Origin of the sequence: Plantibacter sp. ME-Dv--P-122b (assembly GCF_030209375.1) — a bacterium.
Lineage (GTDB): Bacteria > Actinomycetota > Actinomycetes > Actinomycetales > Microbacteriaceae > Plantibacter.
Map to the genome: position 1 here is coordinate 1 of NZ_JARVSC010000001.1, position 54812 is coordinate 54812.

A 54812-nucleotide genomic window follows, 5' to 3' on the forward strand; every position below is an offset into this window, starting at 1 on the left:
GTGATGATCACGCGGTGTGCGTCGTGGTCGTGGCTCATGACAGCCCTTCCGCCAGGGGACCTGGCGCGAGTACGGGGAAGGAGGTGAGTGCGGTGATGATCACGCGGTGTGCGTCGTGGTCGTGGCTCATGACAGCCCTTCCGCCAGCGGACCCAGCGCGAGTACGGGGAAGTAGGTGAGTGCGGTGATGATCACGGCGACACCGGTGAGGAGGCCGACGAACTGCGGCCGGTTGGTCGGGAGCGTTCCGGCGGTCGACGGCACCCGGTCCTGTGCAGCCAGCGAACCGGCGAGCGCGAGGACGAGCACGATCGGGACGAAGCGGCCGAGGAGCATGGCGACACCGAGCGCCGTGTTGAACCACGGGGTGTTCGCCGTGAGGCCGGCGAACGCGGAACCGTTGTTGTTCGACGCGGAGGTGAAGGCGTAGAGGACCTCGGAGAGGCCGTGGAGGCCCGGGTTCCAGATCGACGTCGTCTCCACGTCCGAGCGGACGCCGGGGATGGCGAAGCTCAGTGCGGTTCCGGCGAGCACGAGGGTCGGCGTGACGAGGATGTACAGGCTCGCGAGTTTGATCTCCCGTGGGCCGATCTTCTTGCCGAGGTACTCCGGGGTCCGGCCGACGAGCAGCCCGCCGATGAACACGGCGATGACGGCGAGCACGAGCATGCCGTACAGGCCTGAGCCGACGCCGCCGGGGGCGATCTCGCCGAGCATCATGTTGATCATCGGCATCATGCCGCCGAGTGCCGTGTAGGAGTCGTGCATCGAGTTGACGGCACCCGTCGAGGTGAGCGTCGAGGTCGAGCCGAACAGTGTCGAGGCGAAGACGCCGAAGCGCTGCTCCTTGCCCTCCATCGCGCCACCGGCCGCCATTGGTGCCGCTCCGAGGCCGCGGGCTTCGAGCGCCGTGAGGATCGAGAACGAGGCGAGGAAGATGACGCCCATGACCGCGAGGATCGTGTAGCCCTGCTTGTGGTCGCCGACCATGCGGCCGAAGGTGCGCGGCAGGGAGAACGGGATCGCGAGCATGAGGATGTTCTGGACGAGACTCGTCCACGCGGTCGGGTTCTCGAAGGGGTGCGCGGAGTTCGCGTTGAAGAACCCGCCGCCGTTCGTGCCGAGGAGCTTGATGGCCTCCTGCGAGGCGACCGGTCCGCCGGGGATGGTCTGCGTCGCGCCCGTGATGGTCGTGACGTCGGTGAAGCCGTTGAGGTTCTGGATGGTCCCGCCCGCGATGAGCACGACCGCCATGACGACCGAGAGTGGCAGCAGCACGCGCAGGGTGCCGCGGGTGAGGTCGACCCAGAAGTTGCCGATGGTGCCGCTGCGGCGACTCGCGAAGCCGCGGACGAGGGCGATCGCGACCGCGATGCCGACGGCGGCGGAGACGAAGTTCTGCACCGCGAGGCCCGTGAGCTGCACGGTGTAGCCCATCGTGACCTCGGGGGAGTACGACTGCCAGTTGGTGTTGGCGACGAACGACGCGGCCGTGTTGAACGACAAGCCCTCTGGGACGGCGGGGAGGCCGAGTGCGAAGGGCAGGACGGCCTGGGCGCGCTGCAGGGCGTAGACGAGGAGGACACCAACGAGCGAGAAGGCGAGCACCCCGCGGAGGTAGGCCTGCCAGGTCTGCTCGGAGCGGGCGTCGACACCGATCACGCGGTAGAAGCCGCGTTCGACGGCGAAGTCCTTGCTGGAGGTGTACACCCGGGCGAGGTACTCACCGAGCGGACGGTAGAGCAGCACGAGGACCAGGACGAGGGTCGAGACCTGGAGGATCGCGAAGAGGGTCTGCATCAGAACCTCTCGGGTTTCACGAGCGCGTACACGAGGTACACGACGGCGGCGACGGCCAGGACGGCGGCGAGGAGTTCGAAGACGATCACAGTCTCTCCACTCCCCGGGCGACGAGGCCGACCAGAGCGAACACGGCGATGACGCCGAGCACGTAGACGAGGTCGAGCAAGAGGACTCCAGTGGGTGCGTGGTGCGGGTGCGTGGTGCTGCGTCCCGTTCGGGACAGCTCAGAGCCAACACCCGTCAGCGACCTCCGACGGCCGTCCTCACGGTTTCCATACGCCTTCCGCGGCGATCCTCACGACCTCCCTACGGTGCACTCCTCCTCCAGGCCGCCGTCCTGCCCTCCCGCTCAGCTCCCGAGGGTGTGGGCGTGGTCGGGCACGTACCGGTACCGGTCGCGGGCGGGTCGCTCGTAGGTGTCGGAGCCCGGTCGGTCGGGGATGTCGGTGGGCTTCGGGTCGCGGTGCTGATAGGGGACCTGCGAGAGCAGATGGGCGATGGCGTTCAGCCGGGACGCCCACTGGCCGCGCTCCTGCTCACCAGGGGTCGGCAGGGCTGCGACCCGTGCCGAACGCGGGTTCAGATATTGGACGATGCGCTTGATCGCGCCGCCCTTGCCTGCGGCGTCTCGGCCCTCGAAGACCACGACGACCCGTGCGCCGGTCTCGATCACCCAGCGCTGCATCGTGACGAGTTCGATCTGCAGTCGTTCCAGCTCTGCCTCGTAGCGGTCTTTCCGGAGGCGCTTCGGCGGCTTGGTCCGTTTCGGAGTCTTCGACATGGTGGTTCGTGTTCCCGCCCGTCCCCGCGAGGACCGTTTCGACGCCTGATCGGCGTGGTGGTGCAGTGGCCGGTGCCCGCTCAGGCGGAGCGGACACCGGTGGTCGCTACTTCAGCGGTCCGAAGGTCGCGTCGATGTCGGCGAGCTCCATCTCCGCCGTCGCCTGGATGAGCGCGAGGAGGTCCTTGTCGGCTCCGGGGGAGAACTCCTCGAACCGCTCGGGTGCGATGGTCGACGGCACGCCCTCCGGCGCCTGCTCGCTCGCGTCCAGCTCGGTGCCGTCGTTGGACGGCGACATGCCCTGGAAGATGCGGCCGGCCTCGGACTGCCCGGCGAGGTCGAAGGAGAACTGTTTGCTCTGCAGTCCCTGATCCACGAGCAGCTTGACCTCGGGGAACTGCTCGGCGTTGGTCTTCGGGATCGGAAGGGAGTTCTTCCAGTTGACCCCGAGGGTCTCGAGCGCCTTCGCGTAGGCGTTCTCATGCGCCTGATCACGGACGATCAGATAGGCGATCGTCGACCGGGCGGTTTTGTTCGACGTCATCTCGTACAGCCGGCACTTCTGCAGGCGACCGGTCGACTCGAGCATGAGGTTGTACAGCAGGTCGAGGACGAGGTTGCCGGAGTTGTAGACCCAGCTCCCGTTCCACGGGTTGCCGGCCGCGTCCACCGGCATGGCGCCCTGTGCGGCGACGAGGTAGTGGTGGGTGTTGACCTCCGACAGGGCGATCGACAGCGGTGTCGCGCCACCGGCGCCAGGCTGATCCACCGGGTCGGTCTGCTTGCCCTGATAGGCGGGCGAACCGTCGAGGAGGCGGGAGATCGTGGTGCCGATGAGCTCGACGTGGCTGATCTCCTCGGTGCCGATGCCCTGGATGAGGTCGCGGTAGGGCTTCCCCGCCGGCCCACGGAAGTTCATGGCCTGGAAGAGGTACTGCATCATGGTGCGCATCTCGCCGAACTGGCCGCCGAGGCCCTCCTGCAGTGCCGCAGCCGCTGCGGGGTCCGGCTCGTCCTCGGCGATCTCGTTGATGAACCGCTGCACGTGGAAGTACATGGTGTTCCCCTCTGATCGGAGTTCCCCGGAGCCGTCCGGCTCGGGCACTCGCGCTCAGCCTGCGCCTGCCGACCGATTCCCGCGGGGTGTGTCATCCGGGCGCCGACAGGCGTATAGTCACGCGCGCGCTGCGATCAGTCCGAGGGTGCGATGCCGTCGCGGAGGGCGACGAGATGGGTGCGGCTACGGTCGAACGCCGCGGTGGCATCGCGATCCGCGACCGCCTGCACGATGTGCTCGTGGACGAGCTGGTCGTGGTCCGTCCCCGGCTCCCCGCTGAGGCGGAGCATCTCGATCATCGCCTCGCGGCTGCGCTCGGCGAAGGTGTCGAACAGCTCGGTGAGGATCTCGTTCCCGCTCGCAGCGACGATGCTCCGGTGGAGCGCGGTGTCGGCGTCGACCCGCCCCTCGATGGTCGCGCGATCGGCGTTCCGATGGGCCAGCGCTGCCCGGATGGCGGCCAGATCGGACGCCGTGTGGCGTTGCGCGGCGAGGGCTGCCGCCTCGCACTCGATGGCGATGCGCGCCTCGATGACCGAGCCGATCGCGGTCCGCAGGACGAGTGCGTCCCAGTCCTGCACCGGCGTGAGTGCCTGGAGGAAGTTCCCCGAGCCCTGCCGGGTGGACAACACGCCCTGGCCGGCCAGCTGGCGGATCGCCTCGCGCATCGTCGATCGGCCGACACCGAGCTGCGGTGCGAGGGTCGTCTCGCCGGGCAGCTTCTGGCCGATCTCCCACTCGCCGGCCTGGATGCGCTGCAGGAGCAAGCGGGCGACCTGGTCGGAGAGCGATTCGCGGTGCACGGTGTCCATGCGTCGATCATAGTCCTCAGCTTGTCTGACAAGTTGTGTTAGCGTTGCCGCGTGATCTCCGCAGACTCCCGACTCTCCACGCCCGCAGGCCCCGTCCCGTCCTCCGCGCCGAGCTGGAACCGGCAGCGGCATTCCCAGATGCCGTCCCATCGCTACCAGGACCTGTACTCGCGGGTGGACGTCCCCCTCCTCGACCGCACGTGGCCCTCGAGGCGACTGACCGAAGCACCGCTCTGGGTGCCGGTGGACCTGCGCGACGGGAACCAGGCGCTCGCCGAGCCCATGGACCCCGAGCGGAAGCGGGCCTTCTTCGAGCTCATGGTCACGATGGGATACAAGGAGATCGAGGTCGGCTACCCGTCCGCGTCGCAGACCGACTACGACTTCGTCCGGCTGATCGCCGAGACCGACATCGCCCCCGAGGACGTCACGATCGTCGTCTTCACGCCGGCCCGTCGCGACCTGATCGAGCGCACCGTCGAGTCCATCCGCGGGATCCGCAACCTGGTCGTCATCCATCTGTACACGGCGACGGCGCCGCTCTGGCGGGAGGTCGTCCTCGGGCACGACCGCGACTCGCTCCGCGCGCTCATCCTCGCCGGCGGCTCCGACGTCCTCGAGTTCGCCGGCGACCTCGAGGGGGTGCGGTTCGAGTTCTCGCCGGAGGTCTTCAACCTGACGGAGCCGGACTACGCCCTCGAACTCTGCGACGCCATGACGACCCTCTGGGACGCCTCGACGGACCGCCCGGTGATCCTCAACCTGCCCGCTACCGTCGAAGCGGCGAGCCCGAACGTCTACGCGGACCAGATCGAGTACATGCACCGGAACCTCGACCGGCGCGACGCCGTCATCCTGTCGGTCCACCCGCACAACGACCGCGGCACGGGGATCGCCTGCGCTGAGCTCGCGGTCCTCGCGGGCGCCCAACGCGTCGAAGGGTGCATCTTCGGCAACGGCGAGCGGACCGGCAACGTCGACCTCGCGACCCTCGCGCTCAACCTGCACGCCCAGGGCGTCGACCCGATGATCGACTTCTCCGACATCGACCACATCCGTCGGGTCGTCGAGCACAGCAACCGCATCGAGATCCACCCGCGCCACCCCTACGTCGGCGACCTCGTGCACACCGCGTTCTCGGGGACGCATCAGGACGCGATCAAGAAGGGCTTCGCGGAACACCGAGCGCGGGCCGAGGCGACCGGCAGCCGCCCGGAGGACCTCCCGTGGCGGGTGCCCTACCTGCCGGTCGACCCCGCGGACCTCGGCCGGAGCTACGAGGCGGTCATCCGGGTGAACTCGCAGTCGGGCAAGGGCGGCATCGCCTACCTGCTCGAACGCGACTACGGCATCGAGATGCCGCGGCGCCTGCAGGTCGACTTCTCGCGTCGCGTCCAGCAGCAGGCGGACGAGACCGGTCGCGAACTGGACGCCGAGGCGCTGCTCGCGGCGTTCGAGCGCAGCTACCTGTCGGCGACGCCGTCTCGGGTCGAGCTGCTCGAGGTCGATGTGGCGACGACCGGCGAGACCTCGCGGACGATGATCGGTCTCGTGATCGACGGGGACCGCCATGAGGCGACCTTCGCCGACGTCGGTCCGGTCGAGGCGGCGACCCGTCTCCTCGCCGACCACGGCGTCCACGTCGAGATCGTCTCCCTGCATCAGACCTCGCTCAGTGCCGGGAGTGGCGCGGAGGCCTTGACCCTCCTCGAGGTCCGCCGCGGGGCGGAGACGGTATGGGCGGCCGGGCGCCATCACTCCATCCTCGAGGCATCGGTCCGCGCGGTCGTCAACGCCGCGAGCCGCTAGCCTCCCTGCCCTACGCTGGGAGGCTGAGGGCGTCGAGGGGATCTGATCAGTGGAACTGCGGTGGCTGACGGCGCCCGAATACGAGGTCGCCGCGGCGATGGCGGACGAGCGTCGTTCTGGTCGGTCCAAATGGGCGCCCACCGGGCGGAGAGTGCTCTTCCACCTCTATTTCAGCCTCGTCCTCTGGTACCTCGCGATCGCCCTCGTCTCGGTCGGCGTCAGCGTCGACGAGTATCACGACAGCCGCGTCGAGGCCGATGACGTCGTCGGCCTGATCGTCGCCGTGCTCGTCCTCATCGCGCTGCTCGTCGGTGCGTGGCTCCTGTACCGCTGGTCGCGACGTCCGCCGTCCCCGAAGGCGCGCCTCGCCGAATGGCGGCGCCACCTGACCGCGGTGGCCAACGGCTTCGAGGAGGAGTCGAAAGGACGGGCGATGTTCTCCTCGCTCATCACCACGACGGGGAAGTACAACAACGCCTTCATCACCGTGCCGGGACCACAGGTGCAGTCCCACCCGCGGTTCGTCGGCGACCGGGTCGAGTTCGGCAACCTGGTCGACGACGTGAAGCGGTCGCGGGACTGGCACTATCTGACCGTGCAGCTGCCGGCCCCACTCCCGCACCTCCTGCTCGACGCGACGACGAACGACACCGTCCGCAGCGACCTGCCGCCGGGTCTCGACCGGGGTCTGCGCATCTCCCTCGAGGGCGACTTCGACCGGTGGTTCCGCGTCTACGCGCCGTCCGGCTACGGGACGGACGCGCGATACGTCCTGACCCCCGACGTGATGTCGTCGCTCGTCAGCACCGCGGCGTACTACAACGTGGAGATGGTCGACGATCGGGTCGTCTTCTTCAGTAAGCCGGCCGCCGACTTCGCCTACGCCGCCCCCTGGGTCGCCATCAACGCGATCCTCACCGACCTCGTGCCGCGTCTCATCACGAGGGCTGAGCGGTATCGCGACGAGCGGGTGGCGGGGCAGGACGCGGAGAGCGTCCTCGAGGCGGCGCGCGACGCCATGGAGGCTGAGCAGGTCTGGACCCGGAAGGAGACGGTCGTCGGCGAGGAGGGCCGGCGCCTCACCGTGCGGGCGCGCTTCCACGCGATCTGGGTGGCCGTCGGTGCGGTCAGTTGGCTCGTCACCCGCACGCTGCTCTACATCATCCCGGGAGCCTTCGCCTTCGCGGGGTTCATGTCCGTGGTGGACGGTCGCTAGCCGCGACCGAGTCGCCCGAATCTGCTCGGATCCACGCCGAAATCGGACAGATCCGGGCGACTCAGCGGGCAGGTCGCGGAACATCCGGCGACGCATTCGCGTTCGCATCGGTGTGACCCTCACCGCGACCCCTCCAGCGTCGACGATCGACACCTTCGATCGCGCGCTCGCGAGCCTCGAGTGGACGATCCAGGGCACCGACCGCGACCGCCTCGCCGCGGGCACACCGCTGCGACGACCGCACACGGCGTCCGGCTTCGTCTACCTCTCCAGTGGGCGCGTGCGCCTCACCGCCGCCGACGGTACCCGCGACCTCGATGCCGGCGACCTCGTCTTCTTCCCCCGCGCCCACGCCACGACGGTGGTCGCGCTCGAGGACGCCGAGCTCCTCGACGTCGCCTTCACCCCGCCGGGGCAGCGCCAGCAGGTGGCGGAGACGCTGCCCGAGCACCTGTACGTCGCCGACTTCGCGGGGCAGGAGCCCTCGATGGTGGCGCTCATCGCAGGCATGGGGTGCCCGCAAGCGGCCGGTCGTCCGCGGCCGGGCGACAACGTCATCTGCAGCCGCATCGCGACCACGATCGTGTCGGCCGCGCTCCGCACGTGGAACGAGGCCGGCTGCGCGCCGGACCGCTGGCTGCAACGCATCGGCGACCCGCACATCGGCGCGGTCCTCGACGCCCTGCACGCCGAACCGGGGCGACCGTGGACCTTCGAGACGCTCGCCCGCATCGCCATGATGTCGCGGTCGGCGTTCGCCGAGCGGTTCCGCGAGGTCGTCGGGCACACCCCGCGCGCCTACCTCACGACCGTTCGTATGGAGACGGCCAAGGGGCTCATCCTCACGGGCGACGCGACGGTGGCTGAGCTCGCCGGCGCGCTCGGCTACGTGTCGGAAGACGGGTTCGCGCGTGCCTTCCAGCGGTACACGGGCCTGACGCCGGCCCGCTGGCGTGCCGAGGCGGCGCTCGCCGCGTAGCAGCTCGGCCAGGCAGCCTTCTGCCTCATCGCGCGGTGCGCGCCGACCCGAACACGATGCCGCCGACGATCGCGGAGATCGCCGCGACCGTGAGCGCCGGGACGATGCCGACCGCATCGACGAGCAGTCCACCCGCTCCGGCGCCGACGGTGATCGCGAGCTGGAACCCCGCGACGACGAGTCCGCCACCGGACTCCATGCGGTCCGGGACGAGGCGACCCATCCACGTGCTCAGGGTCGTCAGCCAGGCGCCGAAGCCCATGCCCCAGGTGGTGATCGCGATGGTCACGATCCAGGGCTGCCCCGGGAACAGGGTCACGAGCGCGATCGAGATGCCGATGAAGGCCGGGACGACGTAGCGCAGGGCCGCCAGGTGGCGGTCGACGAGGAGTCCGATCACGAAGTTGCCGACCACACCGCCGAGGCCGAACGCGGCGAGCAGGACCGCGACACCGGCCGCGTCGAGGTCGGGCACCCGCTCGATCGCGAGCCGGATGTAGGTGAAGGCGATGAAGTGCCCGAGGACGGTCAGGATGTGCCCCGTCAGGCCGACGCGGATGCCCGGGACCCGGAGCGTGTCGACGAGCGACCGCAGACCGCCGCTCGACGGTGCCGGTGCGACAGGCGGGAGGACGAGCCGCAGCGCGACGGCCACCACCGCGGTGATGACCGCGACGCCGGCGAAGATGAGGCGCCAGTCCATGACCGAACCGAGGTAGGTGCCGACCGGGACACCGGCGACCGTCGCGACGGTGGTGCCGGTGTTCACGAGCATGATCGCCCGACCGAGGTGGTGCGGCGCGGACAACCGGGCGGCGATCGCGATCGACATCGCCCAGAAGGCGCCGAGGGCCGCACCGAGCAGGAGTCGGGCGATGAGCAGCATCACGAAGTCGGCGGAGATCGCGACGAGCGCGCTCGACACCGCGGCAGCGGCCGCGAGCAGGACGAGCAGGAGGCGACGGTCGAGTCGCGGGACGAGGATCCCGATCGTCGGCGCGGTGAGGAAGCCGATGAAGGCGGTCGCCGTGACGGCCTGGCCGGCCTGGCCCTCGGTGATCCCGAGCGACGCGGCCATCGACGGCAGCAGGCTCGGCGGCAGGAACTCGGCCAGCACGAGCACGAAGCTCGTCGCCATCATGACGGCGACGGCCGCCCATGCGGTCCGCGTGCGCGGGACGTCGGACGCGGGAGTGTTCGTCGTGGGGACCGAGCCCGTTCGTGGTGCGTCGAGCTTCTCGTCTGTCGTCATGCTCTCAGCTTGCCGGAGCCGTGACCTCCCCACCCGACGCCCAGTCCGCCCGACCCGACCATCCGTCCACCTCGGCCCCCGTCCCGGCGTACCTGAGCCGCCCGATCCTGCACGGAAATCGCGGAACCCCGTGCAGCTTCGGGCGAGTCAGCGAACCCGCAGGAGAACCTGCTCGCGCGCTTCCTGACAGATGGGTGAACACCGAGTCAACATGTTGCACTGAGTGCATCGGTGCACGTAGTGTACCCACGTGTCCACCACCGCCCCCGCCGAGGATCGACGCGCCGCCCTCCGCGCGCGCCATCATCGGGCGATCCTCGACGCCGCCCGCGTCATGATCGCGGAGCAGGGCATCGCCGCGTTCAACGTCGACGTCATCGCCGAGCGCGCCGACGTCTCGCGCCGCACGGTGTTCAACCACTTCTCCTCGATCGACGACCTCGTCACCACCTCCTGCACCGAGGAGCTGGCCGTCGTGATCGAGAGCTTCCGGTCCGCCGTCAATGCCCGGCCGGCAGGCCCTGGGTCGCGCGTCTCGATGTTCGAGGACGTCGCCGCGGCACTCCGCACGACCGACATCCCGCGCGTCATCGCCTTCCTCTGGAACGCGCTCGGCGGCTTCGCGCCCGACGACTCACGCCCGCAACAGCTCTTCCAGGCCACCTTCTCCCGCACTACCCAGGAACTCGCCCACGAACTGGCCGAGCGCAACACCGACGTCGACGAACTCGAGGCCGGCTTCCTGGTGTCCTCCCTCATGCACGGTGTCGAAGTGCTCGCCCATCACTGGATCGCGAGTACCGGCGCCACCACGGACGATGAAGCCCGTGCCCTCTGGACCGACCTGCTGGAACGGCTCATCGCGAGCGTCCGCACCGGCTACTCGTCCACGCACTGATCCGCTTCCCGCTCCGTCCCCGCACACGTCACCAGCACCACCTCCCGAAGAATCGAGACTCCCTTGGCTGAACTGCTGTATCGCCTCGGACGCTTCTCCGCGCGTCGCGCGTGGGCCGTCCTCATCTCCTGGATCGTGATCCTCGGCATCTCGGTCGGCGCGTTCCTCGCCTTCGGCGGCACCCTCTCGAGCGCCGTCACCATCCCGGGCACGCCGACCGCGAAGGTCACCGACCAGCTCGAGGAGTCGTTCCCGAGCGCATCCGGCGGCACCGGCGCGATGGTGTTCCACACGAAGGACGGCGACGCCTTCTCCGACAGTCAGAAGACCGCGATCGGCGAGTTGCTCGACGAGACGGCCGACCTCAAGGGCGTCGACACCACGGTCAACCCCTTCGAGACGCAGGAGACCATCGCCGACCAGGCGAAGCAGATCTCCGACGGCAAGACCCAGATCGACGACGGCCGCACTCAGCTGACCGACGGCCAGACGCAGCTCGACGCCGGACAGCAGCAGCTGACCGACGCACAGACCCAGCTGAGCGCCGCGCTCGCCCAGGCACAGCAGGCCGCCGGCGGCACGCTCCCGGCCGCCGCGCAGGCCCAGTTCGACGCCCAGCAGACCGCGATCACGCAGCAGCAGACGGCACTCGACGCCCAGCAGGCCACCATCACCGAGAACCTCGCGAAACTCGACGAGCAAAGCACGAAGCTCGAGCTCTCCTCCCAGCTCCTCGACCTCTCCTCGGGCATCCGCACCGTCTCGACCGACGACACCACCGCGGTCGCGAACGTCGTCTTCGACAAGCGTCAGCAGGAGGTCACGCCGGAGACGAAGCAGTCGGTCATCGACCAGGTGAAGAAGGACGTCCCGTCGGGCGTCGAGGTCGAGTTCTCGAACGAGCTCGCGCAGAGCCTGCCGCAGCTGTTCGGCGTGGGTGAGGCGATCGGCCTCATCATCGCGGCGATCACGCTGCTCGTCATGCTCGGCACGGTCATCGCCGCATCGCTCCCGCTCGTCTCGGCGATCGTCGGCGTCGGTGTCGGCGTCACCGCGTCGCTCTCGCTCTCGGGCGTGGTCGACATGCTCTCGATCACGCCGGTGCTCGGCGTCATGCTCGGGCTCGCGGTCGGCATCGACTACTCGCTGTTCATCTTGAACCGGCACCGCAAGCAGCTCCTCGCGGGCGTGGAACTCCACGAGTCCATCGGTCTCGCGAACGGCACCTCGGGGAACGCCGTCGTCTTCGCCGGATCGACCGTCCTCGTCGCCCTGCTGGCGCTCAACGTCACGGGAATCCCGTTCCTCGGCCTGATGGGCACCGTCGGCGCGATCTGCGTCGCCGTCGCGATCCTGCTCGCGGTCACCTTGACGCCCGCCCTGCTGTCGCTGCTCGGCTTCCGCATCCTCAGCCGGAAGGCACGCGGCACCGTCGGCACGCCGCGCCCGGACGCCGTTCCGACCAAGCCCATGGGCACGCTGCGCGCCGTCGGCACACTCGTCGCCGGACTCGTCGTGCTCGGCGTCGTCGCGATCCCCGCGCTCGACATGCGCCTCGGCCTGCCGGACGGCAGCTCGGAAGCCGTCGACTCGACGCAGTACCAGTCCTACACGCTCATCGAGGACAAGTTCGGTGCCGGCGTCAACGGTCCGCTGCTCGTCGTCGCCACGCTGCCCGACGCCGCCACCGACGAGGAGGTCCTCGAGGAGCAGGTGCGGATCGGCCAGGAGATCGCCGACCAGGATGACGTGAAGGCCGTCGCGCCGGTGGGCGCCTCGGACGACAACTCCGTCCTCGCCTTCCAGGTGATCCCGAAGGAGGGCCCGAACGCGGTCTCCACAGAGCAGCTCGTCCGCGACCTCCGCGACCTCTCGCCGCTGTCGGGCGACGTCGAGCTCGGGGTGGCCGGCAGTGCGAGCGGCAACATCGACGTCTCGAAGCAGCTCTCCGACGCCCTCCCGCTCTACCTGGCGCTCGTGGTCGGCCTGTCGCTCATCATCATGATCCTCGTGTTCCGCTCGATCCTCGTGCCGCTCACCGCGACGCTCGGCTTCATGCTGTCGCTCGCGGCGACCTTCGGAGGCATCACGGCGATCTTCCAGTGGGGCTGGCTCGGCCCGGTGTTCGGCGTGCACGACCCGGGGCCCATCCTGAGCTTCCTGCCGACGATCCTCATCGGCATCCTCTTCGGGCTCGCGATGGACTACCAGCTGTTCCTCGTGTCCGGCATGCGCGAGGCGTTCGCGCACGGTGCCCCGGCGCGTCTGGCGGTCCAGCGCGGGCTGCACGCCGGCCGGACGGTCGTCGTAGCGGCGGCGATCATCATGATCTCCGTCTTCGGCGGGTTCATCTTCTCCCACTCGGCGATGATCCGATCGATCGGGTTCGGTCTGGCCTTCGGTGTGCTCGTCGACGCGTTCGTCGTCCGTATGCTCCTCATCCCGGCGGTCATGCACCTGCTCGGGAAGAGCGCCTGGTGGATCCCGAAGTGGCTCGACCGCATCCTGCCGAACGTCGACGTCGAGGGTGCCGCGCTCGAGCGCAGCCACCCGGCGCATCACGTCGAGGCCGGTGAGACGGGTTCGGCCGCGACCGCCCCGTCGAGCGGCAAGCCGCGGAACGCGGTCGATGGCGCGGAGACGGCGGCCCTCGGTGCCGGCGTGACCGCGGGGACGGCCGCACACGTGGCCACACCGTCGAGTGAGCTGACCCGCCGGGAGGCGGCCGCCGCGGCCGAGCGCACGCACCCGGCGCACGTGCTCACGACCGACCCCGACCCGGCTGACCAGCAGGTCTCCCGGGTGGAGCCCGGCCTCGACGTCATCGTGCACCCGGCGACCGCCGGTGTGCAGCGCGTGGCCGTCGGCGCCTACGTCATCGCGGTCGACGCCGACAACGGCACCGCGGTCGTCGAGCCGCCCGTCGGTGGGGTCGTGGTCGTCCGCGCGCCGAGGTAGCGCGGTCTGCCCGGTCCCCGGGAGGGCTGCACTGAGCCTGTCGAAGTGTCGAAGTGTCGAAGTGTCGAAGGGCGGGGTTGGGCCTGTCGGTCTCTGAGCGGCCTACTCGGTCCCTGAGCTTGTCGAAGGGCGGGTTCGTCCGGGTGCATTTCGACAGGCTCAGTGACCGGGACTACGGCTCGATGACCGGGGCCGGAGCTCGATGACCGGCGTCAGGGCTCGATGACCGGCGTCAGGGCTCGATGACCGGGGCCGGGGCTCGATGACCGGGCGCCGTCGTGCACCCCACCTCCCCGCTACGGCTGCAGGCGGTCCACGATCCAGCCGTCGTCGGCCGCGAGGTAGCGGAGACGCCGGTGCATCCGGTCGCGACTGGCATGCCAGAACTCGACCATGTCGGGGACGAGTCGGAACCCGACCCACGTCGCCGGCCGCGGGACGTCATCGCCCTCGCGCTGGAGCAGCTCGTTCGCCTGCTTGATGAGGGCGTCGAGGGTCTCTTCCGGGCCGTCGCGGAACGGCGTCGACTGGTGGGCGACCGCCGTCGCCGCGCGCGACTTGGGCGAGCGGTCGGCGAACAGCGCGTCGGACTCCTCGTCGCTCAGCTGCTCGACGCGGCCCTCGAAGCGGAGCTGCTGCATCGTCTCGCGCCAGTAGACCTGGAGGGCGGCGCTCGGGTTCTCGGCGAGCTGCCCGCCCTTGCGGCTCTCGGTCGAGGAGCCGAAGATCAGGCCGCGATCGTCGAGGGTCTTCACATCGACGGTGCGCGCACTCACGACACCGACCGAGGTGGCGGTCGCGAGGGTCATCGATCGGGGTTCGCTGACGTCCCGCTCGATCGCTGCGGCGAGCCACTGCTGCGCGAGGAGCATGGGCTCGGCGGGCGGGGTGTCGAACTCGGGCAGCTGCAGGGTGTCGTCTCCGGAGAGGGGTTCGGCGCTCATGTCGCGAGCCTACCCGCGTTGCTCCGGGAGCCGACGGTTGGGGCGTCGGCACAGTCACCACCGGAACCGTGGTGTCCTGACACATGGTGCACGGCCAGGCCGCGGGCTAGCCTCGGAACGCCCGCCAGGGAGCACGTTCGAGGAGAGTGAGCACCGCATGCCGTACACCGACACCGACGACGTCTCGATCTACTACGAGGTGGAGGGTGACCCCGCCGACCCGGTGATCGTGCTCATCGCGGGCGGCGGCGCGCAGCTGCTCACCTGGCGTGACCCGTTCCGGGCCATGCTCGTGGACGAGGGCTTCCGCGTCGTGCGGTTCGACAACCGCGACGTCGGCTTCTCGCAACGGTTCGGTGGCGAGAACGACCTCGACGGCGGGTACTCGCTCGGCGACATGGGCGACGACGTCCTGCGGGTGCTCGACCACCTCGGGGTCGAGCAGGCGCACCTCGTCGGGCACTCGATGGGCGGCATGATGGCGCAGATGGTCGTGCTCGACCACCCGGAGCGCGTGCTGAGTCTCGGCCTGCTGTCCACGATCCCCGGCCAGGACCCTCGCTACATCCTGCACGGCGAGCGCCCCGAGCTGCTCGTCGAACCAGTGCGGTACACGCGGGAGGAGTCCGTCGCCGCGATGGCCGAGCTCGCCGCACCCGTGCCCGGCGCGCGCTACCAGCCGGACACCGCGTGGGAGGTCTGGGCGACGGGCGAGGCGTACGACCGCGGCTACGCACCCGAGGGGTTCAGCCGGCAGTGGGCGGCGCTGCTACGTGCGCCGGAGCGACTCGAGCGGCTGCGCGACGTGACCGTGCCGACCCTCGTGCTCCACGGTCGCGAGGACGACGTCCTGCACTGGTCGTCCGCCGTGGACATCGCCGAGGCGATGCCGGCGGCCGAACTCCACGTCCTCCCCGGCATGGGACACCTCATCCCCGCCGAGCTCTGGCCGACGCTCGCCGCCGGCATCGTCCGGGTGGCGAGGAGCTCGTCCGGTCGTTGAGCTTGGCCGGTCGTTGAGCTTCGCCGGTCATTGAGCTTGCCGAAATGCAGCACGGAGAACGTCTCACTGACGGGAGGGTTGTTCGTGGGCCCTTCGACACGCGGTTCCTGAGCGTGTCGAAGGGCAGGGAGCGTGGCTTGAGGCAGGGACCGAGGGCTCGGGGAGGGCTGAGCGGGCGCCGCTCGGCTACGGCATGCCGATGAGCCGCACCCGGCAGGCGAGCTCCGCGGCGAAGCGGACGTCGGGATCGGCGAGGTCGAGTTCGAGCGACTGCTCGATGCGCCGGATCCGGTAGTTCACCGCGTTCGGATGCAGGTTCAGCTCAGCCCCGGCACGCGCGAGCGAGTTCCGATGGCTGAGGTACGCGAGGAGCGTCCGCACCGAGATCGCGGCCCGCTCCGGCCCGAGGGCGTCGAGTGGCGAGAGGATGTCGTCGAGCAGCGTCCGACTGAGCGGTGAGGCGTAGAAGTCGAGGAGCACCCGCCGCAGCCCGGTGACGTCCGTCGCCTCCATGGTGCCGAAGCGACCACCCGCGATGGCGGCCTCCGCTGCGACCCGCGCCTCGGTCGCCGACTGCCGGAGCCCCGCCGCCCCGCTCTGCGGTGTCCCGAGCCCGACCGTGAACGTCCACTCCGGCCCCGCGATCGTCGCAGCGTGCGTGACGATCCGCTCCATCACGTCGCGCAGGCGCCGTTGGTGGTCGGGTGCGCCGAGCTCCTCCGAGGAGATGACGACGATCTCGTCGCGCCGCATCGCGAGGTGCCACTGCTCCTCGCGCTGGTCGACGAGTTGCAGCGCGAAGAGTTCGACGGAGGGCGCAAGGACCGTGGGTGCGCGTCGGTCCGGGTCGCTCGCGTGCTTCGGGGTCAGCCACGCCACCGCGTGCGACAGCTGCAGCGGCAGGCCGGCCCGGACCGCGTCCATCGCGAAGCCGTCGATACGGGACGACTCGGCGAAGATCAGCTCGATGATGAGCTCCGCCCGCGAGCGCACCGAACCGAACCGCCCGTGCAGTTCCCGTTGCAGGGCTCGGGAGAGGACGGAGGCGATGACCGGCAGGGCGATCGCCGCGGCCGGGTCGTCGCGCTCGGCGTGGACCCGGCCGATCGGGATCTCACCGATGCACACCGCGTCCGGTTCGAGCCAGCTCGCGCCCGCGTCCTCGACGAGGGTGACCGGCACCCCGAGCGTCGTGCTGGCGACCTCGAGGATCGCCTCCCGCACGCCGACACCCGACGCCTGCTCCGCTTCGGCCGCGGACGCGCTGATCACCCGCTGGATCGCGAACTCGGCGCGCGACATCGCCTCCTCGGCTCCACCGCGGATCGTGCGGTCCATGAGCACGGCGAGGTCGGAGGCGATGCCCTCGCTCATGATCACCGGCAGACCACCGCGGTCCGCGAGGGCCCGAGAGGTCTCGGCGACCGGGAAGGCGCCGACGAATACGAGGCCGGCGCAGCCCGCTGCGATGGCCCGGCGGATGGCGATGTCGACCTGGTACGGCCTCGGGACGGCGCCGTCGGGGGTCGTCACGATGGCGATGGAGTGCTCGGTCGCGTCGTTCAGCTCGTCGAGCGCGAGGATCTCGACGCCGGTGACCGGGACGCCAGCAGGGGCGCCGGCGACGCAGCGGGCGCCGAGATGCTCGGCTTGGAGGATGACGTCCGCGACGGTGACTTGGGCCATGAGCACATTCTGCCCCGATTGTGTGGGCCACGGGAACATTGTCGTGGTTCCCGACCCTGCCTACGCTCGGTACATGTCAACGAACCACCCCGCTGCACGCTCCGCAGCGTCGGCCACGCCGATCACCAGCATCACCCTGGCCGACGTGCCGGCGCTCGCCGCAGGATGCGCCATCTTCGGCACCGGCGGCGGCGGCGCGGTGCAGACCCCGCAGCTCGGCGTCGAGATCGCCCTGGAGCAGTTCGGCCCGGTCCCCGTCAAACAGGTCGGCGACCTCGACGCGGACGACGTGGTCGTCGCCATGTCCGGCATCGGCGCTCCGTCGGTGGGCTTCGAGATGCTCGGCGCGAGCGGCCAGGCCGAGATCATCGTCGAGGAGATCGAGCGCCTCACCGGCAAGCGCATCACGACGATCATGGCGACGGAGATCGGCGGCAGCAACGGCGTCGGCCCCGTCGGCTGGGCCGCGAGCCTCGGCCTCAGCATCCTCGACGCCGACGGCATGGGGCGCGCCTTCCCGGAAGCGCCGATGACCGCGATGAACGTCGCGAACCTCCCGCCCGGGTACGCGGTCCTGAGCGACGTGATCGGCAACGTCTCGATCCTGCGGCCGGTCAGCCTCGCCTGGCTCGAGCGCCACGCCCGCGCCCTCACCGTGGCGAGCGGCGCGATCTCGATCGGCGCCAACTACGTCATGGACCGCGACACCGTGCGCGGCGCGGTCATCGAGGGCAGCGTCAGCCGCGCCGTGCAGGTCGGGCGCCGGCTCCTCGCCGCCACCGACCCCGTCGGCGCGCTCACGGACGAACTCGGGGCGTCCCTCATCACGGGTGGCAAGGTCGTCGACATCGAGCGCCGCACCGAGGGCGGGTTCACCCGCGGTTCCGTCACGGTCGAGGGGATCGGCGAGCACCGCGGTCGCCTCACCCGCGTGGAGATCCAGAACGAGAACCTCGTCGTCATGGAGGACGGAGCGGTCATCGTCAGCGTCCCCGACCTCGTCACGATCGTCGACTCCGAGACGGGCGACGCGATCTCCACCGAGATGCTGCGCTTCGGGCAGCGGGTGAGCGTCCTCGCCTGGGCGTGTGATCCGCTGTGGCGCACCGAGCGCGGCCTCGAACTCGCCGGCCCGCGCGCGTTCGGCTACGACCTCGACTACGAGCCCTTCGGTGTGAGCGCCGACGAGACCATTGGAGCGACCCGATGAGCGCCGGTACCACGACCAGCACCGTCACCGACACCTCGGGCGAACTCGCGATCGGTATCGACGTCGGCGGGACGAACACCGACGCCGTCGCGCTCTCGGGCACGGGCGAGGTCGTCTCGTGGACGAAGCAGCCAACCACCCGCGACGTCACGGGCGGCATCCGCGCGGCGCTCGCCGAGGTCCTCGACCAGCTCGGCGACGACCGGGGCCTCGTCACCCGCGTCATGCTCGGCACCACCCACGCGACCAACGCGATCGTCAACCGTCGCGACCTCGGACGCGTCGTCGTCATCCGGCTGGGCTCGCCTGCCGCCACCTCGCTCCCGCCGCTCGCCGGCTGGCCGCGGGAACTGCGCGACGTCGTCCTCGCGGGGAGCATCCTCGCCGGAGGCGGCCACCTCGTCGACGGCTACCCGATCGCCCCGCTCGACCGCGACCTCATCCGCCGGGAGCTCGACGCCCTGGCCGGCACCTTCGACGCCGTCGCCGTCTGCGGCATCTTCAGCCCGTCGTTCCCCGAGCAGGAGCTCGAGGTCGAGGCGCTCGTCCAGGACCACGTGGGGGTCGACATCCCGGTGTCGCTCAGCCACGAGATCGGCGCGCTCGGGTTGTTGGAGCGCGAGAACGCGACCGTTCTGAACGCGTCGCTCTACGCCGTCGCCCGCGACGTCACGAACGCGCTCACGACGGTCGTCGCGGAGGAGCGACTCGACGCGACCACCTACTTCGCGCAGAACGACGGCACGCTCATGGCCGTCGAGTACGCGGCGCGCTACCCGGTGCTGACGATCGGTTCCGGGCCGGCGAACTCCATCCGCGGCGCCGCCTTCCTCTCCGGTGCCGACAACGCGATCATCATCGACGTCGGCGGCACGACCAGCGACCTCGGCGTGCTCGTCGACCGGTTCCCCCGCGAGTCGACCCTGCCCCGCGAGGTCGGTGGTGTGCGGACGAACTTCCGCATGCCCGACATCCTGAGCGTCGGGCTCGGCGGCGGCACGATCGTCGACACCGCGACCGGTGTCCCGCGGCACGACTCGGTCGGTTACCGCCTCACCGAGGAGGCGCTGCTGTTCGGCGGCACCACCCCGACCCTCACCGACGCGGCCTCGCTCCAGTTCGGCATCGCGGACCGCGAGCTGCCGCCCCTCGACCGCGCGACCCGCCAGGCGCTCGAGCACGCGCTCGGCGTCGCCCACGAACGCATCGAGTCCGCCGTCGAGCGCATGTCGCTCGGCCGAACCGGCCTCCCGCTCGTCGTCGTCGGCGGCGGAGGATTCCTCGTCCCGGACGCCGTCCTCGGCGCGAGCGAGGTCCTGCGCCCGGCGCGCGGCAACGTCGCCAACGCCGTGGGCGCGGCCATCGCGCTCGCCGGTGGGCGCTCCGATCAGCTCTGCGACTTCGCCGACCGCGCAGCCGCCATCGAGGAGGCAGGACGCTCCGCGATCGAGAAGGCGATCCAGGCCGGCGCAGACCCGCGCTCGGTCGAGATCGTCGACGTGCTCGAGACCCCCGTCTCGTACGCGACCCGCCCCACCCTGAAGGTCTCCGTGAAGGCGGCGGGTCCCCTCGCCCGTATCGGAGTGCCGTCGAGACGAGCGATGTAGTCCACCCCGCTCCACCCCATCCGATCCGGCCACCCGCGCACCACGGCCACCCGAGTACGAAGGATCCAGCATGAACAGCAAGCGGAAAGCCGCGGCGGCACTCGCCACCGCGGCCCTCACCGCGGTGGCCCTCACCGCGTGCACCTCCTCGCAATCCTCCGATTCCTCCGGCGAGTACGTCTCCGGCGGCACCTTCGTCACCGCGATGAGCGGCGACCCGGGCAGCCTCGTCCCCATGACGGGCATCAGCCTCGAGGCCCGCGAGATCATCAGCTTCCACTACGAGTCGCTCGTGTACGTCAACGCCGACGGCGAGCTCCTGCCCTGGCTGGCCGAGAGCTGGGAGGAGGACGCCACCTCCACCTCCATCACGTACACGCTCAAGGACGGCATCACCTGCGCGGACGGCACCCCGTTCACCGCGGAGACCGCCGCGGCGAACATCACCTACAACGCCGACCCGGCCAACGCGACCTTCTACTACGGCGCGCAGGTCTCCGAACGGATGACCGCGACCGCCGACGGCAACCAGCTCACGGTCACGAGCACGACGCCCGACCCGTTCATCCTCGCCAACACCGGAACCGTCGAGATGGTCTGCCAGGCCGGCCTCGACGACCCCGACTCCCTCGTCGAGACGATGAACGGCACCGGCCTCTTCACCCTCGACAAGGCCACCCCCGGCTCCAGCTACACCTTCACGAAGCGCGACGACTACACCTGGGGTCCCGAGGACGTCACGAGTGACACCAAGGGCCTGCCGGACACCTTCGAGGTCCGCGTCGTCACCGACCCCGGGACCGCGGCGAACCTGCTGCTCTCCGGCGACGTGAACGCCGCGAGCATCGGCGGGGCCGACCAGGACCGCGTCGAGGCCGCCGGTCTCGGCAGCGAGGGCGTGCGCAACCCGATCGGCGAGATGCTCTTCAACGAGCGCCCCGAGCGCCCCACCTCCGACCCGCTCGTCCGTGAGGCCCTCGTCACCGCGATCGACCGCGAGCAGGTCGGTGAGGTCGTCACCGACGGCACCGCCGAGGAGTCGAAGTCGCTCGTCGTGAAGAGCCCCTACCTCTGCGTCGCCGACGGCCCGCAGTGGACGCTCCCCGAGACGGACGTCGAGAAGTCCGGCGAGCTGCTCGACGAGGCGGGCTGGACGCTCGGTTCCGACGGCAAGCGCTCGAAGGACGGCGAACCGCTGACGATCAAGTTCATCTACGACGCGGCCACCCCGAGCCACGCGGCAGCGGCCGAGCTCGTGCAGCAGACCTGGGACGAGCTGGGCGTCACGACGGAGCTCTCGGGCAATGACGCGAACGCCTGGTCGGAGCAGTTGTTCTCGACCTTCGACTGGGACACCGGCTTCGTGCAGATCGCTCCGGGCGGACCGGTCATCGTGAACACCTTCTTCGGTGGCGAGACCCCGGACAAGGGCGGCAACAACTTCATGTTCGTCGACAACCCCGAGTACGACGCGCTCGCCGAGCAGGCCAAGACGGCCAGCCCTGAGGAGACCTGCGACCTCTGGCAGCAGGCCGAGGCGAAGCTCATCGAGCGGACGGACGTGTTCCCGATCGCCGACGCGCAGGACTTCCTGTACCTGAACGGTGCCGAGGTCGAGCGTCCGAACTTCATCCGCCCGACGAGCATCCGGATGGTCGGCTGATCATGACGATCCCCTCGACCGTGACCACCGAGCAGGCCACCGACCCGGCCACGGGCCCCGGCGGCCCGGCGGTCGCGCGTCGAGGGGGTCGCGGCGTCCTCGGCGGACTCTCCCCGCGGGCGTCGTTCATCCTCCGACGACTCGGCCGGGTGCTCGTCTCCCTCGCCATCGTCATCGTCGCGACGTTCCTGATCGTGCAGCTCGTGCCGGGCGACCCGGTGCGGGCTGCGCTCGGGAACAGTGCGACCCCGGAACTCGTCGAGCGGACGCGCGCCGACCTCGGGCTGGACGTGCCGGTGCCGGAGCAGTTCGTCAACTACGTCAGCGGGCTGTTCCGCGGCGACTTCGGGACGGCGATCGGGTCACAGCGGCCGGTCGCCGACACGATCGCGCAGCGCTTCCCGGTGACGCTCACCCTCGCGGTCGCGTCCTTCCTCCTCGCGGCGATCGGCGCCTTCCCCATCGGCGTCGCGACCGCGGTGTCCTCGCGCACCGGCCGCCGTCGCCTCGCCGACCTCGGCGTCTCGGGTCTGCTCGGCGTGCTGATCGCCATCCCGAGCCTCCTGCTCGCCGCCGGTCTCATCGCGGTGTTCAGCATCGGGCTCAAGGTGCTCCCGGCCGCCGGCTGGGGAGGCTTCGACCAGGCGATCCTGCCGGTGGTGGCCCTCGCGGTCGGTCCAATGGCCTACCTCGCCCGCATCGTGCACGTGGAGATGCTGGCCGTCCTCGAGATGCCGTACATGACCACGGCACGGAGCAAGCGCCTCCCGACGCACCTCGTCTACCTGCGGCACGCGCTGCCGAACATGGTGACCTCGACGCTCACGATCGGCGGCATCATCCTCACGGGCATGGTCGCCGGCACCGTCCTCATCGAGACGGTCTTCGCCATCCCCGGCCTCGGGACGAGCATCGTCTCGTCGATCACCTCGAAGGACTACCCGATGATCCAGGGCATCGTCCTCGTGTACGCGATCCTCGTCCTCGGCCTCAACCTCCTCATCGACATCGCGCTCGCGACGATCGATCCGCGCTCCTCGATCACGGAGGGCTGAGCTCATGCGTGCATCCACCCGCTCGAACCGATCCCCGGTGCTCGACCGCCTCCGCACCCCGCGCGGCCTGACCGGCGCGATCGGAGCGCTCCTCATCATCGTGGTCGCGGTCGTCGGCCCGACCGTCTGGGGGTCTGCCGCCGACACGACGTCGGTGGCCGACCGCCTCGCCGGCGCGAGCCTCGCCCACCCCTTCGGCACCGACGAACTCGGGCGCGACGTCTTCGCCCGGGTCATGGTCGCCACCCGGGTGTCCGTGCTGCTGACCCTCGGCGCGACGGCGATCTCCGTCATCGGGGGCGTCCTCCTCGGGGCCGTCGCGACGGTCCTGCCTCGACCGCTCCGCCGACTCGTCACCGCACTCATCGACATCCTGTTGTCGTTCCCATGGCTGCTCATGGCCCTGTTCTTCTCTGTGATCTGGGGCGCGAGCGCCACCGGCGCGATGCTCGCCGTCGGATTCGCGGGTGTGCCGACCTTCGCCCGCCTCACCTACACGCTCGCCTCGTCGCTGATCGGTCGCGACTACGTGAAGGCCGCGCGGATCGCCGGCGTCGGCCAGGCGGAGGTGCTCGTCCGGCACGTCATGCCGAACATGCTGCCGCCGATGCTCGTGAACGCGGCGGTCTCCGCCTCCGGCACGCTGCTCGCCTTCGCCGGCCTGTCCTTCCTCGGTCTCGGCGTGCAGGCACCCGAGTACGACTGGGGTCGCCTCCTCGGCCTCGGGATCGCGCGCATCTACGGGAACCCGATGGCGGCGATCGGCCCCGGCATCGCGCTCGTCGTGTGCGGCGTCATCTTCACGCAGCTCGGCGAGCTCTGGAACGAGTCGTCGAAGCGGCTCCTCGGACTGCCCGCGCCCGCGCGTCGTCGCACCGCGGCTCCCGCGACCGCCTCCGCTGCGGCTGCGACACCGGCCGGCCAGGAGCCCGTCGTGCAGGTGCGCGACCTCCGCGTCGCCTTCCCGGACCGCGACGGCCGACTCGTCGAGCGCGTCCACGGCATCAGCCTCACGATCATGCCCGGCGAGGTCGTCGGCGTCGTCGGGGAGTCCGGATCGGGCAAGTCGGTGAGCGCGATGGCGATCGCCGCCCTGCTCGGGCCCGACTCCTCGGTGCAGGCCTCGGAGCTGAGCTTCCGCGGGATCGACATGACCGCACCGCTGACGAAGGCCGAGCGCAGCCGCCTCGGCCTCGAGCTGGCGATGGTCTTCCAGGACCCGCTCACCTCGCTGAACCCCTCGCTCACGATCGGCAAGCAGCTCCGCGAGACCGTCGAGGTCCATGAGGGACTGTCGGCGGCCGAGTCGACGAAGCGCGCCGAGGCCGCACTCGAGTCGGTGCGGATCCCGCTTCCGGCCAAGCGCCTGAAGCAGTTCCCGCACGAGCTGTCCGGCGGCATGCGGCAACGGGCCATGATCGGTATGGGGCTCATGGGCCGCCCGAAGCTGCTCATCGCCGACGAGCCCACCACGGCACTCGACGTGACGGTGCAGCGCCAGGTCCTCCGCGTGCTCCACGAGGCGCAGGAGCAGACGGGCGCTGCGATCCTGCTCATCTCGCACGACATCGCCCTCGTCAGCGGGTTCTGCGACCGCATCCTCGTCATGAAGGACGGTCGCATCGTCGAATCGCTCGACGCCGACCGTCTCCACGAAGCGCGGCACCCGTACACCCGCGGGCTCATCGCCTGCGTGCCCGACATGACCTCCGACCGCACCATGCCGCTCCCGGTCATCGGTGCGATCGACGAGGAGCCTCTCCCGGTCCCTGAGCTTGTCGAAGGGCCCATCACCACCGAAGGACAGCGCGCATGACCGGTCTCGAGTTCTCCGGCCTCACGGTCCGCTACGGCCACGGCGCGTCCGCGCACACCGCGGTCGACGGCTTCGACCTCACGGTCCGCCCTGGCACGTCCCACGGCCTCGTGGGGGAGTCCGGCTCCGGCAAGTCGACGGTCGCCGCGGCCGCCGTCGGTCTCGTCATCCCGAGCGCCGGCGGCATCCGGTTGAACGGTGCCGACATCGTCGGGCGCTCGGCCGCGGCCCGTCGCGCGCGTCGGCGCGTGCAACTCGTCTTCCAGGACCCGTACTCCGCGCTCGACCCGCGCATGCCGATCGGTCTGTCGATCGCCGAGGGGTCTCGGGCGACCGGGCGCTCCTGGAGCCGCTCGGAGCAGCGGTCCCGCGTGGGCGAGCTGCTCGAGCGCGTGCACATCGACCCGGACCGCGCGAACGACCTGCCGTCGGCGTTCTCGGGTGGTCAGCGGCAGCGCATCACGATCGCCCGGGCACTCGCGGCCGAACCCGAGGTCCTGATCGCCGACGAGATCACCTCGGCGCTCGACGTGTCGGTGCAGGGCGTCGTCCTCAACCTGCTTCGCGAGCTGCAGCGCGAGCTCGAACTCACGGTGCTGTTCATCTCCCACAACCTCGCCGTCGTGAACTACATGTGCGACACGGTGAGCGTCATGCAGGCCGGCCGGGTCGTCGAGGCGGGGCCTACGGCCACCGTCCTGGCCGCGCCGGAGGACGCCTACACCCGAGAGTTGCTGGCCTCCGTGCCCGTGATGGGCCGTCGCATGACCTGGGACGAGGAGTAGCGGCCCGAGCCGTCGGGCCGGACCGCGCCCGGTCGCTGAGCTCACCTCTTCCGGTCACTGAGCTTGTCGAAGTGCCCACGGGTGACGTGGCCCTTCGACAGGCTCAGGGACCGAGGACGCGTCAGCCGCGCTGCTTGCGCGGCAGGGTCTCCGGGAGGAACGCGATCCCGACGATGCCGATCGCGCTGAGCGCCAGCAGGTACGCCGCCACCAACCACGGTGCACCACCGCTCGCGGCCACGAGCGCGGTCGCGACGAGCGGGACCGTCCCGCCGACGAGGGCGGCCGGGATCTCGCGGGAGAGCGCGATACCGCTCCAGCGCATCGAGGTCGGGAAGATCTCGGCGAGCAGCGCGCCCGAGGTGCCGATGGTCGCACCCTGGATGACCGCCAGGCCGAGGATGAGGCCCAGGGCGACGATGACCGATTGCTCCGTGTTGTAGAGCAGGAACATCGGGAACGCGTAGAGGACACCGAAGATCGCGGCGCCCATGAGGACGGGCTTGCGACCGATGCGGTCGGCGAGGCGACCGAACAGCAGCGCCGTGGGGATGGTCAGGACCTCGGCGACGATGAGGCCGATGAGCGCCTCCGTCGGGTTCACGCTCAGCGTGCCCGTGACGTACGACAGCGAGAACACCTGCACGACGTAGACCCACGGCAGCGCGAACGCGAAGAGCCCCATGCCGCAGAGGATCACCCGCCAGTGCGAGCGGATGGCGCCGGCCAGCGGTGCCGAGGTGACGGCGCCGCGCTCCTCGGCGCTCTCGAACGCCTTCGTCTCCTTGACCCGAAGACGGAAGTACAGCGCGAAGGCGACGATGACGACGCTCGCGAGGAACGGGATCCGCCAGCCCCAGCTCTGGAACTGCTCGATCGGCAGGGTGCTCACCACGGCGAAGACGGTGGTCGCGAGCGCCATGCCCACGTACACGGAGGCGCCGGGGAACGACGCGGCGAACGCACGGTGCTTCACGTCGGCGGACTCGCTCGCCATCGTGATCGCGCCGGCGAACTCAGCGCCCGAGCCCATGCCCTGGAAGATCCGCAGCACGATGAGCAGGATCGGAGCCCAGATGCCGATGGCCTCGGCGGTGGGGAGGAGGCCGATGAAGGTGGTCGCGACACCCATGAAGAGGAGGGTGATGAGCAGCGTCGGTTTGCGCCCGAGCTTGTCGCCGTAGTGGGCGAAGATGAGGCCGCCGATCGGGCGGGCACCGAAGCCCACCGCGAAGCCGGCGAACGCGCCGAGCAGGCCGGCGAGGTCGCCCGCGCCGGGGAAGAACAGCGGCGCGAACACGAGCGCGGAGGCCAGCCCGTAGAGGGTGAAGTCGTACCACTCGATGACGGTTCCGACCGAGCTGGCGAGGATGGCGCGGCGGCGCTGCACCCGGGAGTCGAGGCCGTCGCGATCGATGTCGCTCTGGCCTGCGGTGGTGGTGTCGGATCCGCGTGGGTCGCTCTCGCGCGCGCTCTGGATGGCCATGGCACTCCTTCGTGTTGGGCGCACCCGGACGGCCGGGACGCCTGACGAGGTTACCGGCCGTCCGAAGGTTCAGCCCATGTGTGGTCGCCACACTCCACCGGTGTTCCGGTGCGTCGGGAGCACACGGGGTGGGGCGCCCGAGGCTGGCCCCCCCGGACCGGTGGCTGTGCCCATCTCCGGTCACTGTGCCCATCTCCGGTCACTGAGCTTGTCGAAGTGCAGACGGCCAACCTGCCCGTCCGCAGTCCCGGGGGCGCTCGCTACAGCGCCTTCGACTCGCGGAGGATCCCGGCGAGCGTCTCCATCTGCTTCGCCTGCGACGTGTAGTCGAGGGCGGCGGTGTTCCAGGAGTGGATCTGACCGGCGACGAGTGCCGGGTGCGAGGCGAAGGTCGCCTGCGCCTCGAGGTCGCTTTGCTGGAAGCCCTCGACGTTGACGAGCAGGACGTCACCGGTCATCGCCTGGCCCGCGTTCTCCCAGCTGTAGATGTCCCAGTAGTAGTAGCCGTCCGGGTTCGCGTTCGTGTACGTCACGCCGAGTTCGCTGTACAGCTCGGTCTCCGGCTCGTCCTGCGGCTTGACGACGTAGATGCCGCTCGCGTCCGCGTACATCTGCGTGACCTCGAGGTCGGTCTCCTTCGCCGCGGCCGTCAGGTCTGCCGCTGCGGCGTCGTACTTCTCCTTCGCCGCGGCGATGGTGTCCTCGTCGGCTCCGAGCGCCTCGGACAGCTTGTTGAGCGAGGCGATGACGTCGGCACCCTTGCCGCCGACCTTGATGGCGACGACCGGAGCGATCTTCTCCAGCTGCTCCTGCTGCTCGACGTCGGCGACACCGTAGTACGGACCCTTGAGGTCGAGCGTGCCGTCGCGGTCGGTCGGGTAGATCCCGGTCACGATGAGGTCTGGTGCCGCCTCGGCGAGTGCCTCGAGGTCGATCTCGCCGTAGCTGTTGCCGACGATGGCCGTGTCGCCGAGGTCGTAGTCCGAGAACCGCTTGTCGGTGGCGACGTCGACGCGACCGAAGACCGCGACGGGGTCGATACCGTTGCCGTGCAGGCCGAGCGCGTAGTCGGCGAAGCTCGCGACGCGCTTCGGCTGCTCATCGAGCTTGACCGTGGTGCCGGTGTCGTCGGTGTAGCTCCAGGCGCCGCTGCTGTCGGCGTCGGATGCGGCGGTGGGGGAGCAGCCGGCGAGGCCGACCAGGGCGAGTGCCGGCACGAGTACGAGTGCGGCGCGGCGGAGGCGTAAAGAGATCGTCATGATACTTAGGGTAGCCGAACCTAAGTCACGAAACGATATCGGAATGCCCGATCGCCCGGATCACTCCGCGTCGAGGGTGATCGCGTCGTCGGGGTCGACGGGCACGATGAGTGGCGAACCGCTGCTCGGGTCGGGGATGACGATCGCGTCGAGGTCGAAGGCCTCGCGGAGCACGGCCGGGGTGAGGACCTCCCAGGGCGTGCCGTCGGCGATGACCCTGCCGCCGCCCACGACGACGAGCCGGTCGGAGTATCTTCCGGCGAGCGTGAGGTCGTGCAAGACCATGACCACCGTGGCGCCACGCTCGCGGTTGATCGACCGCACGAGTCGGAGGACGTCGAGCTGGTGGCTGAGGTCGAGGAAGGTCGTCGGCTCGTCGAGCAGGATCGTGGGGGCCCGCTGCGCGAGCACCAGGGCGATCCAGGCCCGCTGCAGCTGCCCGCCCGACAGGGAGGCCGTGTCGCGGTCGGCGAGGGTCTCGAGACCGGTGGCGGCGAGGGCCTCGTCGACGGCGATCGTGTCGGCGGGCGTCCACGGCTTGAGGAGGCTCTGGTGCGGGTGCCGCCCCCGCGAGACGAGGTCGCGGACGGTCGTCGCCGACGGCGTCAGCGGCTTCTGCGGCAGGATCGCCAGGCGGCGCGCGACCTCGCGGGTCGGGATCGACCGCACGCCGCGACCGTCGAGTTCGACCGTGCCGGCGGTCGGGGTGAGCAGGCGACCGAACGCCTTCAGTAGGGTCGACTTGCCGCAACCGTTGGCGCCGATGAGGGTCGTGACTTCGCCCGTCTCGATGCGGAGGTCGAGCCCCTCGAAGACCACCGTCTGGTCGTAGGCCAGGGAGACGCCCCGCGCCTCGAGGGCGGGCATCGGCCGTTCCTTCACGAGCGAGGGGGTCGTGGCGGGGTCGGTCATGCGGAGGTCTCCCGTTCCTTGCGGCGCGTCAGCAACCAGATGAGATAGGGCGCGCCGACGATCGCGGTGATGATGCCCACCGGGATCTCCCCCGGCAGGACGCCGCGGACGAGTGCGTCGCCGCCCGTCACGATGACGGCGCCGAGCAGCGCGGAGGCGAGCAGCGGCGGGCGGCCGGTGCGGGCGAGGCGGCGGGCGATCTGCGGTGCGACGAAGGCGACGAACTCGATCGGCCCTGCCGCGGACACGGCTGCGGCGACGAGCAGGACCGCGCACGCGATGACGACGATCCGGTGCCGCTGGACCGCGACGCCCAAGCCGGTCGACAGCTCGTCGCCGAGCTGGCTGATGTCGAGGCTGCTCGTCTGCAGGACCGCGATCGGCGTCAGGATCACCAGCGCGACGAGCACCGGCCACACGCTCGACCAGGAGATGCCCGAGAGGCTGCCGACGAGCCACTGCGCCGCCGCGGCCGCCTCGGTGATCTGCGCCCGGGCGATGAGGTAGCTCGTGATGCCGCCGAGCGTCGCGGTGGCACCGATGCCGATGAGGATGAGTCGGAAGCTGTCGACCCCGCCGCGCCAGGACAGCGCGTAGACGGCGGCGGAGGTGACGAGCGCGCCGATCGCGGCCATGGCGGGCAGGCCGAGACTGAGCGCGCCGGCGCCGACGGAGTAGCTGCCACCGACGAGGACGATCGCGGCCACGGCCCCGAGCGCGGCACCCGAGGTGACACCGAGGATGTCCGGGGTGGCGAGCGGGTTGCGTGCGAAGGTCTGGGTGAGGGCGCCGGCGAGTCCGAGGGACGCACCGACGAGGAGACCGCCGACGACCCGGGGGAGGCGGAGCTCGAACACGATGAGTTCCTGGCCACCGGTCCCGCCGCCGAGCAGGGTGGTGATGACGTCGGGGATCGTCAGAGACGACGAACCGGCCACGATCCCGAGCAGGGCGAACGCCAGCGCGACGACGAGGCAGGCGATCGTGACGCCGACGACCCGCCCTCGCCACAGCCGGCCGAAGAAGCGGCTGCCCTCCCGCACGGCGCTCACAGCTCCGCCATCCGTCCGCGGCGCACGATGGCGATGAAGGCGACCCCACCCGCGACGGTGAGGACGACGCCCACGGGCACCTCGGCGGTGCCACCGATGAGTCGACCGATCACGTCGCACGCGAGCAGCACGCTCCCGCCGACGAGTCCCGAGGCGGGGAGGAGCCAGCCGTGATGCCCGCCGACGAGTGTGCGGGCGATGTGCGGGGCCGTGAGTCCGACGAACGCGATCGGGCCGGTCAGGGCCACGGCGGCCGCCGTGAGCAGGGTGATCGCCGCGAGTCCGACGAGTCGCGCCCGGATGAGGTTCTCGCCGAGGCCGTTCGCGAGTTCGGTCCCGAGTGCCAGGGCGTTCAGCGAGCGGATGTTGGCGACCGCGAACACGAGGCCGAGTCCGGCGAAGACGAGGGCCGCGTCGACGCCCGTGAGCGATCGGCCGGACAGCGAACCGACCACCCAGATGCGATAGGCGGCGAGGGTCGTCTCGTCGGAGAGGACGAGGTACGAGGTCAGGGCGACGAGGAGGGCCGAGACGGCGGTGCCGGCGATCGCGAGCGGGACGGGACTCGACAGTCCGCGGCCGAGCGCGGCGACGGCGAACACGATGACGCTGGCCACGGTGGCGCCGAGCAGGGCGAGCCAGAGGGTCGTGACCACCGAGCTCGTGCCGAGCACGTAGACCCCGACGACGACCGCGAGGCTCGCTCCGGCGGAGACGCCGAACAGGCCGGGGTCGGCGAGCGGGTTGCGGGTCTGCCCCTGCATGACGGCACCGGCGATCCCGAGGCAGACGCCGACGAGGACGCCGAGCACCGTGCGCGGCACCCGCGACCCCCAGACGACGGCGCCGGTGTCCTGGGCGGGGTCGAACAGGGCGGTGAGCACGGCCACCGGACTGATGAGGTTGCTGCCGAGCATCAGACTCGCGAGGGCGGTGACGATGAGCGCGGCGGCCAGGGTGCCGACGGCGAGCGCGCGTCTCGATCGGAGGAGGGTCGCGCTGCGCATAAAGTAAGCCTAGCCTCACCTATCCCGGTCGCGATGCACACCCGCCATCGGCGGTGACGGACGGGCGATCCATGGAACGGCGTGGGAGGTGTGGGGTTCGCACATGGGTTGGGCCTCCATCGCCCGATACCGTTGACCGGTACGGAGTACAGCGATCAGGAGGACACGCATGGCCGAGCAGCCGTCGACCGGAGCCGACATCGAAGCGGTCCTCGCCGCCACGGAACGACTCAACGTCCCGCCCGGCTCGCTCGAGGGCGTCGTGGTCCTCGACCTCTCCCGCGTCCTCGCCGGCCCCTACGCGGCGGCGATGCTGGCCGACCTCGGCGCGACCGTCATCAAGATCGAGAACCCGAACGATCCCGACGTCTCCCGGGGCTTCCCGCCCTACCTGCGCGACGGTGACGAGGAGTTCAGCGGTTACTACGGCCAGTACAACCGCGGCAAGTTCGGTCTCGCGCTCGACCTCGCGAGTGATGCCGGCAAGGAGGTGCTGCGCGACCTCGTCGCGAGTGCCGACATCCTCGTCGAGAACTTCCGCCCGGGGACCATGGCGAAGCTCGGCCTGCCGTACGAGGCGCTCGCCGCCATCAACCCGAAACTCGTGTACACCGCGATCTCCGGTTACGGACAGACGGGCTCCCGGAGCCGTCGCCCGGCGTTCGACAACACGGCCCAGGCCGCCGGTGGGCTCTGGTCCATGAACGGCTACGCGGATCAGCCGCCCGTGCGCGTCGGCGTCACGATCGGCGACCTCTCCGCGACGATGTTCGGCGTCATCGGTACCCTCGCCGCCCTCCGCCACGCCGAGCGCACCGGCGTCGGTCAGCTCGTCGACGTCGCCCAGGTCGACAGCATCATCGCGATGACCGAGACCGCCGTCGTCGACTACACCGTCGACGGAACCGTCGCCTCGCCATCCGGCAATGAACACGCCTGGGTGCGGCCCTACGAATTGTTCCCCTGCGCCGACGGCCAGGTGTTCTTCGGCGCGTACACCGACAAGCTCTGGAAGGCGAGCTGCGAGCTGTTCGGCACGCCCGAGGCGATCGCCGACCCTGAGATCGACACCATGCGCAAGCGTTTCGATGAGGAGGTCTACGCCCGTCGGGTGAAGCCGCTCGTCGTCTCCTGGTTCGCGGACCGCACCCGCGCCGAGCTCGAGGAGCTGGCCGGCGACGTCGTGCCGCTCACCGCCGTGAAGACCATCGGCGAGGTCGTCGAGGACCCCGGGACCGCCGAGCGCGAGATGGTCGTCGAGGCCGACTACGGTGCCTTCGGCACCCTCCGCTCCTTCGGCCAGCCGATCAAACTGAGCGCGACCCCCGCGACCACCGACCGACCAGCGAATCACATGGGCGAACACGCGGACGACGTGCTCACGGCACTCGCCGGGTACGACGCCGACCGCATCGCCGCGTTGCGTTCCGACGGGGTGATCTGAGTGGGAGCCGTGGAACGGACAGAGCAGCCTGCCGGGCGGATCGCCGCGTTGCGGTCCGACGGGGTGATCTGAGTGGGAGTCGTGGAGCGGTCAGAGCAGCTCGATCTGCGCCCCGCCTCCTGGTACCGCAGCACCTTCGCCCCCGCGGCACCGGAACCGGTCGTGGGCGAGGAGCTCCCCGCCGGCTGGGAGGGCGTCCACTTCCCGTTCGAGACGCCGTTCGCGCAGCTCCGCGAGGACGGCTCGCCGGCGGAGGACGGCGTGCTGCCGACCATCGACCTGCCGCGCCGCATGTACGCGGGGGAGGACACGGAGTTCCTGGCGCCGCTCCGCTCCGGCGACGTGGTGACGCAGCGCACGAGTCTCGGGTCGCTCGTCGAAAAGCAGGGGCGCGCCGGTCGACTCGTCTTCGCCGACCTCGTGCGTGAGTACCTCGTCGATGGTGAGGTCGCCGTCCGCAGCACCTGGCACGACGTGTTCCTCGAGGCGCAGCCAGCGGTGCCCTCCCCGCGGACGGCGGCGCCCGAGGTGACCGCCGAGGACGCGGTCGATCCCGACGCCGGAGCCGACTGGACCGTGACGCGATCACTCGACTCCCGGCAGCTGTTCCGCTTCTCGGCCGTGACGGGCAACACGCACCGCATCCACTACGACCGTCAGTGGGCGCGTGAGGTCGAGGGGCTCGACGACCTCCTCGTGCATGGCCCGCTCACCCGCATCCTGGTGCTCGACGCCCTCACGGCGAACGCCGGTGGTCGCCGACTCGCGTCGGTCCGTTTCCGGGCGACGGCGCCGGTGCTCGTCGACACGGCGTTCCGCATCGCGGGGACGAACGGCCCCGAGGGCACCTCGGTCGTCGTGCGTGCCGCCGACGGTACGGTCCTCGCCTCAGCCGACGCCACCTGGCGAGCGGCACTGCACGGAGCCTGAGGGAATGCCCCTCAGGTCACGGTGCCTTCCTCCGGTCACTGAGCTTGTCGAAGTGCCCACGGGGTGCACCGCCCTTCGACAGGCTCAGGGACCGGGATGGGGTGCTCAGCGACCGGGATGCGGTGCTCAGGGACCGGGGTCGCGCCGCCCTGCCTAGGCGTCGATCACGAGCGTCGACGTCAGTGACCGCGACACGCACGGGTACATGATCATCGACGCGTCGTCGGTCGTCAGGGAGTCGCGATGCTCCGGCGTCCCGTCCACCACCTGCACGGCACACGAGCCGCAGACGCCCCGCATGCACGACCCGGCGACACCGACCCGCGCGGCCTGCATCGCCTGCAGCATCGTCTGCCCAGCGGGCACCTCGACGGTCCGCTCCGACCTCGCGCACTCGACGGTGAACGCCGTGTTCGGCAGGTAGGCGCGGGGCTTCGGCTCGAACCGCTCGAGGTGCAAGCGGCAGTCCTCGGGCAGCGTCTCGGCGAGCTTCGTAAGGGTGTCCGTGAACCCGCGCGGCCCGCAGGCCGACACGTCGGTGCCCGGCTCGAGTCCCGCGAGGAGGCCTGCGAGGTCGAGCCGGCCGCTCTCCGCGCTGACGTGGATCCGCACGTGGTCGCCCAGGGCTTCGAGCTCCGGCGCGAACGCGATGTCCTCGCGTGTGCGCACCGCGTAGACGAGGGTCCAGTCGGCGTCGCCCGCGGCCAACCGCCGCGCCATCGAGAGCAGCGGCGTGATCCCGATGCCGGCCGCGAGGAGCAGGTGCCGCTTCGCGTCCGAGAGTGGGAACAGGTTCCGCGGCGGCCGGATGAACACCTTCCGACCGACCTTGAGGAAGTTGTGGATGTAGTGCGACGCACCCCGCGAGTGCTCCTCCCGCAGGACGGCGATCCGGTACCGGAACTCGTCCGCCGGATCACCGCAGAGCGAGTACTGCCGTTCGTGGCGGGTGATGAGCTGCAGGTCGATGTGCGCTCCGGGGTCCCACGGCGGGAGCCGGCGACCTTCCGGATCGGCGAGCACGACGCTGACGATCGTCGGCGTCTCGCGCACGATCTCTTGGACGATGAGCGGGGTCATGCCCGCGCGGTTGCGCATCAGGAATCCCTCGTGCTTCCAGTCATCAGTACAGGCTCGTTGCTTCCAGCCATCAGTACAGGCTCTGGTTCCCGACGGCGACCGCCTCGTCGATGGCGTCGCCGACCTCGGTGCTCAGCCCGGACATGCTCGCCCAGATCCGCCCCGCACTCGGCACCTCGGCCGCGAGCTCCTGCATCTCAGCGTCCCACAGTCCGCCGCGGAGGAGCGCCCGCCCGCAGTGCAGGTAGACCTCCTCGGTCCGCACGACGATCGCGAGCTGCGGCGTCACGTGGTCCTGCTCGAGCATGGCCATGAGTGCCGGGTCGTCGGTGACGGTGGCCGTGCCGTTGATCCGGAGGGTCTCGCTCATGCCGGGGACGAAGCACAGCATGCCGATGTGGCCGTTCTGGACGATGTTCTGCAGGGAGTCGGCCAGCCGGTTGCCGAGACGCTCCGGGATCACGAGCGTCCGGGTGTCGAGCGCGCGGACGAACCCGGGGTAGTCCCCGCGCGGGGAGTTGTCGCACCGGCCGTCGGCGTCGGAGGTCGCGATGGTGCAGAACGGCGAGTGGGCGAGGAAGGCGAGGCAGTTCTCGTCGAGCTCGTCCATGATCTTGGCCGTCGCCGCGGGGTCCGGTTCGCCGAGCGACCGACGGATGGTGTCGACGTCGATCGACGCGAACGCGCTGGCCTGCATGGCGGACCCCTTCTCTGTCCCTCCGACCCTACGGTCGTCCAACGCACGTCTCAATGGGCCGTCGGCACACGGTTCGCGGGTGTCCTGTGCCACCGACCCAGCCGCGTCGATCATCCCGCCCCGGTTCATCGGCCGAACGAGCGGCGGAACATCGCCTTCGCGCGCGCCGCGGTGTCGGTTCGGTGGGAATCGGGGATGCGGGTGAGGGTCGCTCCCACCATCGAGATGGCCATGAGGATGTCGTCGGGTTCGACGTGGTCGGCGATGCGGTGGGCAGCCAGTTCCTTGGCATGCAGGGCGTGCGCGAGGCGGTCGAGGCGGGTGCCGAGCGCGATCACGCGCGGGTCGTCGCCCTCGCCGAGGATCGCCTCGACGAAGGGCGAGGTGACGAGGGCCTGGTCGATCACGACGTCGAGCAGGGTGTCGAGGGTCGCATCGGGTCGCGCGGCGTGCTCCTCCAGCTCGCCGACGTTCTCGTCGAGCACCGCGAGCGCGAGGGAGAGTCGGTCGGGGAAGTGCCGGTACAGGCTTCCTTGTCCGACACCCGCCCGCTTCGCGACCGCGCTGAGGGGAGCGCTGAAGCCGTCCGCGGCGAACACCTGACGCGCCGCGGCGACGAGCGCTCGGCGGTTCTCGGGTCCCGCGCTCGGGCCGCGGTTCGGCTTCGGGGGCGTGGACGACATCCCGGTAGCGTAACGCCGCGCGGCCGGTCCGAAGCACCCGGCTGAGAGCCCGCCGTGAGGTCTGGCGGCCGTGCCATGGACGGCGTAACGTGTACCGGACAATGATGTCCGGTAGGGATCGAGGCCCAGACCACCCCGCCGCTCATCGCCCTCTCGAGACCGAAGGAACCCCATGAGCGTCCTCACCGCCAACACCCCGATCGCCGCGTGGCTCGCCGACCCCACCGGTGGACCGCTCATCCGCGGCCTCCTCACCCAGCTGGGCACCGAGGAATCGCAGCTCGCCCCGATCTCGGGCCTCCCGCTCCAGCAGCTCGTCGCCCTGAGCCAGGGCAAGCTGCCCCAGTCGCTCATCGACGAGCTCGTGCTCGCCGCGAACGACGGTGTCGCACCTGTCGACGAAGCGCCTCAGGGGTGGCAGGAGCGCATCACCGTCGGTCGCTTCGCCGGCAAGACCGTGATCGTCACCGGTGCTGCTTCCGGCATCGGCCGTGCAACGGCATCCCGCGTCGCGCGCGAGGGCGGCCGGGTCGTGGCCGTGGACCTCTTCGAGGACAAGCTCGCCGATCTCGCCTCGAGCCTGCCGGACGCCGATCTCGTCACGATCGCCGGCGACATCACCAAGCAGGACGACATCGACGCGATCGTCGCCGCGGCGGGGGAACGGATCGACGCGCTCGCCAACGTCGCCGGCATCAACGACGACTTCTCCCCGCTCCACGAGACCTCCGACGCGACCTGGGAGCGGGTGATGGGCGTGAACGTCACCGGCGCGTTCAAGCTGACCCGCGCCGTCCTGCCGTCGATGGTTGCGGCTGGATCCGGTTCGGTCGTCAACATCGCATCTGAGGCAGGCCTTCGCGGCAATGCCTCGGGCAACGCTTACACGACCTCGAAGCATGCGGTCGTCGGTATGACCAAGAGCGCCGCTTTCATGTACGGACCGCACGGTGTCCGGGTCAACGCGGTCGCTCCGGGCGGCGTCGCGACGGGGATCCCCTTCCCGCCGAACGTCTCCGAGGCGGGTTCGGCGCGGCTCGGACCGTTCCAGGCGGCGATCCCGACGATCGCGACCGCGGAGCAGCTCGCGGCGTCCATCACCTTCCTGCTGAGTGACGACGGCGTCAACGTCAACGGGGTCGTCCTGCCGTCCGATGGCGGATGGTCGGTGCAGTAGCCGTCGACCCGCAGAACTTCAGCAATCGGTAAGAACGGCGATTCTTAACGACTGTCCGGGGCGGGATGAACGCGTTTCTGCTGCGAATCTTGAAGCACACGGGCCGCTCTGCGTCGCCCGTGCCCTGCGAACGGTCTGCACGAGTACGGCCGGAACGACTGTTCGCACTGCGGTGACACCGCTCACAGGGCCCCACCGATCTTGGCGGAAGGTGGGGCCCTGCGCCGTGTCCGGGCCGCCCTGCTCCGTGTGCTGGCTCAGTGCGGGATCGCCGCGGCGAAGCGCCACGGCTGGGAGCGGATCGTCGCGACGGCCCGCGTGATCGCGCCGAGGGCGACGACGTCCGCCCCGAGCCGTGAGGCCCGCACGATCGGCGTCGGCGCGTAGGTCCCTTCGTCGAGCCAGGTCTGAGCCGCGGCGATGACGGGGGAGGCGACGCGGGCCACGCCGCCGGCGACGACGACCTCGTCCACGTCGAGCAGGCTGCCGAGCAGGACGCACACCCGCCCCAGGCGCTCCCCGAGACGCTCGACGAGTCTGCCGGCGTAGGCGTCGCCCGAGGCTGCGGCGTCGATGATGCGACCGACGTCGAGGGTGCCGACCGGGATCCCGGCGAGCGGGGAGGCCGCCGGCGCGGCGCCGGATCGCTGATCCTCCTCCAACCACGACCGTGCTGCACCGTCGAGGCCCTCCGGCGAACCGACGCCCTCGACCATGCCGAGCACGCGCAGTTCGCCTGCACCGCCGGCCCCGCCGTGCAGCAGCACGCCGTCCACGATGAGTCCCGCGCCGAAGCTCGCCTCGGCCAGGAGGACGGCGATGGACTCGCGCGCCACCTCCCCGAGGGCGCGTTCGGCGGTGGCCGCGAGGTTGGCGTCGTTCTCGAGCACGACGTCGCCCCAGGGGCCGAGGCGGCTCGCGAAGTCGGGGTTCATCCGGGCCCAGTAGTCGTGGTCGCCGCGCGGGGAGCGGCCGTGGGCGTCCACCGGTGCCGGGACACCGACGGCGGTCACGAGCACCTGCCCCGGCGTCGCGCCGGCCTGCGCGGTCGCCTCCTCGACGACGGTCCGTGCGGTCGCGAGGCGGAGGTCTGGGTCTTCGTCTCCGCCCACGATCGGACGTTCGGCCCGGCCGACGACCTCACCACGGAGCGTCGCGACGAGCGCCGCGACCCGGTGCTGCCCCACATCGAGTCCGACGACGAACGCGGTGTCCGCGGCGAGTTCGTAGCGCCGGGCCGGTCGTCCCCGCCGATAGTCGCCGGCGGCCCGTGCGTCGTCGAGCTCCCGGATCCACCCGCGGTCGGCGAGCGCGTCGCAGGCGTTCAGCACGGTGGCGCGCGTCAGGCCGGTCCCGTCCATGACGTCGCTCGCCGTGAACGCACCGTGGTCGAAGGCGTAGGCGGCGACGAGTTCGACGCTCGCCCTGCCCGTCTCGATCCCCGGTTCCGCCATGGGGTGACTGTAGCAGGGTTGCATTACTAGATATGGCCGCTATATTTAGTGGCGAAGGTCGACCACCGCCGGTCACGACACGTGCTCGGCTCCGCACCCCGAAAGGAACCGTCCGAGCATGAGCACCAGTACCGCCCCGACATCAGCAGACGCTCCGGACCTCCGGGTCGGCGTCATCGGCCTCGGCTTCGCCGGGACCACGCACCTGGACGCCTTCACCGCGCTCCCCGGTGCCACCGTCGTCGCCCTGTCCGGCCAGGAACCGGCGCGCCTCGCCGAGCTGGCCGAGAGCCGCGGGGTCCCGGAGACCTACGCCGACTGGGAGGACCTCGTCGCCCGCGACGACCTCGACATCGTCTCGATCGGCGTGCCGAACGCGCTCCACCACCCGATCGCCGTGGCCGCGCTCCGCAGCGGCAAGCACGTCTTCTGCGAGAAGCCGCTCGCCACGACCGCCGACCTCGCCGCCGAGATGGTGGAGGCCGCGACCGCCGCCGACCGCGTCCTCGAGGTCGCCTACAACCACCGCCGTCGTGCCGACGTCGCCTACCTCGCGCGCTACCTCGCCGAGGAGCCGATCGGTCGCGTCTACCACTCGCGCGCCTCCTGGCTCCGTCGTCAGGGTGTGCCCGGCATCGACTCCTGGTTCACGAACAAGGCCGCGGCCGGTGGCGGGCCACTCATCGACCTCGGTTCCCACGTGCTCGACATCGCGCTGTCGCTCCTCGGCGAGCCGCGCGTGACGCACGTCTCGGCCGTCGCGTACAACGAGCTCGGCCGCGCCGGTCGCGGTGGCTCGTCGAACGGTGGTCCGGTCTCGAGCCGGTCCACGCACGCCTTCGACGTCGAGGACTTCGCGTCCGCCCTGCTGCGGTTCGAGGACGGCGGGAGCCTGCACCTCGAGGCGTCGTGGGCGTCCTACTCGAAGGCCCACGAGGACATCTCGGTCGAACTCCTCGGCTCGGAGGGTGGCGTCCGCCTCCACGTCGACAACTACAACACCGAGGGGACCGTCACGATCTACCGCGACGTCGCCGGGGCGCCGACGATCGAGCGACCAGCCGTGCAGGTCCCGGCCGGTCACCACCAGTCGGTCATCGCCGAGTTCCTCGACACCATCCGCGCGGGTGAGACCGCCGGCGGTGAGCTCCGGTTCGCCGGTCACCACGGCGAGTACGCACTGCACCGCAGCCGCGTCATCGACGCCGCCTACGCCTCGGCCGCCGCCGGGCACGAACTGGAGGTCCCCGCATGAGCACCACGACACCGATCCGCATCCGCGTCTGGAACGAGTTCGTCCACGAGTCCCGCGGTGACGCCGTGGTGCTCGGGCACTACCCTGACGGGATCCACGCCGTCATCGCGGCGGGCCTCGAGGAGTCGCTCGGCGACGCCGTGTCCGTCTCGACGGCGACCCTCCAGGATCCCGAGCACGGTCTCACCGAGGAGGTCCTCGCGAACACCGACGTCCTGTTCTGGTGGGGGCACATCGCCCACGACCAGGTCTCCGACGAGGTCGTCGAGCGGGTCGTCCGGCATGTGCACGCCGGCATGGGCATCGTCGTGTTGCACTCCGGGCACTACTCGCGGGTCTTCCAGCGGCTGATGGGGACGACGTGCGCGCTCAAGTGGCGCAACGACGGCGAGCGCGAACTCGTCTGGACGGTCCTCCCGGACCACCCGATCGCTCAGGGCGTGCCGCACCCCATCGTCATCGACCGCCAGGAGATGTACGGGGAGCACTTCGACATCCCCCGGCCGGACGAAGAAGTGTTCCTCTCCACCTTCGCCGGTGGCGAGGTCTTCCGATCCGGCGTCGCCTACCACCGCGGACGCGGGCGCGTGTTCTACTTCTCGCCCGGTGACCAGGAGTACCCGGTCTACCACCACCCCGACATCCGGCGGGTCCTGGCGAACGCGGCCGAGTGGGCGCGCCCGACGATCGAACGCACCCCGCCGACCGCCGACCAGCACCCGCGGGACTGGTTCCTGAGCTAGGGCTGGAGGAGCGAACGCGGCTGGGGGAGAATTGCCGCCAGACCGCAGGGAGGACCATATGCCGGACAAGCAGAACCCGTCGCTGAAGGACCCCGAACTCTACGAGAAGCTCCGCGACGACGGGGCGTCGAAGGGGAAGGCCGCGCGGATCTCGAACGCCGCAGCGAAGCAGGGACGATCGACGATCGGGGAGAAGGGCGGCGAGGCCGGGTCGTACGACGATTGGACGGTCGCGCAGCTCCGCGAGCGGGCGAAGGAGATCGGCCTGAGCGGCTACTCCGGCAAGCGGAAGAGCGAACTCATCACGATGCTCCGCGACAGCTGAGCCGGCGGCGCTGCCGCCCGGCTACTTCGATTGGACGGTCGCGCAGCTCCGCGAGCGGGCGAAGGAGATCGGCCTGAGCGGCTACTCCGGCAAGCGGAAGAGCGAACTCATCACGATGCTCCGCGACAGCTGAGCCGGCGGCGCCACCGCCCGGCTACTTCGCCCGGGCGGCAGCGTCGTCGCCGGTCGTGGCGTGAACGACGACCTCGCCGGTGTTCGCCTCGTGCATGAATCCCTCGAGCAGTGCGCGGTCCATCTCGCCGACCTCGTCGGAGTCGAAGGAGAACTGCAGGGCGATCGCCGGGTGCAGCCAGAGCGTCGTGCGTCCCTCGGTGGTCGCGTCCTGTCGCACCGTGAGTGCGAACGACTCGTTCCGTCGCAGCTTCATGAGCGCGATCGTCTTGACGTGGGCGAGCGTGCGGTCGTCGAGGCGAACGCGTGCGTCGCCAGTGCCGTAGACCAGTTGTCCCATGGGAACCCTCGACTTCCGACCCCGGAGATGGCCGTCGAGAGAAGTCGCCGACGGCTGTGCGCGTCCCGACGGGGTCCGGGTCGGTGAAGCGCTCTCTCAGGATACGAGAGATTGTTGGTGCGCGCCCGATTATCCACATCGCGATGACCGATCGATGTCGCGCGCGCATTGTCCGCTGCCCGGGCCCCGTGCGCAATGGCCCCGACGCCCCGATCTCCCCGCGCTAGCGTGGCAGGCCTGGGAAAGGAGCTGACGATGGGATTCCTCCGCCTCGGTGCGCTCCGTTCGCAGGTCGACGATCAGACGCTCGCGCAACTGGAACGCGTGATCCTCACGCGCATGCTCGGCGAACGGTCGTTCCGGCTGCAGCTCCACCGCGGGCGCTTCCAGTCGTCCGAGCCGGTCACCGTGTCGCCCGAGCAACCGATCGTCTTCGCGTTCGACGCCGAGTTCGAGCCGCCGATCGACGAGCGCATGGCCGCCGAGATGCTCGAGGAGATCGAGATCACCGGCGGATTGCACGTCGTCGTCGCCTGACCAGCAACAGACCGACACCAGCACCACACCGAAACCACCACCACAGGAAGCAGGAGCGACATGAGCGACTTCACCGGCGCAGACGCATTGGGTACCGACCCGGACATGGTGGTCGGCACGCCGCCCACCGAGATCCCGGACGAGTCGACGGATGAGGACACGGCGGACGAGCCGGATGTGCTCGAGCAGCCGGATACCGACGCTCGCTGAGTCCGTCACACGCCGAAGCGCCGCCGACCCTCGGGTCGGCGGCGCTTCGGCGTACGGCGAGCGGGGCTCAGCCCTGCTCGGTGTCCTCGGGGTCCGCGCCCGGGCGCACCGCCGCGTCGTCGCGGATGTCGATGCGGGTGACGCCGTCACCCTGGTCGGTGACGTCGATGCGGGGAGCCGCGTCGGCTTCGGTCGCGTTCGGGGCGGTCGTCAGCTGGTCGTGCCGGTTCTCGTCGTGCGTGTTGGGAGTCTGGTCGCTGTCGGTCATGCCCAGACGATAGCGCACGGGCACCCTGTGCTTCGCGGTATACCCTCCGGGTTGCGGATGCAAGGTCTGACGGCCCGACCGCTTCGGTTCCCAGAATGGTCGTATGAGGAAGTTGCACTACGCCGGCGGGTACCTGCTGATGGCCGACCAGACCTGCAAGGCCTTGCTCCGGTACGCGCGCGCCCTCGCCCAGACCGGCGAGTCCGACATCGCGGTGGTGCCGACCATCTCGGACGGCGGCAGCCTCGGATACGCCCACCTCCTCGTCGGGCCGGCGAGCCAACTGTTCTCGACCCCCGTGGAGAACGCGTCGAAGGAGCCCTTCGACGAGGAGATCATCGCCGAGCTCGAACGGCGGACCGCGGCTCTGCAGCCGGCACGGCCGGAGTGGGCGACCGAACTCACCGACGTCGACGATCTGGAGTTCGACGAACGTTCCATGTGAGTGCAGCTCGGGCCGCGGTCATGCCCCGAGGGTCGCGAGACCGCGAGGGTCAGGTGCGCGGACCCGGCTCCGGCACGAGGACGAGCCCCTGGTTCGAGTCGGCGCTGACCGCGAGCGCATCGAGCCAGGCGCGGTTGAGTTCGACCGGGACGCTGCCCGCGTACTTGAACCGGAGGGACATCGCCGGGTGCAGCCAGATCGTCGTCCGCCCGTCGCCGGACCGAGGGTCGTCCTTCCACCCGAAGTAGAACGCTTCGCCGCGACGCAACTTCGCACCGATGACCTGCTGCAGATGGGCGAGGACGCGATCGTCGAACGTCACCGACACGTCTGCGTCGTAGATCATCTTGCCCATGGGTTCTCCTGCTCCGCTCTCCGGTCTCCACCGTAGGCCCGGTCCTGTGGGATGCACCACGTTCCCCGAGGGGGTTGCGGACCGGCGTTGCTCGCCGGACCTGACACGCCGAAGCGGCACCGGCGCGATGCCGGTGCCGCTCAGCAGTGGTGCGCGATCGCTCAGACGCTGATCGGGAGCGCCTCCGCGATCGAGGTGCGGTGCAGGACGTCCCAGCGGCTGGTGTAGCTGCGCTCGGGGAGCGATCGCAGCGCCTCGATCAGGTGGGCCGGGAGCAGGTCGCGGCGGGCCTCACGCGTCAGGTCGCTGGGGCGGCAGGGGTACTCCATGCCGCGTAGGAATTCGTCGAGCTCGGTGAACACGAGCATCTCCTCTCTGGGCGCGTCGTGGCACCCGATGTCAGGCGGGCCGGCTGCGTCGACCGGTCGTCAGACCGCCGTGCCCTCCTACGAGTGTCCTTCCCGTTCGATCGTTCAGCGCGCTCTTGCCTTTCCGCGGCCGAGCTGCTATTCGACGAGGCCCGTAGGTCCGGACTAGCGTGTGCCCATGACGAAGCTCCGGGTCCACAATCTCGCCGTCTCGCTCGACGGGTTCGCCACGGGCGAGGGCCAGTCCTTCGAGACCCCCTTCGGCCACGCCGGGCACCGACTCATGCAGTGGTTCTTCCCGACCCGCACCTTCGTGTCCATGAGCGGGCACGAGGACGAAGCGGTCGGCGCGGGGACGCGTGGCGTCGACGACGCGTTCGCAGCGGCCACCGGCGATCGCATCGGCGTCGAGATCATGGGCCGGCGCAAGTTCGGTCCGCAGCTCGGACCCTGGGAGGACGAGAGCTGGCGGGGATGGTGGGGCGAGGAACCGCCGTTCCACACGCCGGTCGTCGTGCTGACCCACCATGAACGCCCGGACCTGGTGGTCGGTGAGACGACGTTCCTCTTCCGCGACCTGCACGCCGTCGACGCGTTGTCGTTCGCGACGTCGCTCGCCGACGGACTCGACGTCCGTCTCGGCGGAGGACCGACGACCGTCCGCCAGTTCCTCGAGGCCGACCTCGTCGACCATCTCCACGTGGTCGTCGTCCCGATCCTGCTCGGTCGTGGGGTGCGGCTCTGGGACGGGCTCGAAGGCCTCGAGGAGCGCTTCACCATCGAGGTGACCGCATCACCGAGTGGCGTCGTGCATCAGGTGTTCGCGCGGAAGCCGCGCTGAGGGTCGATCGAGGCCGGAGACCGGTCCTCAGAGCTCGAGGCGTCGCTCCACGATGTCGCGGGCGACGTCGGCCAGTGCACGACGTCCGCTGCGAGCGTGCCTGCGGATCCGCTCGAAGGCGTCCTCGACCGAGATCGCGGCGGTGTAGGCGACGACGCCCTTCGCCTGCTCGATGACCACTCGCGACTGCAGCGCAGCCTCCAGCTGCTGCCGGGTGGCGTCGCTCTCGCGGAGGGTGCGTTCGTGCAGGATGCCGATGGTCGCGACGTCGGCCATCGCCTGCGCAGCACGTGACTCGAACCGGTCGAGGGCCTCAGGTGTCCTCCGGAACAGATTCAGCGTACCGATCGTGGTGCGCCGCAGCCTCAGCGGGAAGGCATGGGCCGATCGGAACCCCGCTGTCGCGGCCTCTTCGGCGAATCTCGGCCACTCCAAGGCGACCGCGGCGATCTCGGGGATCGAGACCGGCCTCGCCTCATGGAAGCTCTCGATGCAGGGACCCTCGTCCGCGCTCAGCTGGATGAGCTCGACGAGCTTGCCGGACTCGCTCGTCGATGCCACCAGTTCCAGATCGCCGCGCGGGTCCGCGAGGAGGATGCCGGAGGCCTCGACATCGAGGAGGTCGACACTGGCGTCGACCAGGATCTGGAGCAGGTCGACGACGTCGTAGTCGTCCACCAGGGTGTCGGCGAGCGTCGCGAACACGTCGAGCAGGGCGGTCGAGTGGCGGAGCTCGGAACCGGTCCCGTCGTCGCCGCGCGCGCTCATCGCTCGTCTTCGATCGTGTCGTCGCGCAGCACATAGCCCGTGCGACGTTCGAGGATGTCCTCGGCGACGTCCGACATCGAGCGGTTCTGGGCGAAGGCCTGAGCCTGGATGAGCAGGTGGGCGTCGTCGGGTGTGAGGCCGAGTTGCGCGATCACGAACCCGGTCGCCTGATGGATCCGGCGTCGGGCGTGGGGTTTCAGTTGCGCCGTGTCGGGGAGGCTCGCGAGTTCGAGGGTGCGTCGGAGCACGTACCGGCTGAGCGGGCGGGTGAGGGACATCATGTCCTCGACCGCCTGCGTGTCCAGCGTGCGCTCGTCGGTGTCGTACAGCTCGACCGCGCCCACCTGGAGCGGCCCGACGCGGAGTGGGAAGGCGAAGATGGAGCCGACCGCGTGGTCGCGGATCGCCTCGGTGAACGACGGCCAGGAGTCGTAGCCGTTCCGCTTGACGGCCTCCTCGAGCACCGGACGGCCGCTGCCGACGGCGTCCCAGCAGGGGCCTTCGGAGAGGTCGAACTGCAACTCGTCGAGCAACGCGATCTGCTCGTCGCTCGCGGCGATCGTCTCGGGGCTCAGGGTGTCGCCGAGCGTCGCGATCGAGACGCCGCTGAGGGGCATGAGTCGCAGGATCGGCTCCACCAGCTGGTCGTCCTCGTCGACCCGGTCGAGTGCGCTGTACACGATGGCGAAGGTGTCGCTCATGTCCGCAGTCCTTCCGGGTCGAGGGTGGTCTCCGCTCATCGTACGGGCATCATGCCGCGATCGGCGGGTGGTGATCCGTCCTGCCTGGGAAAGCAAGGGGCCGCCCCGGCGGGGTGGATTCGCCTAACGTGGCGTCATGCCTCTGACGACGACAACCCCTCCGCGCCCCTCCGCCCACCGGTCCGCAGCAATCGATCGGTCGGCGCGATGAGCCGCGGGGTCGCCGTCGTCACCGGCGGAACCGCAGGGCTCGGTCGTGCGACCGTCCGTGAACTCGCCGTCCGAGGCTGGGACGTCGCGGTGCTGGCGCGTGGCGAGGACGGACTCGCGGCGACCATCGCGGAAGTCGAGCAGGCCGGCCGTCGTGCTCTCGCGGTGCCGACGGACGTCGCCGACCGGGAGGCCGTCGAACAGGCGGCGGACCGGGTCGAGGCGGAACTCGGACCGATCGAACTGTGGGTGAACTGCGCCATGGTCGGCGTCTTCGGGGACTTCCTCACGACCGAACCGGCCGACTTCGAGCGCGCCGTCGCCGTCAACTTCTTCGGCTTCGTCAACGGCACCCGGGCCGCCCTCTCGCGCATGGTCCCGCGCGACCGCGGGCACGTCATCCAGGTCGGTTCCGCCCTCGCCCACCGCGGCATCCCGCTGCAGGCCGCCTACTGCGGGTCGAAGTTCGGTGCCCGAGGCTTCACGGAGTCGGTCACCGCCGAACTGCTCCACGACCACAGCAACGTCAAGCTCTCGACCGTGGACATGCCCGCGCTCAACACCATCCAGTTCAGCTGGGTGAAGTCGCAGTTGCCCGAGCACCCGCAGCCGGTGCCGCCGATCTACCAACCCGAGGTCGGTGCGACCGCCATCGCCGACGTCGCGGACCGACCGCGGCGACGGACCTGGGTGGGGGAGTCCACCGTCGGCACGATCCTCGGCGACCGCTTCGCCGGCGGATTCCTCGACTGGTTCCTCGCCAGGACCGGGTACTCCGGTCAGCTTGCGCCGGACAAGCACGACCCGCGCATGCCCGACAACGTCTACACGCCCGCTCCCGGTGACCACGGCGCCCGTGGCGTGTTCAGTGACAAGGCCCACTCGTGGAGTCCGCAGACCTGGGCGATCCGCCACCGGCGCGGGGTGTACGCGGCGGCCGCCGGCACCCTCGCAGCGGGTGTCGCCCTGGTGGCCGGCGCGGCGAAGCGGCGCTGAGCACGATGGCGCGGCGCGACGAGTTCGACGCGGTGGTCGTCGGCGCGGGCCCCAACGGGCTCGCGGCCGCGGTGACTCTCGCCCGGGCCGGCCTGCACGTGCAGGTGGTCGAGCGGGGCGACACGATCGGTGGTGGAGCCAGGACCGCTGAGCTGACCCTGCCCGGCTTCCACCACGACATCTGCTCCGCGGTCCACCCGATGGCGCTCGCCTCCGGATTCTTCCGGTCCTTCGGGCTCGAGCGCCGCATCGACCTCGTCGTGCCGGAGATCTCCTACGCCCACCCGCTCGACGGTGGACGGGCCGGTATCGCCTATCGCGACATCGACCGCACCGCCGACGCCCTCGGACGTGACGGCGCGGCCTGGCGCTCGCTCATGGGTCCGCTCGCCGCCGACGCCGACCGTGTGTCGCAGTTCACCGGCGGCAAGCTCCTGCAGGTGCCGCGCCATCCGGTCACGGTCGCGCGCTTCGGCTTGCGTGCCCTCGAGCAGGGCAGCCCGGCATGGAACCTCCGGTTCCGTGAGGAGACCGCTCCGGCGATGCTCAGTGGTGTCGCCGCCCACTCCATCCGGCCGATGCCGAGCCTGTCCACCTCGGCCGCCGCCCTGTCGCTCGGCGCATACGCGCACGCACGCGGCTGGCCCATCCCCGTCGGCGGCAGCCAGGCCATCGTCGACGCACTCGCGGACGACCTGCTGGCCCACGGCGGTGAGATCGTCACCGGAACCGAGGTGCGCTCCATCGACGACCTGCCGTCCGCCCGCGCCGTCCTGTTCGACACGACGCCGAAGGCGCTCGCCGAGATCGCGGGCAGCCGACTACCCGACGCATACCTCCGTCGGCTCTCCCGGTTCCGGTACGGCGACGGCGTGGCCAAGGTCGACTTCGCGCTCTCGGGCCCCGTCCCGTGGACGAACCCGGACCTGGCCCGGGCCGGCACGCTCCACCTCGGCGGGACCCGGCCGGAGATCGCCGCCGCCGAGCGCGACGTCGCCCGTGGTCGGCACAGCGAGTCGCCCTACGTCCTCGTCTCGCAGCCCGACGTCGGCGATCCTGGTCGCGCTCCCGGTGACGCGCAGGTCCTCTGGGCGTACACGCACGTGCCGAGCGGGTCCGGTCTCGACCAGACCGAGGCGATCACCCGGCAGATCGAGCGCTTCGCCCCCGGGTTCCGCGACGTGATCCTGACGTCGGCGTCGATGACCGCCCGCGACATGGCGCGGTACAACCCGAACTACGTGCTCGGCGACATCGCGGCCGGCGCTGCGAGCTTCGCGCAGCTCGTCGCGCGTCCGGTGATCTCGAACGACCCGTGGCGGACGCCGGCGCCGGGGATCTTCCTCTGCTCCTCGTCGACCCCGCCCGGCCCCGGCGTCCACGGCCTGGCCGGGTGGCACGCCGCCCGCAGTGCGCTCCGCTCGGTCTTCGGCCGCGATCGTATGCCGTCGCTCGCGCCCGACCGACCGCGTCCGACCTCCTGACCTCGTCCCTGCTCCATCGAAAGGAACACCACCGTGTCCCACACCACCCGGATCCTCGACTGCCCGCCCGACCGCGTCTTCGCAGTCCTCGCCGACGGCTGGCTCTTCCCGGCGTGGGTGGTCGGCGCGTCCCGCATGCGCGACGTCGGTGACCGGTGGCCGCACGTGGGCGGGAAGCTGCACCACTCCTTCGGGGTCTGGCCAGCCGTGCTGAACGACGAGACGACCGTGCTCCAGTGGGACCCGCCGCACCGGTTCGTCATCCAGCCGAAGGGGTGGCCGCTCGGTGAGGCCCGCGTCGCGGTCGAGGTCGAGCCGCACGAGCGCGGGTGCGTCGTCCACCTGCATGAGCACGCCGTGACGGGCCCCGGTGCACTGATCCCGGTCTGGCTCCTCGACATCGGGCTGCACATCCGCAACATCGAGACCCTGCGACGGCTCGCCCACCTCGCTGAGGGCGGCGCCGGTGGGACGCACCTCGTGGAGGCGGCCGAGCCGACGGCAGACGACCGGAAGAACGCCGAGTTCCCGAAGCGGTCGTTGTTCGCGCGGGTGGCGTCGGTCCTCGTCGTCGCCGTGCCGGTGGTCGCGGTGGCGCGCAAGCTCGCCCGGTGACGGTGTCCGGTCATGCCTGCCACGGGTGACCCGGCCGACGCCCTGCCCGGGGACGGCCGCGACGAGACGCTGAACGAGCGGTCCGACCGCAACTGGTCCGAGGTGCTGCAGGAGTTCCGCGTCCTGCAGACGGGCACCCAGATCCTCGCGGGTTTCCTGCTGACGCTGCCGTTCCAGCCACGGTTCACCGAGCTCAGTGGATTCGACCACGTGCTGTACCTCGTCCTCGTGGTCCTGGCCGTGACGGTGACGCTCCTGGCGCTCGCGCCGGTCATCCTGCACCGGCTGGTCTTCGGGCGACTGGAGAAACCACAGCTGGTGCGGCTGTCCAGCAGGATCCTCATGGTGTGTCTCGGGGCGGCGTCGCTGCTGTTCGCGGGGATCGTCCTGTTCGTCTTCGACTTTGTCGCGTCGCCTGCTGTCGGGCTGTGGGCGGGCGGCGCAGTGGTCGTCGTCATCGGGCTGGTGTGGATCGTCGGCCCGCGCCTGATCCGGGGCGCGCGCGACCGCGTGTCCTGAGGTGATCGACGTGCCCGCGGTGAGCCCCGAGAATGGGACGATGCCCGACACCTGCACCTTCTGCCGCATCCTGCGTGACGAGCCCGACGACGTCACCTGGGTGGAGCGCGAGGACGAGGCGGTCGCCTTCCGGCCGTTGCCCGAGTCGGAGCTCGCGCCCGGCCACACCCTGGTGGTGCCGCGGGCGCACAGCATCGGCCTGCTGGACGCCGACCCGCGAGCGCTGCAGGCGACGACCGCCCTCGCTCAGCGGGTGGGACGCGCGATGCGGGCCGCGCTCGGTGCGACCGGCGTCGTCGTGCTGAGCGCGTCCGGTGCCGACGCCGGGCAGAGCGTCCCGCACCTCCACCTCCACGTCGTCCCGTGCTGGGATGACGACGGGGTCACCTTCTGGCCCGAGGGCCGCTCGAAGCACCGGGTCGACGGCGACCCGCACGAGCTCCTCGCGGAGATGTTCGAGTAGGGCCCAGCCAGCCGCGGTCTCAAGTTCCCATGAACGAGTCGGTGCACCAACTATGGTGATGCTGACCCAGGAGGAACAATGGAGTTTGAAGAGCGTCTGGCCGCGTTGGCCACGAAGGTCCGCAATCAGCGGGCGGCCATCCAGACAGAAGAGGCCACGAAGAACGCATTCGTCATGCCGTTCATTTCGACGATTCTCGGCTACGACGTCTTCAACCCGATGGAGGTCGTGCCCGAGTTCACCGCCGACGTCGGGGTCAAGCGTGGCGAGAAGGTCGACTACGCGATCATGCGCGATGGCGAGGTGCAGATCCTCATCGAATGCAAGAAGTCCACCGAGCCGCTCAAGATCGAGCACGCTTCGCAGCTGTTCCGGTATTTCTCGGTGACGAACGCACGGATCGCGGTGCTCACCAACGGTGAGGTGTACAACTTCTACACCGACCTCGACTCTCCGAACAAGATGGACGATCGACCGTTCCTCGTCCTCGATCTCGCGGACATCGACGAGACGCTTCTGCCTGAGCTGCGAAAGCTGACCAAGGAGGTGTTCGACCTCGATTCGGTCATCAGCGCTGCTGAGGAGTTGAAGTACGTCGGCGCACTCAAGCGTTCGATCGCCGCCCAGTTCCGCGAGCCCGAGGAGGACTTCGTCCGGCTGTTCACCTCTCGTGTGTACGACGGTCGATTCACCCAGGACGCCCGTACACAGTTCACGACGCTCGTCGCGAAAGCGTCGAAGCAGTTCCTGAACGAGCAGGTGAACGATCGGTTGAAGACTGCTCTCGGAGCGTCGTACAGTGCGCCTCTCGGGGCTGAGGCTCCAGCCGAGTCGGTTGCAAGTGCCGGCGTCGCGGAGAGCGATCTCGACCGCGACACGGAGATCGAGACGACGCTCGAAGAACTCGAGGGCTACCAGATCGTGAAGGCGATCGCCTGCAGCGAAGTGAAACCGGAGCGAATCGTCCACCGCGACGCGAAGTCGTATTTCGCGATTCTGCTCGACGACAACAACCGCAAGCCCATCGCCCGTCTCTGGTTCAACGGGAAGAAGCAGAAGTACCTCGGCCTCTTCGATGAGGCGAAGGTCGAGACGAAATATCCGCTGGAGACCCTCGACAGCATCTACGAGCACGCAGAGTACATTCGGGCGAGTGTCCGGAGGCTGTCCGCCTAGATCCTGGGCGGGACGGTGCGGCGGCGAATCACATCCTCGGAGTCGTCGCCTTGAGTTGACCTCAAGACCGATTGAGGTTCTACGGTTGAAGCATGACCATTCCCACCACGCCGTCCTCTGATCCCGATGCCCTCGCCCGCGCCGCGACCGTCGACGGGTTCAAGACGGCGTTCCGTGACCACCCGGCGGGCGTCGCGCTGATCAGTGCCTCGACCGACCGGGGAGACGTCGGGCTGACGGCGTCATCGGTCGCGTCGGTGGCCGTCGACCCGCCGATGCTGTCCTTCTCGGTCACGCGGGCGACGGGGTCCGCGGGCGGACTGTTGAGCGCGGGAACGGTCGTCGTCCACCTCCTGGCCGATCACCACCTGGAGGTCGCCAAGGCGTTCGCGAAGACGGGGGAGCCGCGCTTCACTCCGGAACAGCACTGGGAGCGACTCGCGACCGGCGAGCCCTATCTGCCGAGTGCCCGAGCGGCGCTGCGCTGCCGGATCGTGCAGACGGTCCCGGCCGGCAGCTCGATGCTCGTCATCGCCGAGGTGCTGGAGGTCATCCCGCCCGGCACGGACGCGCCGGCGCTGGTCTACCAGAACCGCAACTTTCACCGCCTGGAGTCCGACCCGCTCGGCTGATCAGGCGAGGAGCGCGATCGGGCCGATGTCCGCGACCGCCTCGATGACCCGCTCGGGGTGCTCGGCGATCCGGTTCAGGACGTAGAGCCACCACTCGGGACCATAGACGAGGTACTCGCGCGTCGCGAACCCGCGGCGGTGGAGGTCGTCGAGCAGTTCGGTGCCGAGTCCCTGGAGCATCTCGAACTCCACGTGCGGCTGCCGGAGGTCGTCGCCGAGCGCACCCTCGAGTGCGGCGACGAGGTTCGCGTCGTGGGTGGCGACGTTGACCCGGTGACCCGACCCCACGAGTCGCGTGACCATGCTGATGTAGGCGGCGGTCATCGGTGCGGAGTCGCGGGGGTGGGCCACCTCGGTCGATTCGAGGAAGGCGCCCTTGACGACGCGGATCGGCCCGGGCCGATCCAACACGCGGTCGAGGTCCGCTGGGGTGCGGTGCAGTCTCGCCTGCAGGGTGACGCCGGTCTCCGGGAACCGGTCGGCGATCTGCTCGTAGAGCGACAGCACCAGGTCCGTGCGGTCGGAACCCTCGGCGGAGATCATGAGCGAGGTGCCGGCGTCCCGGGCCGCCTGTGCGAGCGCCAGGCCGTTGCGCAGGCCGAGCTCGGGGGAGACGACGGAACCGATGTGCGAGAGGTCGAGCGAGATCGTCGCGGTCTGGTCTGATTCGCTGATCCGGCGGGCGAGGTCGATGAACTCCGCGGTCTGTTCGTCGGCGACACGTGCGTCGCGGACGGACTCGCCGACGAGCTCGATGCTGCCGCGGTGTCCACGATCGGTGTTCGCTTCGAGGAGTTCCAGGGCGGAGGCTGCGTCCTCGCCGGCGATGTATCGCAAGGCGGCCCGCTTGGCGACGGCGGCGGCCTCGGGGTGAGCGAGGACCCGTGCTTTGAGGTCCTCGTCGAGGGCCCAGGCCCGCAGGGTGTCGGCGGCGCGCGACAGCGTCTCGTCGTTCATCAGCATGCTTCGACCCTATCCAGTCCTGGGTGGCGGTCCGGACGGCATCGGGGTCTGGGCTGCGTCGTCCGTGCGCGCTACGCTCGCTCACGTGGCGAGCTTCGAGGAGAAACCGATCCTGGACCTCACGCTCGAGGAGTGGGAGGCCTACCTCGCCGGTGCGCCGAGCGACGCGGGCGTGCGGTTGAAGCTGCGGAAGAAGACCTCGAAGGCGTCGGGGATCACCTGGTCGGAGGCGCTCGACGTCGCCCTCTGCTACGGATGGATCGACGGCCAGAGCAAACGGTTCGACGACGACTACACGCTGCAGGCGTTCACACCGCGGCGGAAGAGCAGCCCGTGGTCGCAGATCAATCGGGAGCACGTCGCCCGTCTCATCGAGGAGGGGCGGATGCGTCCCGGCGGGCTCGCGGAGATCGAGCGCGCCAAAGCGGACGGGCGGTGGGACGTGGCGTACCGGCAGAAGGACGCCGTCGCACCGGATGATCTCCAGGCGGCCCTCGATGCGAATCCTGATGCGGCGGCCTTCTTCGCGACGCTCGGCCGCACCGACCGCTTCCGCGTCTTCTTCCGCCTGAGCAACATCAAGACGCCCGCGATCAGGGCCGCGCGCATCGCCGACGTGGTCGAGAAGGCCGCCCGTGGCGAGCAGCACTACCGCTGATGGTGGGCGGATTGGCGCGGATGGCGGTCTCACCGGGGACCGTGTGGCCGGTCGTCCACGAGGAGCGTCGGCGGCTCGTCGCGGACCTGTCGATGCTGGGCGATGAGCAGTGGGGGACGCCGTCGCTCTGCGCCGGATGGGACGTGCATGACGTCGTGGCCCATCTCGTCGACTCGGCGAAGACGACGCGGCTGGGATTCGCCCGACGCCTCCTCGCGGCACGGTTCGACTTCGACCTCGACAACGCACGCGGGATCGAGCGGGAGCGGAGGGACGACCCGCAGGAGACGCTCCGCGCGCTGGCCGACGCCACCGAGCTGACATGCACCCCGCCGGCGAACCTCGCGACCAGGCTCGTCGAGGCCATCGTGCACGGCGAGGACGTCCGTCGGCCGCTCGGCATCAGCGCGGACTACCCGACAGCCGCGGTCCTCGTGGCATTGGAGTACCAGCTCCGGACCGGCGTCTCGATGGGCGGTGGCAAGGAACGCGCCCAGGCGGTCCGGCTTGTCGCCGAGGACGCCGGGGCGAGCTGGGGTGCGGGCGACGAGGTCCGGGGCTCGGCGCTCGACCTGTTGCTCACAGTGTCAGGGCGACCGACCGGGCTGGCGTTGCCTGGGCGGTGAGGAAGAAGCTGGAAGTCACTTGCGTGCACCTTCCCCGTTGACCGACGTGCCTGGGCTCGGCTGCCCTTCGACAGGCTCAGAACGGTGCTGTGTCCGGCTCTGTCCGATGGTGTTTCCCGTCGGGTGTCGTCCAGTCGAGTACACCGCCGGGTCCGTGGTCGAGGTTCCACCCGGGGAGATGCTTCATCCGGTGGTGATGTCGGCAGAGGCAGGCGAGATTGCCGACATCTGTTGTGCCGCCGTCCTGCCAGGCGACCGAATGATCGAGGTCGCAGGCTCTGGCGCGTCGACCGCAACCGGGCGCCCGACAGGTGCCGTCCCGGAGGCGGACCGCGCGTTGCAGGTCGGCCGGAACGCGGTATTGATTCCGCCCGACGGAAAGGACTGCGCCGGTTTCCGGCTGGACGAGGATCCGGGTGAAGCTTGGGGCGTTCACTGCTATACGGGCGGCGGTCTCGGGGTCGATCGGACCGTAGCCGTCGAGCATGCCGGGTGCGTCGGATACTCCGGCCATGGTGAGCGCCGGGACGGTGATCTGTACGGTCGGCTTGATGTGCTCCTGGACCTCGATCGGGTGCGGGAGCACCGGGCTCGACATGACGGCTTCCGGAGTCACACCGGTGAGCGCGAGCGCCGCTAGCGCGTCGGCCTGCAGTTGTGCGCAGGT

At 70.2% G+C, this 54812-nt stretch carries 56 protein-coding genes and 1 pseudogene (1 of these 57 running past the window's edge); 32 read left to right on the top strand and 25 right to left on the bottom strand.

Annotated elements, in window-relative coordinates; translation table 11 throughout:
- Positions 1–126: 126 nt before the first annotated feature.
- From kdpA to QRN19_RS00025, 5 genes and pseudogenes are all read right to left on the bottom strand, one after another.
- The gene (gene kdpA / locus QRN19_RS00005) at positions 127–1800 is read right to left on the bottom strand and encodes a potassium-transporting ATPase subunit KdpA (protein ID WP_285024487.1); all 1674 of its coding nucleotides are present in this window, start codon (positions 1798–1800) and stop codon (positions 127–129) included.
- Positions 1800–1889, bottom strand: a complete 90-nt coding sequence (gene kdpF / locus QRN19_RS00010) for a K(+)-transporting ATPase subunit F (protein ID WP_056009336.1) — start codon at positions 1887–1889, stop codon at positions 1800–1802. Before kdpF ends, kdpA begins: the two co-directional genes overlap by 1 nt.
- Before the next feature lie 431 nt (positions 1890–2320).
- Positions 2321–2584 (bottom strand): annotated as a pseudogene (locus QRN19_RS18535) (polyphosphate kinase 2); the annotation flags it as partial.
- Between the two features lie 106 nt (positions 2585–2690).
- Positions 2691–3641 carry a manganese catalase family protein gene (locus QRN19_RS00020; RefSeq protein ID WP_138946142.1) on the bottom strand — a complete coding sequence of 317 codons (951 nt, stop codon included), beginning with the start codon at positions 3639–3641 and terminating at the stop codon, positions 2691–2693.
- A 134-nt stretch (positions 3642–3775) separates the two neighbouring features.
- On the bottom strand, positions 3776–4453 hold the full coding sequence (locus QRN19_RS00025; RefSeq protein ID WP_285024489.1) for a FadR/GntR family transcriptional regulator: 678 nt from the start codon (positions 4451–4453) through the stop codon (positions 3776–3778).
- Between the two features lie 138 nt (positions 4454–4591).
- On the opposite strand from QRN19_RS00025, the gene QRN19_RS00030 reads away from it, so the two are divergent.
- The 3 genes from QRN19_RS00030 (at position 4592) to QRN19_RS00040 (ending at position 8457) form a co-directional block, all read left to right on the top strand.
- Positions 4592–6262 (top strand): 2-isopropylmalate synthase, encoded by a 1671-nt coding sequence (locus QRN19_RS00030; RefSeq protein WP_285025247.1) that lies wholly within the window; start codon positions 4592–4594, stop codon positions 6260–6262.
- A gap of 49 nt (positions 6263–6311) precedes the next feature.
- Positions 6312–7478: a hypothetical protein gene (locus QRN19_RS00035; RefSeq protein WP_285024490.1), complete on the top strand. Its 1167-nt coding sequence runs from the start codon at positions 6312–6314 to the stop codon at positions 7476–7478.
- Positions 7479–7590: 112 nt separating this feature from the next.
- Positions 7591–8457, top strand: a complete 867-nt coding sequence (locus QRN19_RS00040; RefSeq protein WP_285024491.1) for a helix-turn-helix transcriptional regulator — start codon at positions 7591–7593, stop codon at positions 8455–8457.
- 25 nt (positions 8458–8482) lie between these two features.
- Here the strand turns inward: QRN19_RS00040 and QRN19_RS00045 are convergent, their stop codons facing one another.
- A complete protein-coding gene (locus tag QRN19_RS00045; RefSeq protein ID WP_285024492.1) occupies positions 8483–9709 on the bottom strand; it encodes an MFS transporter in 1227 nt (408 codons plus the stop codon).
- Between the two features lie 250 nt (positions 9710–9959).
- Between QRN19_RS00045 and QRN19_RS00050 the strand changes: the two genes are divergently transcribed.
- Positions 9960–10607, top strand: coding sequence for a TetR/AcrR family transcriptional regulator (locus QRN19_RS00050; RefSeq protein ID WP_285024493.1), 648 nt, complete (start codon positions 9960–9962; stop codon positions 10605–10607).
- Between the two features lie 63 nt (positions 10608–10670).
- A complete protein-coding gene (locus QRN19_RS00055; protein ID WP_285024494.1) occupies positions 10671–13565 on the top strand; it encodes an MMPL family transporter in 2895 nt (964 codons plus the stop codon).
- A 296-nt stretch (positions 13566–13861) separates the two neighbouring features.
- Here QRN19_RS00055 and QRN19_RS00060 read toward each other — a convergent pair whose 3' ends face one another.
- Positions 13862–14509: a pyridoxal 5'-phosphate synthase gene (locus tag QRN19_RS00060; protein WP_285024495.1), complete on the bottom strand. Its 648-nt coding sequence runs from the start codon at positions 14507–14509 to the stop codon at positions 13862–13864.
- Between the two features lie 157 nt (positions 14510–14666).
- Here QRN19_RS00060 and QRN19_RS00065 point away from each other — a divergent pair, with 157 nt between their 5' ends.
- Positions 14667–15512, top strand: a complete 846-nt coding sequence (locus QRN19_RS00065) for an alpha/beta fold hydrolase (protein WP_285024496.1) — start codon at positions 14667–14669, stop codon at positions 15510–15512.
- A 186-nt stretch (positions 15513–15698) separates the two neighbouring features.
- On the opposite strand, the gene QRN19_RS00070 is transcribed toward QRN19_RS00065, so the two are convergent.
- Entirely contained in the window at positions 15699–17198 is a 1500-nt protein-coding gene (locus tag QRN19_RS00070; protein WP_285024497.1) for a PucR family transcriptional regulator, read from the bottom strand.
- A gap of 73 nt (positions 17199–17271) precedes the next feature.
- Between QRN19_RS00070 and QRN19_RS00075 the strand changes: the two genes are divergently transcribed.
- The 6 genes from QRN19_RS00075 (at position 17272) to QRN19_RS00100 (ending at position 25334) form a co-directional block, all read left to right on the top strand.
- Positions 17272–18408, top strand: coding sequence for an S-methyl thiohydantoin desulfurase family protein (locus QRN19_RS00075; RefSeq protein WP_285024498.1), 1137 nt, complete (start codon positions 17272–17274; stop codon positions 18406–18408).
- Positions 18405–20015 (top strand): hydantoinase/oxoprolinase N-terminal domain-containing protein, encoded by a 1611-nt coding sequence (locus tag QRN19_RS00080; RefSeq protein WP_285024500.1) that lies wholly within the window; start codon positions 18405–18407, stop codon positions 20013–20015. The genes QRN19_RS00075 and QRN19_RS00080 overlap by 4 nt, the downstream gene beginning before the upstream one ends.
- Before the next feature lie 70 nt (positions 20016–20085).
- Positions 20086–21678 carry an ABC transporter substrate-binding protein gene (locus QRN19_RS00085; protein WP_285024501.1) on the top strand — a complete coding sequence of 531 codons (1593 nt, stop codon included), beginning with the start codon at positions 20086–20088 and terminating at the stop codon, positions 21676–21678.
- Between the two features lie 2 nt (positions 21679–21680).
- Complete coding sequence (locus tag QRN19_RS00090; protein ID WP_285024502.1) at positions 21681–22733, top strand: ABC transporter permease; 1053 nt, start codon at positions 21681–21683, stop codon at positions 22731–22733.
- A 4-nt stretch (positions 22734–22737) separates the two neighbouring features.
- A complete protein-coding gene (locus QRN19_RS00095; protein ID WP_285024503.1) occupies positions 22738–24549 on the top strand; it encodes a dipeptide/oligopeptide/nickel ABC transporter permease/ATP-binding protein in 1812 nt (603 codons plus the stop codon).
- The gene (locus QRN19_RS00100; protein WP_285024504.1) at positions 24546–25334 is read left to right on the top strand and encodes an ABC transporter ATP-binding protein; all 789 of its coding nucleotides are present in this window, start codon (positions 24546–24548) and stop codon (positions 25332–25334) included. The genes QRN19_RS00095 and QRN19_RS00100 overlap by 4 nt, the downstream gene beginning before the upstream one ends.
- Before the next feature lie 121 nt (positions 25335–25455).
- On the opposite strand, the gene QRN19_RS00105 is transcribed toward QRN19_RS00100, so the two are convergent.
- From QRN19_RS00105 to QRN19_RS00125, 5 genes are all read right to left on the bottom strand, one after another.
- Positions 25456–26820 (bottom strand): MFS transporter, encoded by a 1365-nt coding sequence (locus QRN19_RS00105; protein ID WP_285024505.1) that lies wholly within the window; start codon positions 26818–26820, stop codon positions 25456–25458.
- Positions 26821–27080: 260 nt separating this feature from the next.
- A complete protein-coding gene (locus tag QRN19_RS00110; RefSeq protein ID WP_285024506.1) occupies positions 27081–28079 on the bottom strand; it encodes an ABC transporter substrate-binding protein in 999 nt (332 codons plus the stop codon).
- A 60-nt stretch (positions 28080–28139) separates the two neighbouring features.
- Positions 28140–28991 carry an ABC transporter ATP-binding protein gene (locus tag QRN19_RS00115; protein WP_285024507.1) on the bottom strand — a complete coding sequence of 284 codons (852 nt, stop codon included), beginning with the start codon at positions 28989–28991 and terminating at the stop codon, positions 28140–28142.
- Positions 28988–30043 (bottom strand): FecCD family ABC transporter permease, encoded by a 1056-nt coding sequence (locus tag QRN19_RS00120; protein ID WP_064297044.1) that lies wholly within the window; start codon positions 30041–30043, stop codon positions 28988–28990. The genes QRN19_RS00115 and QRN19_RS00120 overlap by 4 nt, the downstream gene beginning before the upstream one ends.
- Positions 30040–31050 carry a FecCD family ABC transporter permease gene (locus QRN19_RS00125; RefSeq protein WP_285024508.1) on the bottom strand — a complete coding sequence of 337 codons (1011 nt, stop codon included), beginning with the start codon at positions 31048–31050 and terminating at the stop codon, positions 30040–30042. The genes QRN19_RS00120 and QRN19_RS00125 overlap by 4 nt, the downstream gene beginning before the upstream one ends.
- A gap of 169 nt (positions 31051–31219) precedes the next feature.
- On the opposite strand from QRN19_RS00125, the gene QRN19_RS00130 reads away from it, so the two are divergent.
- Both QRN19_RS00130 and QRN19_RS00135 read left to right on the top strand, forming a co-directional pair.
- Complete coding sequence (locus QRN19_RS00130) at positions 31220–32494, top strand: CaiB/BaiF CoA transferase family protein (RefSeq protein ID WP_285024509.1); 1275 nt, start codon at positions 31220–31222, stop codon at positions 32492–32494.
- Positions 32495–32575: 81 nt separating this feature from the next.
- The gene (locus QRN19_RS00135; protein WP_285024510.1) at positions 32576–33424 is read left to right on the top strand and encodes an FAS1-like dehydratase domain-containing protein; all 849 of its coding nucleotides are present in this window, start codon (positions 32576–32578) and stop codon (positions 33422–33424) included.
- A 153-nt stretch (positions 33425–33577) separates the two neighbouring features.
- Here QRN19_RS00135 and QRN19_RS00140 read toward each other — a convergent pair whose 3' ends face one another.
- The 3 genes from QRN19_RS00140 to QRN19_RS00150 form a co-directional block, all read right to left on the bottom strand.
- A complete protein-coding gene (locus QRN19_RS00140) occupies positions 33578–34522 on the bottom strand; it encodes a PDR/VanB family oxidoreductase (RefSeq protein WP_285024511.1) in 945 nt (314 codons plus the stop codon).
- A 52-nt stretch (positions 34523–34574) separates the two neighbouring features.
- Entirely contained in the window at positions 34575–35201 is a 627-nt protein-coding gene (locus QRN19_RS00145) for an MSMEG_1061 family FMN-dependent PPOX-type flavoprotein (RefSeq protein ID WP_071261734.1), read from the bottom strand.
- 125 nt (positions 35202–35326) lie between these two features.
- Positions 35327–35884 (bottom strand): TetR family transcriptional regulator, encoded by a 558-nt coding sequence (locus QRN19_RS00150; RefSeq protein ID WP_285024512.1) that lies wholly within the window; start codon positions 35882–35884, stop codon positions 35327–35329.
- Between the two features lie 172 nt (positions 35885–36056).
- On the opposite strand from QRN19_RS00150, the gene QRN19_RS00155 reads away from it, so the two are divergent.
- Positions 36057–37061 (top strand): SDR family NAD(P)-dependent oxidoreductase, encoded by a 1005-nt coding sequence (locus tag QRN19_RS00155; RefSeq protein ID WP_285024513.1) that lies wholly within the window; start codon positions 36057–36059, stop codon positions 37059–37061.
- 257 nt (positions 37062–37318) lie between these two features.
- Here the strand turns inward: QRN19_RS00155 and QRN19_RS00160 are convergent, their stop codons facing one another.
- On the bottom strand, positions 37319–38515 hold the full coding sequence (locus tag QRN19_RS00160) for an ROK family transcriptional regulator (protein WP_285024514.1): 1197 nt from the start codon (positions 38513–38515) through the stop codon (positions 37319–37321).
- A gap of 118 nt (positions 38516–38633) precedes the next feature.
- Here QRN19_RS00160 and QRN19_RS00165 point away from each other — a divergent pair, with 118 nt between their 5' ends.
- From QRN19_RS00165 to QRN19_RS00180, 4 genes are read left to right on the top strand one after another with little or no spacing between them, the layout of a single operon-like run.
- Positions 38634–39770, top strand: a complete 1137-nt coding sequence (locus QRN19_RS00165; protein WP_285024515.1) for a Gfo/Idh/MocA family protein — start codon at positions 38634–38636, stop codon at positions 39768–39770.
- Positions 39767–40513: a ThuA domain-containing protein gene (locus QRN19_RS00170; RefSeq protein WP_285024517.1), complete on the top strand. Its 747-nt coding sequence runs from the start codon at positions 39767–39769 to the stop codon at positions 40511–40513. The genes QRN19_RS00165 and QRN19_RS00170 overlap by 4 nt, the downstream gene beginning before the upstream one ends.
- Positions 40514–40571: 58 nt before the next feature.
- Positions 40572–40838 (top strand): DUF7218 family protein, encoded by a 267-nt coding sequence (locus QRN19_RS00175; RefSeq protein WP_285024518.1) that lies wholly within the window; start codon positions 40572–40574, stop codon positions 40836–40838.
- 10 nt (positions 40839–40848) lie between these two features.
- Entirely contained in the window at positions 40849–40971 is a 123-nt protein-coding gene (locus QRN19_RS00180) for a Rho termination factor N-terminal domain-containing protein (protein WP_285025248.1), read from the top strand.
- A gap of 21 nt (positions 40972–40992) precedes the next feature.
- On the opposite strand, the gene QRN19_RS00185 is transcribed toward QRN19_RS00180, so the two are convergent.
- Positions 40993–41310, bottom strand: coding sequence for a DUF7882 family protein (locus tag QRN19_RS00185; protein ID WP_285024519.1), 318 nt, complete (start codon positions 41308–41310; stop codon positions 40993–40995).
- A gap of 255 nt (positions 41311–41565) precedes the next feature.
- On the opposite strand from QRN19_RS00185, the gene QRN19_RS00190 reads away from it, so the two are divergent.
- Both QRN19_RS00190 and QRN19_RS00195 read left to right on the top strand, forming a co-directional pair.
- A complete protein-coding gene (locus QRN19_RS00190; RefSeq protein WP_064297054.1) occupies positions 41566–41847 on the top strand; it encodes a DUF7882 family protein in 282 nt (93 codons plus the stop codon).
- Positions 41848–41907: 60 nt separating this feature from the next.
- Positions 41908–42057 carry a hypothetical protein gene (locus QRN19_RS00195; RefSeq protein ID WP_159453395.1) on the top strand — a complete coding sequence of 50 codons (150 nt, stop codon included), beginning with the start codon at positions 41908–41910 and terminating at the stop codon, positions 42055–42057.
- Positions 42058–42124: 67 nt separating this feature from the next.
- On the opposite strand, the gene QRN19_RS00200 is transcribed toward QRN19_RS00195, so the two are convergent.
- Positions 42125–42325 carry a hypothetical protein gene (locus QRN19_RS00200; RefSeq protein WP_085512068.1) on the bottom strand — a complete coding sequence of 67 codons (201 nt, stop codon included), beginning with the start codon at positions 42323–42325 and terminating at the stop codon, positions 42125–42127.
- Positions 42326–42428: 103 nt separating this feature from the next.
- Here QRN19_RS00200 and QRN19_RS00205 point away from each other — a divergent pair, with 103 nt between their 5' ends.
- Entirely contained in the window at positions 42429–42770 is a 342-nt protein-coding gene (locus QRN19_RS00205; protein WP_085512067.1) for a hypothetical protein, read from the top strand.
- 49 nt (positions 42771–42819) lie between these two features.
- On the opposite strand, the gene QRN19_RS00210 is transcribed toward QRN19_RS00205, so the two are convergent.
- Positions 42820–43125 carry a DUF7882 family protein gene (locus QRN19_RS00210; RefSeq protein ID WP_137242495.1) on the bottom strand — a complete coding sequence of 102 codons (306 nt, stop codon included), beginning with the start codon at positions 43123–43125 and terminating at the stop codon, positions 42820–42822.
- A gap of 161 nt (positions 43126–43286) precedes the next feature.
- Positions 43287–43487, bottom strand: a complete 201-nt coding sequence (locus QRN19_RS00215) for a DUF2795 domain-containing protein (RefSeq protein WP_285024523.1) — start codon at positions 43485–43487, stop codon at positions 43287–43289.
- A 184-nt stretch (positions 43488–43671) separates the two neighbouring features.
- Here QRN19_RS00215 and QRN19_RS00220 point away from each other — a divergent pair, with 184 nt between their 5' ends.
- Positions 43672–44334: a dihydrofolate reductase family protein gene (locus QRN19_RS00220; protein WP_285024524.1), complete on the top strand. Its 663-nt coding sequence runs from the start codon at positions 43672–43674 to the stop codon at positions 44332–44334.
- Between the two features lie 27 nt (positions 44335–44361).
- Here the strand turns inward: QRN19_RS00220 and QRN19_RS00225 are convergent, their stop codons facing one another.
- Positions 44362–45102, bottom strand: a complete 741-nt coding sequence (locus QRN19_RS00225) for a GAF and ANTAR domain-containing protein (RefSeq protein WP_285024525.1) — start codon at positions 45100–45102, stop codon at positions 44362–44364.
- Positions 45099–45803 carry a GAF and ANTAR domain-containing protein gene (locus tag QRN19_RS00230; RefSeq protein WP_285024526.1) on the bottom strand — a complete coding sequence of 235 codons (705 nt, stop codon included), beginning with the start codon at positions 45801–45803 and terminating at the stop codon, positions 45099–45101. Before QRN19_RS00230 ends, QRN19_RS00225 begins: the two co-directional genes overlap by 4 nt.
- A 207-nt stretch (positions 45804–46010) precedes the next feature.
- Here QRN19_RS00230 and QRN19_RS00235 point away from each other — a divergent pair, with 207 nt between their 5' ends.
- From QRN19_RS00235 to QRN19_RS00265, 7 genes are all read left to right on the top strand, one after another.
- A complete protein-coding gene (locus QRN19_RS00235; protein WP_285024527.1) occupies positions 46011–47009 on the top strand; it encodes an SDR family oxidoreductase in 999 nt (332 codons plus the stop codon).
- A 5-nt stretch (positions 47010–47014) separates the two neighbouring features.
- Positions 47015–48493 (top strand): phytoene desaturase family protein, encoded by a 1479-nt coding sequence (locus tag QRN19_RS00240; RefSeq protein ID WP_285024528.1) that lies wholly within the window; start codon positions 47015–47017, stop codon positions 48491–48493.
- A 33-nt stretch (positions 48494–48526) separates the two neighbouring features.
- On the top strand, positions 48527–49108 hold the full coding sequence (locus tag QRN19_RS00245; RefSeq protein ID WP_285024529.1) for an SRPBCC family protein: 582 nt from the start codon (positions 48527–48529) through the stop codon (positions 49106–49108).
- Between the two features lie 12 nt (positions 49109–49120).
- Positions 49121–49627, top strand: coding sequence for a DUF6328 family protein (locus QRN19_RS00250; RefSeq protein WP_285024530.1), 507 nt, complete (start codon positions 49121–49123; stop codon positions 49625–49627).
- 40 nt (positions 49628–49667) lie between these two features.
- A complete protein-coding gene (locus QRN19_RS00255) occupies positions 49668–50090 on the top strand; it encodes an HIT domain-containing protein (RefSeq protein ID WP_285024531.1) in 423 nt (140 codons plus the stop codon).
- A gap of 78 nt (positions 50091–50168) precedes the next feature.
- Complete coding sequence (locus QRN19_RS00260) at positions 50169–51266, top strand: type I restriction endonuclease (protein ID WP_274499242.1); 1098 nt, start codon at positions 50169–50171, stop codon at positions 51264–51266.
- Between the two features lie 92 nt (positions 51267–51358).
- On the top strand, positions 51359–51898 hold the full coding sequence (locus tag QRN19_RS00265; RefSeq protein WP_285024532.1) for a flavin reductase family protein: 540 nt from the start codon (positions 51359–51361) through the stop codon (positions 51896–51898).
- Here QRN19_RS00265 and QRN19_RS00270 read toward each other — a convergent pair whose 3' ends face one another.
- A complete protein-coding gene (locus QRN19_RS00270; RefSeq protein WP_285024533.1) occupies positions 51899–52861 on the bottom strand; it encodes a proline dehydrogenase family protein in 963 nt (320 codons plus the stop codon). It lies immediately after the preceding gene.
- An 85-nt stretch (positions 52862–52946) separates the two neighbouring features.
- Here QRN19_RS00270 and QRN19_RS00275 point away from each other — a divergent pair, with 85 nt between their 5' ends.
- Both QRN19_RS00275 and QRN19_RS00280 read left to right on the top strand, forming a co-directional pair.
- On the top strand, positions 52947–53519 hold the full coding sequence (locus QRN19_RS00275; protein WP_285024534.1) for a YdeI/OmpD-associated family protein: 573 nt from the start codon (positions 52947–52949) through the stop codon (positions 53517–53519).
- Positions 53520–53539: 20 nt separating this feature from the next.
- Positions 53540–54145, top strand: coding sequence for a maleylpyruvate isomerase family mycothiol-dependent enzyme (locus tag QRN19_RS00280; protein ID WP_285024535.1), 606 nt, complete (start codon positions 53540–53542; stop codon positions 54143–54145).
- A 76-nt stretch (positions 54146–54221) separates the two neighbouring features.
- Here QRN19_RS00280 and QRN19_RS00285 read toward each other — a convergent pair whose 3' ends face one another.
- On the bottom strand, positions 54222–54812 hold the end of the coding sequence (locus QRN19_RS00285; RefSeq protein ID WP_285024536.1) for an HNH endonuclease signature motif containing protein. The gene runs 681 nt beyond the window's last position; 591 of the gene's 1272 nt are visible here — the last part of the coding sequence; its start codon lies off the right edge, out of view — the gene reads right to left on this strand; its stop codon occupies positions 54222–54224.

Excerpts from the sequence above, each read along its gene's own strand:
- QRN19_RS00210 (WP_137242495.1), bottom strand. The coding sequence starts at position 43,125 with ATGGGCAAGATGATCTACGACGCAGACGTGTCGGTGACGTTCGACGAT.
- QRN19_RS00030 (WP_285025247.1), top strand. The coding sequence starts at position 4,592 with ATGCCGTCCCATCGCTACCAGGACCTGTACTCGCGGGTGGACGTCCCC.
- QRN19_RS00065 (WP_285024496.1), top strand. The coding sequence starts at position 14,667 with ATGCCGTACACCGACACCGACGACGTCTCGATCTACTACGAGGTGGAG.
- QRN19_RS00260 (WP_274499242.1), top strand. The coding sequence starts at position 50,169 with ATGGAGTTTGAAGAGCGTCTGGCCGCGTTGGCCACGAAGGTCCGCAAT.
- QRN19_RS00140 (WP_285024511.1), bottom strand. The coding sequence starts at position 34,522 with ATGCGCAACCGCGCGGGCATGACCCCGCTCATCGTCCAAGAGATCGTG.
- QRN19_RS00145 (WP_071261734.1), bottom strand. The coding sequence starts at position 35,201 with ATGCAGGCCAGCGCGTTCGCGTCGATCGACGTCGACACCATCCGTCGG.
- QRN19_RS00020 (WP_138946142.1), bottom strand. The coding sequence starts at position 3,641 with ATGTACTTCCACGTGCAGCGGTTCATCAACGAGATCGCCGAGGACGAG.
- QRN19_RS00160 (WP_285024514.1), bottom strand. The coding sequence starts at position 38,515 with ATGGCGGAACCGGGGATCGAGACGGGCAGGGCGAGCGTCGAACTCGTC.
- QRN19_RS00075 (WP_285024498.1), top strand. The coding sequence starts at position 17,272 with ATGTCAACGAACCACCCCGCTGCACGCTCCGCAGCGTCGGCCACGCCG.
- QRN19_RS00110 (WP_285024506.1), bottom strand. The coding sequence starts at position 28,079 with ATGACGATCTCTTTACGCCTCCGCCGCGCCGCACTCGTACTCGTGCCG.
- QRN19_RS00095 (WP_285024503.1), top strand. The coding sequence starts at position 22,738 with ATGCGTGCATCCACCCGCTCGAACCGATCCCCGGTGCTCGACCGCCTC.
- QRN19_RS00235 (WP_285024527.1), top strand. The coding sequence starts at position 46,011 with ATGAGCCGCGGGGTCGCCGTCGTCACCGGCGGAACCGCAGGGCTCGGT.
- QRN19_RS00265 (WP_285024532.1), top strand. The coding sequence starts at position 51,359 with ATGACCATTCCCACCACGCCGTCCTCTGATCCCGATGCCCTCGCCCGC.
- QRN19_RS00090 (WP_285024502.1), top strand. The coding sequence starts at position 21,681 with ATGACGATCCCCTCGACCGTGACCACCGAGCAGGCCACCGACCCGGCC.
- QRN19_RS00130 (WP_285024509.1), top strand. The coding sequence starts at position 31,220 with ATGGCCGAGCAGCCGTCGACCGGAGCCGACATCGAAGCGGTCCTCGCC.
- QRN19_RS00190 (WP_064297054.1), top strand. The coding sequence starts at position 41,566 with ATGGGATTCCTCCGCCTCGGTGCGCTCCGTTCGCAGGTCGACGATCAG.
- QRN19_RS00105 (WP_285024505.1), bottom strand. The coding sequence starts at position 26,820 with ATGGCCATCCAGAGCGCGCGCGAGAGCGACCCACGCGGATCCGACACC.
- QRN19_RS00155 (WP_285024513.1), top strand. The coding sequence starts at position 36,057 with ATGAGCGTCCTCACCGCCAACACCCCGATCGCCGCGTGGCTCGCCGAC.
- QRN19_RS00100 (WP_285024504.1), top strand. The coding sequence starts at position 24,546 with ATGACCGGTCTCGAGTTCTCCGGCCTCACGGTCCGCTACGGCCACGGC.
- QRN19_RS00230 (WP_285024526.1), bottom strand. The coding sequence starts at position 45,803 with ATGAGCGACACCTTCGCCATCGTGTACAGCGCACTCGACCGGGTCGAC.
- QRN19_RS00185 (WP_285024519.1), bottom strand. The coding sequence starts at position 41,310 with ATGGGACAACTGGTCTACGGCACTGGCGACGCACGCGTTCGCCTCGAC.
- QRN19_RS00080 (WP_285024500.1), top strand. The coding sequence starts at position 18,405 with ATGAGCGCCGGTACCACGACCAGCACCGTCACCGACACCTCGGGCGAA.
- QRN19_RS00085 (WP_285024501.1), top strand. The coding sequence starts at position 20,086 with ATGAACAGCAAGCGGAAAGCCGCGGCGGCACTCGCCACCGCGGCCCTC.
- kdpA (WP_285024487.1), bottom strand. The coding sequence starts at position 1,800 with ATGCAGACCCTCTTCGCGATCCTCCAGGTCTCGACCCTCGTCCTGGTC.
- QRN19_RS00060 (WP_285024495.1), bottom strand. The coding sequence starts at position 14,509 with ATGAGCGCCGAACCCCTCTCCGGAGACGACACCCTGCAGCTGCCCGAG.
- QRN19_RS00240 (WP_285024528.1), top strand. The coding sequence starts at position 47,015 with ATGGCGCGGCGCGACGAGTTCGACGCGGTGGTCGTCGGCGCGGGCCCC.
- QRN19_RS00255 (WP_285024531.1), top strand. The coding sequence starts at position 49,668 with ATGCCCGACACCTGCACCTTCTGCCGCATCCTGCGTGACGAGCCCGAC.
- QRN19_RS00195 (WP_159453395.1), top strand. The coding sequence starts at position 41,908 with ATGAGCGACTTCACCGGCGCAGACGCATTGGGTACCGACCCGGACATG.
- QRN19_RS00220 (WP_285024524.1), top strand. The coding sequence starts at position 43,672 with ATGACGAAGCTCCGGGTCCACAATCTCGCCGTCTCGCTCGACGGGTTC.
- QRN19_RS00170 (WP_285024517.1), top strand. The coding sequence starts at position 39,767 with ATGAGCACCACGACACCGATCCGCATCCGCGTCTGGAACGAGTTCGTC.
- QRN19_RS00150 (WP_285024512.1), bottom strand. The coding sequence starts at position 35,884 with ATGTCGTCCACGCCCCCGAAGCCGAACCGCGGCCCGAGCGCGGGACCC.
- QRN19_RS00165 (WP_285024515.1), top strand. The coding sequence starts at position 38,634 with ATGAGCACCAGTACCGCCCCGACATCAGCAGACGCTCCGGACCTCCGG.
- QRN19_RS00070 (WP_285024497.1), bottom strand. The coding sequence starts at position 17,198 with ATGGCCCAAGTCACCGTCGCGGACGTCATCCTCCAAGCCGAGCATCTC.
- QRN19_RS00045 (WP_285024492.1), bottom strand. The coding sequence starts at position 9,709 with ATGACGACAGACGAGAAGCTCGACGCACCACGAACGGGCTCGGTCCCC.
- QRN19_RS00280 (WP_285024535.1), top strand. The coding sequence starts at position 53,540 with ATGGCGGTCTCACCGGGGACCGTGTGGCCGGTCGTCCACGAGGAGCGT.
- QRN19_RS00115 (WP_285024507.1), bottom strand. The coding sequence starts at position 28,991 with ATGACCGACCCCGCCACGACCCCCTCGCTCGTGAAGGAACGGCCGATG.
- QRN19_RS00025 (WP_285024489.1), bottom strand. The coding sequence starts at position 4,453 with ATGGACACCGTGCACCGCGAATCGCTCTCCGACCAGGTCGCCCGCTTG.
- QRN19_RS00250 (WP_285024530.1), top strand. The coding sequence starts at position 49,121 with ATGCCTGCCACGGGTGACCCGGCCGACGCCCTGCCCGGGGACGGCCGC.
- QRN19_RS00225 (WP_285024525.1), bottom strand. The coding sequence starts at position 45,102 with ATGAGCGCGCGCGGCGACGACGGGACCGGTTCCGAGCTCCGCCACTCG.
- QRN19_RS00205 (WP_085512067.1), top strand. The coding sequence starts at position 42,429 with ATGAGGAAGTTGCACTACGCCGGCGGGTACCTGCTGATGGCCGACCAG.
- QRN19_RS00270 (WP_285024533.1), bottom strand. The coding sequence starts at position 52,861 with ATGCTGATGAACGACGAGACGCTGTCGCGCGCCGCCGACACCCTGCGG.
- QRN19_RS00175 (WP_285024518.1), top strand. The coding sequence starts at position 40,572 with ATGCCGGACAAGCAGAACCCGTCGCTGAAGGACCCCGAACTCTACGAG.
- QRN19_RS00200 (WP_085512068.1), bottom strand. The coding sequence starts at position 42,325 with ATGACCGACAGCGACCAGACTCCCAACACGCACGACGAGAACCGGCAC.
- QRN19_RS00125 (WP_285024508.1), bottom strand. The coding sequence starts at position 31,050 with ATGCGCAGCGCGACCCTCCTCCGATCGAGACGCGCGCTCGCCGTCGGC.